Consider the following 57671-nt stretch of genomic DNA (forward strand, 5'->3'; position numbering starts at 1 on the left):
GGTATGAAGTTCCAGGCCGAAGGTGATTCTTTTCGCCTCTTTTCACCGCTGATGACGGAAGATAACGGCCTGTTGCTCGACGATGCCTTACAGTTTAGCGAAGACGGCCAGTTCCATCTGATGGGGCGTCGTGGGCGCATCGTTAAGATTGAAGAAAAACGTATTTCTCTGCAGGAAGTGGAACAGCGTCTGCTGGCGCTGGACGGTATTCGCGAGGTGGCGGCAGTTCCCGTTACGCGCGGCGGGCGTCAGTGCATTGGCGTTTTGCTGGTGCTGGATGACGAAGCTCATCTGCAATGGCAGAACGGTGGCGGGCATAGCCAGGAAATGACTTGGCGGCGATTACTGCGCCCGACGCTGGAGCCAGTTGCCATTCCGCGTTACTGGCGCGTTATTGATGAAATGCCAGTAAACAGTATGAACAAGCGTGTCTATGCGCAATTACAGGAGTTATTTCATGAAGCCCCATGAAATCGAGCGCCATCAGGCACAAGCGAATCACCTTGAGATTGTTTTGCATCTCAGGGCAGATCTGTTCTGGTTTCGCGGTCATTTTGCCGTGCAACCATTACTCCCTGGCGTGGCGCAAATCGACTGGGCGATGAGCTACGCGCTCACTCTGCTCGCGCCCGGCTGGCGTTTTCACTCCATTCAGAACATAAAATTCCAGTCTCCGTTGCTGCCGGAAAACCGCGTCACGCTCACGCTTAACTGGCAGGAAGATCGCCAGATTCTGAGCTTTAGCTATCAGCGTCACGACGGTGACGCCCGCCACACCGCCAGTAGCGGGAAGATCCGCCTATGTCGGTAAACTTTTCTCCCTGCGTGTTGATCCCCTGCTACAACCACGGCGCAATGATGCCGGGCGTGCTGGCGCGTCTTAAGCCATTTAATCTGCCCTGTATTGTGGTGGATGACGGCAGCGATGCCGCCACGCAACAGCAACTGGATAAGCTGGTTAGCGAACAGCCTGGCGTGACCTTAATTCGCCAGGCAGAAAACGCAGGCAAAGGCGCGGCGGTGATGCGCGGCTTACAGGCGGCGGCAGACGCGGGGTTCAGCCATGCGGTGCAGGTGGATGCTGACGGTCAACACGCGATTGAAGATATCCCCAAACTGCTGGCACTTGCCGAACAGCACCCTGCGGCGCTGATCTCCGGCCAGCCGATTTACGATGACTCCATCCCCCGCTCACGGCTGTACGGGCGCTGGGTCACCCACGTCTGGGTATGGATCGAAACGCTCTCCCTGCAACTGAAAGACAGCATGTGCGGCTTTCGCGTTTATCCGGTTGCGCCAACGCTGCAACTGGCAAAACACGCCACCATCGGCAAGCGGATGGATTTCGACACCGAAGTGATGGTGCGCCTCTACTGGCAGGGAAATACCAGTTATTTCGTGCCGACCCGCGTCACCTATCCGCTGGACGGGCTTTCGCATTTTGATGCCCTGAAAGATAACGTCCGCATCTCGCTCATGCACACGCGTCTGTTTTTCGGCATGTTGCCGCGTATTCCTTCGCTGTTAATGCGCCGCTCTTCCAGCCACTGGGCGCGGCAGAGTGAAGTGAAAGGATTATGGGGAATGCGCCTGATGCTGCTGGTCTGGCGTCTGCTGGGAAGAACGGCGTTTAGCGCGCTGCTTTACCCGGTGGTGGGCGTCTACTGGCTCACCGCCTCCCGTGCGCGTAAAGCATCGCAAGACTGGCTCGCCCGTGTGCGCCAGCATCAACCACAGGCAGCAAAACTCAACAGCTATCAGCACTTTCTACGTTTCGGTAATGCCATGCTCGACAAAATCGCCAGCTGGCGCGGCGAGCTACAACTGGGGCGCGATGTGCTGTTTGCGCCAGGCGCAGAAGCGGCGCTTGACGTCAGCGATCCGCGCGGCAAATTGCTGCTGGCCTCGCATCTTGGCGATGTGGAAGTGTGCCGGGCGCTGGCAAAAATTCAGGGCTACAAAACCATTAACGCGCTGGTGTTTAGCGAAAACGCCCAACGCTTTAAACAGATAATGCAGGAGATGGCTCCGCAGGCAGGCATTAACCTGCTCCCGGTAACGGATATCGGCCCGGAAACAGCCATCCTGCTGAAAGAGAAGCTGGATAACGGCGAATGGGTGGCGATTGTCGGTGACCGCATCGCCGTCACCCCGCAACGCGGCGGCGACTGGCGCGTCTGCTGGAGTCCGTTTATGGGCCAGCCTGCGCCCTTCCCACAGGGGCCGTTTATTCTCGCCTCTATTTTGCGCTGCCCGGTGAATCTGATTTTCGCCCTACGCCAGCACGGCAAGCTGCATATTCACTGCGAAACCTTTGCCGACCCGCTGCTGTTGCCGCGTGGCGAACGCCAACAGGCACTGCAAAACGCTATCGACCACTACGCCGCGCGTCTGGAACATTACGCGCTCCAGTCGCCCCTCGACTGGTTTAATTTTTTCGATTTCTGGCAACTGCCGGAAATTCAGGACAAGGAGTAAAGGGTGCTTAACGATCCCCGATTTACCGCTGAAGTCGAGCTGACCATTCCCTTTCACGACGTCGATATGATGGGCGTGGCCTGGCACGGTAACTATTTTCGCTACTTTGAAGTGGCCCGCGAGGCGCTGCTCAACCAGTTCAATTACGGCTATCGGCAGATGAAAGAGTCAGGTTATTTGTGGCCAGTGGTCGATGCGCGGGTGAAATATCGCCACGCCCTCACCTTTGAGCAACGCATCCGCGTGCGTGCGCATATCGAAGAGTTCGAAAACCGTCTGCGGATTGGCTATCAGATTTTCGATGCCGAAACGGGCAAACGCGCCACCACCGGATACACCATTCAGGTCGCAGTAGAGGAACAAAGCCGTGAACTGTGCTTTGTCAGCCCCGATATTCTGTTTGAACGCATGGGAGTCAAACCATGAAATTTTTACCGCTGCTGGCGCTGCTGATTAGCCCGTTTGTAAGCGCCCTGACCCTGGACGATCTTCAGCAACGCTTTACCGAACAGCCGGTGATCCGCGCCCATTTCGATCAAACCCGGACGATTAAAGATCTGCCGCAGCCGCTGCGATCTCAGGGCCAGATGTTGATCGCCCGCGACCATGGGTTATTGTGGGATCAAACCTCACCGTTCCCCATGCAGCTATTGCTGGACGATAAACGCATGGTGCAGGTGATCAACGGTCAGCCGCCGCAAATCATCACGGCAGAAAATAACCCGCAGATGTTCCAGTTTAACCACCTGCTGCGCGCGCTGTTCCAGGCCGATCGCAAAGTGCTGGAACAAAACTTCCGCGTCGAATTTGCTGACAAAGGCGAAGGCCGCTGGACGCTGCGCCTGACCCCAACCACCACGCCGCTGGATAAAATTTTCAACACCATCGATCTCGCCGGGCAAACCTATCTGGAGAGCATTCAGCTTAATGATAAACAGGGCGATCGCACCGATATCGCTCTTACCCAACATCAACTGACGCCAGCGCAACTGACTGATGACGAACTCCAACGTTTTGCCGCCCAGTAAACGCCCCGCGCTGTTATGGGGGTTCGTCTGCCTGGTCATGGCGGCGGCGTTGCTGATCCTGCTGCCGCAATCACGGCTGAACAGTAGCGTGCTGGCTATGTTACCCAAACAGGCGATGGGCGATATTCCCCCAGCGCTGAATGACGGCTTTATGCAGCGTCTGGACCGCCAACTGGTGTGGCTGGTCAGCCCCGGTAAAGAGGCTAATCCCAGGGTGGCTCAGGAGTGGCTGACGCTGCTGCAAAAATCCGCTGCGCTCGGCGACGTTAAAGGGCCAATGGATGCCGCCAGCCAGCAGGCGTGGGGAGCATTTTTCTGGCAGCACCGCAACGGCCTGATGGACCCCGACACCCGCGCCCGCCTGCAAAACGGCGGCGAAGCGCAGGCGCAGTGGATCCTCTCCCAGCTTTATTCTGCGTTCTCCGGGGTAAGCGGCAAGGAGCTGCAAAACGATCCGCTGATGTTAATGCGCGGCTCGCAGCTGGCGATGGCGAAAAACGGCCAGCGTTTACGACTGATGGACGGCTGGCTGGTGACGCAGGATCCCCAGGGCAACTACTGGTATCTGCTGCACGGAGAACTGGCGGGATCGTCGTTTGATATGCAGCAAACCCACAAGCTCATCACGACCCTGAATACGCTGGAAAAAGATCTGAAAACACGTTACCCGCAGGCGCAACTGCTCTCGCGCGGCACGGTGTTTTACAGCGATTACGCCAGTCAACAGGCGAAGCAGGATATCTCCACCCTGGGCGTGGCAACGCTGCTGGGGGTGATTTTGCTGATTGTGGCGGTGTTCCGCTCTTTACGCCCGTTGCTGCTTTGCGTGATTTCCATCGGCATCGGCGCGCTGGCGGGAACGGTCGCCACCTTGTTGATTTTCGGTGAATTACACCTGATGACGCTGGTGATGAGCATGAGCGTTATTGGCATTTCCGCTGACTACACGCTCTATTACCTCACCGAGCGGATGGTGCACGGCAACGACGTTTCGCCGTGGCAAAGCCTGGCGAAAGTGCGCAATGCCTTGCTGCTGGCGCTGATCACTACCGTGGCGGCGTATCTGATTATGATGCTCGCCCCCTTCCCCGGCATTCGCCAGATGGCGATTTTTGCCGCCGTCGGGTTGAGCGCCTCCTGTCTGACCGTCCTGTTCTGGCATCCGTGGCTGTGTCGTGGCCTGCCGGCGCGTCCGGTTCCGGCGATGGCGCTGATGCTGCGCTGGCTGGCAGCGTGGCGGCGTAATAAAAAACTGTCGCGGGGTCTGCCCGTCGCGCTGGCGCTGTTTTCGCTGGCGGGGATGTCAATGCTGCGCGTCGATGACGATATCTCGCAGTTACAGGCGCTGCCGCAGCATATTCTGGCGCAGGAAAAAGCCATTACCGCCCTGACCGGACAAAGCGTCGATCAAAAATGGTTTGTAGTTTACGGCGACTCCCCACAGCAAACCTTGGGACGACTGGAGACATTTACCCCCTCGCTGGAGAAAGCGAAAAAAGACGGCCTTATCAGCAACTACCGCACTATTCCGCTGAACTCCCTGGCGCGGCAGGAGGAAGATTTACATCTGCTGAAAACGGCTGCCCCGACAGTAACGAAAGCGCTGCAAAATGCCGGGCTGACGGCGGTGAAACCAGATCTCAACGCCATGCCAGTGAAGGTCGATGAATGGCTGGCAAGCCCCGCCAGTGAAGGTTGGCGTCTGCTGTGGTTGACGCTGGAAAACGGCGCAAGCGGCGTACTGGTGCCGGTTGAAGGGGTTAAAAGTAGCGAGTTGTTGCAGGAAATCGCCAGCTATTACCCTGGCGGCATTGCCTGGGTTGATCGCAAAAGTACCTTTGATGAATTGTTCGCACTTTACCGCTACGTCTTAACCGGCTTGTTGCTGGTGGCGCTGGCAGTGATTGCCTGCGGCGCAGTGGCCCGCCTCGGCTGGCGCAAAGGGCTTATCAGCCTGGTGCCTTCGGTACTTTCGCTGGGCTGCGGTCTGGCGGTGCTGGCGATGAGCGGGCAGGCGGTGAATCTCTTTTCGCTACTGGCGCTGGTGCTGGTGCTTGGCATCGGCATCAACTACACGCTGTTTTTCAGTAATCCGCGCGGTACACCGTTAACTTCACTACTGGCGATCACGCTGGCAATGCTCACCACCTTGCTGACGCTGGGTATGCTGGTATTCAGCGCCACCCAGGCCATCAGCAGTTTTGGCATTGTGCTGGTGAGCGGTATTTTCACTGCCTTCCTGCTTTCGCCGCTGGCTATGCCCGATAAAAAGAGAACAAAAAAATGATCAAACCTACCTTCTGGCGAGCGCTCGCCCTGACCGCTACGCTTATCCTCACCGGCTGTAGCCACTCGCAACCGGAACAGGAAGGCCGCCCGCAAGCGTGGCTGCAACCTGGCACACGCATCACGCTGCCTGCGCCGGGGATTTCACCCGCCGTCAATTCCCAACAACTATTGACCGGAAGCTTCAACGGCAAAACCCAGTCGCTGCTAGTGATGCTTAACGCCGACGACCAGAAAATCACCCTTGCCGGGCTGTCGTCAGTCGGCATTCGCCTGTTTCTGGTGACCTACGATGCGCAAGGGCTACGCGCCGAGCAATCCATCGTCGTCCCACAGTTACCGCCCGCAAGTCAGGTACTTGCTGACGTAATGCTCAGCCACTGGCCGATTAGCGCCTGGCAACCGCAACTCCCCGCAGGCTGGACGCTTCGCGACAACGGCGACAAACGCGAACTGCGTAACGCCAGCGGCAAACTGGTCACGGAAATCACCTATCTGAATCGCAAGGGCAAACGCGTGCCAATCAGCATTGAGCAGCATGTCTTTAAATACCACATCACCATTCAATACTTAGGTGACTGATATGATTTATATTTCCGCCGTCGGCATGATCAACGCCCTGGGAAATAACCTTGACGAAATCGCGACCAACCTGACTCGCGGTGCCGCTCCCGGAATGCGCCCACGCGCAGGCTGGTTGCAGGGGCATCCGCAGGCAGTCCTGGCTGGCGTGGATGGCGAGCTTCCGCTTATCCCGGAAAAATTCGCTGCGCACCGCTCGCGCAACAATCAGATCCTGCTGGCGGCGCTGGCGCAGATCCAGCCGCAGGTTGATGACGCTATCGCGAAATATGGCCGCGAGCGCATCGCGATTGTGCTTGGCACCAGCACCTCCGGCCTGCATGAAGGCGACACGCACGTTAAGCTGCGCACCAACGGACAGCCGAGCACCACGTGGCACTATGCACAACAGGAACTCGGCGATCCGTCGCGTTTTCTCAGCCACTGGCTGGCGCTCGACGGCCCGGCCTATACCCTTTCAACCGCCTGCTCCTCCAGTGCCAGAGCGATGATCAGCGGGCGCAGACTTATCGAAGCGGGGCTGGTCGATGCCGCCATTGTGGGTGGCGCAGATACCCTGAGCCGAATGCCGATTAACGGTTTTCACAGCCTCGAATCGCTCTCGCCAACCTTATGTCAGCCGTTTGGTCGTGACCGCGCGGGTATTACCATTGGCGAAGGGGCGGGGCTGATGTTATTAACCCGCGAACCGCAGCCCATCGCGTTGCTGGGCGTTGGTGAATCAAGCGACGCTTACCATATTTCGGCCCCGCATCCGCAGGGCGAAGGGGCGATCCGCGCTATTAATCAGGCGCTGGCTGATGCACAGCTTACGCCAGATGACGTCGGCTATATCAACCTGCACGGTACCGCCACACAACTCAACGACCAGATTGAATCGATGGTGGTTAACGCCCTGTTTGGCGAACGCGTACCTTGCAGTTCCACCAAACATTTGACCGGACACACGCTGGGCGCGGCGGGCATTACCGAGGCAGCAATCAGCATGTTGATCTTACAGCGTGATTTGCCGCTGCCCGCTCAGGACTTCAGCCTGTCGCCGCGCGATCCCACGCTGCCACCGTGTGGCATTATCGAAAAACCGCAGCCGCTGGCACGTCCAGTGATCCTGTCCAATTCCTTCGCCTTTGGTGGCAATAACGCCAGCATTCTGCTCGGGAGGGTTTCGTGAGCCACTATTTATCCCCCGGCGCTTATCTGCCCCACGACGCGCCCATGTTACTGCTGGAAGACGTGGTGAGCGTCAGCGATGACAGCGCGGTGTGCCGCGTGACGGTTTCGCCCAGTGGCGTACTGGCACCGTTTCTCGACCCGGACGGCAATCTCCCCGGCTGGTTTTCCCTTGAACTGATGGCGCAAACCGTCGGCGTCTGGTCTGGCTGGCATCGCCACCAGCAGGGCAAAAACAGTATTGAGTTAGGGATGGTACTGGGCGCGCGTGAATTGCTTTGCACCACTGGCATTCTGCCCGCAGGCCAGACGCTGACCATTACCGTCAAACTGCTGATGCAAGACGATCGCTTCGGCAGTTTTGAGTGCAGCATCAACGATGGCGAGGCGACGGGCCGCATTAACACCTTCCAGCCGACCGCGGAAGAACTTACCACCCTGTTTCAACAAGGAGCGTCCTGATGAGTCGTTCAGTTCTGGTTACTGGTGCCAGCAAAGGCATTGGTCGCGCCATCGCCTGCCAACTGGCGGCAGACGGCTTTAACATTGGCGTTCACTATCACCGTGACGCCGCAGGCGCTCAGGAAACGCTGAATGCCATCGTCGCCAACGGTGGTAACGGGCGTTTGCTCAGTTTCGACGTTGCAAACCGCGAACAATGTCGGAAAGTGCTGGAGCACGAGATCGCGCAACACGGCGCCTGGTACGGCGTAGTCAGTAACGCCGGGATCGCCCGCGACGCCGCTTTTCCGGCTTTAAGCGATGACGACTGGGATGCGGTGATCCACACCAATCTCGACAGTTTCTACAACGTCATTCAGCCGTGCATTATGCCGATGATCGGTGCACGCCAGGGTGGACGCATCATCACGCTGTCCTCGGTTTCCGGCGTAATGGGCAATCGCGGCCAGGTGAATTACAGCGCTGCCAAAGCCGGAATTATCGGCGCAACAAAAGCACTGGCTATCGAACTCGCGAAGCGCAAAATCACCGTCAATTGCATCGCGCCGGGACTTATTGATACCGGGATGATCGAAATGGAAGAGAGCGCCCTGAAAGAGGCAATGTCGATGATCCCCATGAAACGCATGGGCCAGGCGGAAGAAGTTGCCGGGCTTGCCAGCTATTTAATGTCTGATATTGCGGGTTACGTCACCCGCCAGGTTATTTCCATCAACGGAGGGATGTTATGACACGTCGCGTAGTGATTACAGGAATGGGCGGCGTGACTGCCTTTGGTGAAAACTGGCAGGACGTTTCTGCACGCTTACTGGCGTATGAAAACGCGGTGCGCAAAATGCCGGAGTGGCAGGTTTACGATGGCCTGCACACCCTGCTTGGCGCGCCTATTGATGATTTCACGCTACCGGAGCACTACACCCGCAAGCGTATCCGTGCGATGGGCCGCGTGTCGCAAATGTCGACCCGCGCCAGCGAGCTGGCGTTAGAGCAGGCAGGGTTGATTGGCGATCCGATATTAACCAGCGGCGAAACGGGCATTGCGTACGGTTCATCGACCGGCAGTACCGGTCCGGTGAGCGAATTTGCCACCATGCTGACGGAAAAGCACACCAATAACATCACTGGCACCACCTATGTGCAGATGATGCCGCACACCACCGCCGTTAATACTGGCCTCTTTTTCGGCCTGCGCGGGCGGGTGATCCCAACCTCCAGCGCCTGTACCTCCGGCAGCCAGGCGATCGGTTATGCGTGGGAAGCCATTCGCCACGGTTATCAAACGGTGATGGTTGCTGGTGGTGCCGAAGAGTTATGCCCTTCAGAAGCAGCGGTATTTGATACGCTTTTCGCCACCAGCCAGCACAATGATGCGCCGAAAACCACACCTTCACCGTTCGATGAAAACCGCGACGGGCTGGTGATTGGTGAAGGCGCTGGGACGCTCATTCTCGAAGAACTGGAGCACGCCAAAGCGCGCGGCGCAACCATTTACGGTGAAATCGTCGGCTTTGCGACTAACTGCGACGCGGCACATATTACCCAGCCGCAGCGCGAAACCATGCAGTATTGTATGGAGCAATCGCTGAAAATCGCCGGGTTAAGCGCACAAGATATCGGCTATATTTCAGCGCATGGTACGGCGACCGATCGCGGCGATGTGGCAGAAAGTCTGGCGACAGCAACCATTTACGGTGATAATGTGCCGCTCTCCTCGCTGAAAAGTTATTTTGGTCATACGCTTGGTGCCTGTGGCGCGCTCGAAGCCTGGATGAGTCTGCAAATGATGCGCGAAGGCTGGTTTGCTCCTACGCTAAACCTGAATAAACCAGACCCGAACTGTGGCGCGCTGGATTACATCATGCATGAAGCCCGCAAGGTTGATTGTGAGTTTTTGCAGAGTAACAACTTTGCCTTTGGCGGCATTAATACATCCATCATCATTAAACGTTGGCCCTGATATGTATCGGATAGTTCTGGGGAAAGTTTCGACCTTAAGCGCAGCTCCACTGCCACCGGCTTTACACGATCAAGCACCGCAAGGTCCACGACGCGAACGCTGGCTGGCGGGGCGTGCATTGCTTTCGCACACGCTTTCCCCGCTACCGGAGATCATCTATGGCGAACAAGGCAAACCTGCATTCGCGCCGGAAACGCCGCTATGGTTCAACTTAAGCCATAGCGGTGACGATATCGCCCTGCTGTTGAGCGATGAAGGCGAAGTCGGCTGCGATATCGAAGTGATTCGCCCGCGCGCCAACTGGCGCTGGCTGGCGAACGCCGTGTTCAGCCTCGGGGAACATGCTGAGATGGACGCCGTGCATCCTGATCAGCAACTGGAAATGTTCTGGCGCATCTGGACGCGCAAAGAAGCCATCGTTAAACAGCGTGGTGGCAGCGCCTGGCAGATCGTCAGCGTAGACAGCACCTATCAGTCATCGCTGTCAGTCAGCCATTGCCAGCTCGACAATTTAAGTCTGGCAATCTGCACCCCTACCCCCTTTACGCTCACCGCCGACAGTGTGCAATGGATCGATTCTGTTAACTGATCCGCCCGTCCGACTGCCTATCTCTTGATCCAGAACAGGTAATCAGTATGACGAATACTTAAAATCGTCATACTTATTTCCGCCATCTATTTTAATCCATTGGGGTTACCATGCTCTCCACACTCCGCCGCACTCTATTTGCGCTGCTGGCTTGTGCGTCTTTTATCGTTCATGCCGCCGCGCCAGATGAAATCACCACCGCCTGGCCGGTGAATGTCGGGCCACTAAACCCACACCTTTACACGCCTAATCAGATGTTCGCCCAGAGCATGGTTTATGAACCATTGGTGAAATATCAGGCTGATGGTTCGGTGATCCCGTGGCTGGCAACAAGCTGGACCCATTCGGAAGATGGCAAAACCTGGACCTTCACTCTGCGTGATGGCGTGAAATTCTCTAACGGCGAACCGTTTGATGCAGAGGCGGCGGCAGAAAACTTCCGCGCAGTGCTCGATAACCGTCAACGTCACGCCTGGCTGGAGCTGGCAAACCAGATTGTTGATGTCAAAGCACTCAGTAAAAACGAGCTGCAAATCACCCTGAAAAGCGCCTACTATCCTTTCCTGCAAGAACTGGCCCTGCCACGCCCTTTCCGCTTTATCGCCCCCTCGCAGTTTAAAAACCATGAAACCATGAACGGGATTAAAGCGCCGATTGGCACCGGGCCGTGGGTTTTGCAGGAATCGAAACTGAATCAGTACGATGTCTTCGTCCGAAACGAAAACTACTGGGGCGAAAAGCCGGCGATTAAAAAGATCACGTTTAACGTGATCCCGGACCCGACTACCCGCGCGGTGGCGTTTGAAACTGGCGATATCGACCTGCTGTACGGAAACGAAGGGTTATTACCGCTCGATACCTTCGCCCGCTTTAGCCAGAATCCGGCTTACCACACCCAACTGTCACAGCCGATCGAAACCGTGATGCTGGCACTTAATACCGCCAAAGCCCCCACCAACGAGCTGGCAGTACGTGAAGCTCTCAATTACGCGGTAAACAAAAAATCGCTGATTGATAACGCGTTGTATGGCACCCAGCAGGTCGCAGACACTCTGTTTGCCCCTTCTGTACCCTACGCCAACCTCGGCCTGAAACCGCGCCAGTACGATCCGCAGAAAGCGAAAGAGTTGCTGGAAAAAGCAGGCTGGACGCTACCTGCGGGCAAAGACATCCGCGAGAAAAACGGTCAGCCGCTGCGCATTGAACTGTCGTTCATCGGTACCGATGCGTTAAGCAAATCAATGGCGGAAATCATTCAGGCTGATATGCGCCAGATTGGCGCAGATGTCTCGCTGATTGGCGAAGAAGAGAGCAGTATCTATGCTCGTCAGCGCGACGGTCGTTTTGGCATGATTTTCCACCGCACCTGGGGCGCGCCATACGATCCACACGCCTTCCTGAGTTCAATGCGCGTACCGTCGCACGCTGACTTCCAGGCACAGCAAGGATTAGCCGACAAACCGCTGATTGATAAAGAGATCGGCGAAGTGCTGGCGACCCATGACGAAACGCAACGTCAGGCGCTGTATCGCGACATTCTGACCCGTCTGCATGACGAGGCGGTTTATCTGCCTATCAGTTACATCTCAATGATGGTGGTATCAAAACCGGAGCTGGGTAACATCCCCTACGCGCCGATCGCCACCGAAATTCCGTTCGAACAGATTAAACCGGTGAAACCTTAATGTTGCGTTACGTATTACGCCGCTTTCTGCTGCTGATCCCGATGGTGCTCGCCGCCTCGGTGATCATTTTTCTGATGCTGCGCCTCGGCACCGGCGACCCGGCGCTCGATTATCTGCGTCTGTCTAACCTGCCGCCGACACCGGAGATGCTGGCCTCTACCCGCACCATGCTGGGGCTGGATCAGCCGCTGTACGTCCAGTACGGCACCTGGTTGTGGAAAGCACTGCATCTTGACTTTGGTATCTCATTCGCCAGCCAACGCCCGGTGCTGGACGATATGCTGAACTTCCTGCCCGCCACGCTGGAACTGGCGGGCGCGGCGCTGGTATTAATTCTGCTCACTTCCGTACCGCTCGGTATCTGGGCGGCGCGCCATCGCGACCGTTTACCGGATTTCGCCGTACGTTTCATCGCGTTTCTTGGCGTGTCGATGCCTAACTTCTGGCTGGCGTTTTTGCTAGTGATGTTCTTCTCGGTCTATCTGCAATGGCTACCCGCAATGGGCTACGGCGGCTGGCAGCACATCATTTTGCCTGCGGTTTCCATCGCCTTTATGTCGCTGGCGATTAACGCGCGGCTGCTGCGCGCCAGTATGCTGGACGTCGCCGGTCAGCGTCATGTGACCTGGGCGCGACTGCGCGGTTTGAACGACAAACAGACCGAACGCCGCCATATTCTGCGCAATGCGTCGCTGCCGATGATCACCGCCGTGGGGATGCACATCGGCGAGCTTATCGGCGGGACGATGATTATCGAAAACATCTTTGCCTGGCCGGGCGTCGGGCGCTATGCGGTGTCGGCGATTTTTAACCGTGACTATCCGGTTATTCAGTGCTTTACGCTGATGATGGTGGTGGTTTTTGTGGTCTGTAATTTGATTGTTGATTTGCTCAACGCCGCGCTGGACCCGCGCATTCGTCGTCATGAAGGAGCGCACGCGTGAACTTTTTCCTCTCTTCCCGCTGGTCGGTTCGCCTGGCGCTGATCATTATCGCCCTGCTGGCGCTGATTGCGCTCACCAGCCAGTGGTGGCTGCCGTATGACCCCCAGGCGATTGATTTGCCTTCGCGCCTGCTTTCACCGGATGCGCAGCACTGGCTGGGCACCGATCATTTAGGGCGCGATATTTTCTCGCGGCTGATGGCAGCGACCCGCGTGTCGCTCGGTTCGGTAATGGCCTGCCTGCTGCTGGTACTGACATTAGGGCTGGTTATTGGCGGCAGCGCCGGACTGATTGGCGGGCGCGTTGATCAGGCCACCATGCGCGTTGCCGATATGTTTATGACCTTCCCGACTTCGATTCTGTCGTTCTTTATGGTTGGAGTGCTCGGCACCGGGCTGACCAACGTAATTATCGCCATCGCCCTGTCGCACTGGGCGTGGTATGCACGCATGGTGCGCAGCCTGGTGATTTCACTGCGCCAGCGCGAGTTTGTGCTGGCGTCACGGCTTTCTGGAGCGGGCCATGTGCGGGTGTTTGTTGATCATCTGGCAGGTGCGGTGATCCCCTCGCTGCTGGTGCTGGCAACGCTGGATATCGGCCATATGATGCTGCACGTCGCGGGTATGTCCTTCCTCGGCCTCGGCGTGACCGCGCCGACCGCCGAATGGGGCGTGATGATTAACGACGCGCGCCAGTATATCTGGACCCAGCCGCTGCAAATGTTCTGGCCGGGGCTGGCGCTGTTTATCAGCGTGATGGCCTTTAACCTGGTGGGTGACGCACTGCGCGATCATCTGGACCCTCATCTGGTGACGGAGCACGCACACTAATGCCGCAACAGATTGAACTCCGTAATATCGCGCTACAGGCCGCGCAGCCGCTGGTGCACGGTGTATCGTTAACCCTGCAACGCGGGCGCGTGCTGGCGTTAGTCGGCGGCAGCGGCAGCGGAAAATCACTGACCTGCGCCGCAGCGCTGGGCATTCTGCCCGCTGGCGTTCGCCAGACGGCGGGGGAAATTTTAGCCGATGGCAAACCGGTTTCTCCCTGCGCCCTGCGCGGCATCAAAATTGCCACCATCATGCAGAACCCGCGCAGCGCCTTTAATCCGCTGCACACCATGCACACCCACGCGCGTGAAACCTGCCTGGCGCTGGGGAAACCCGCCGACGACGCCACGCTTACCGCGGCCATAGAAGCGGTGGGGCTGGAAAACGCCGCACGCGTGCTGAAGCTGTACCCGTTCGAGATGAGCGGCGGCATGTTGCAGCGCATGATGATTGCGATGGCGGTGCTGTGCGAGTCGCCATTTATCATCGCCGATGAACCGACCACCGACCTTGACGTGGTAGCGCAGGCGCGCATTCTCGATCTGCTGGAAAGCATTATGCAAAAACAGGCGCCGGGGATGCTGCTGGTCACTCATGATATGGGCGTAGTAGCGCGTCTGGCGGATGACGTAGCGGTAATGTCTGACGGTAAGATTGTCGAACAGGGCGATGTCGAAACGCTGTTTAACGCCCCTCAACATGCGGTGACGCGCAGCCTGGTTTCGGCTCACCTCGCCCTTTACGGTATGGAGCTGGCATCATGACTTTACTTAACGTCTGCGACCTTTCCCATCACTATGCGCACGGTGGATTTAGCGGTAAGCACCAGCATCAGGCGGTGCTGAATAACGTTTCCCTGACCCTGAAAAGCGGTGAAACCGTCGCCCTGCTGGGGCGTAGCGGCTGCGGGAAAAGCACTCTCGCGCGGCTGCTGGTAGGCTTAGAGTCTCCCTCACAAGGGAATATTAGCTGGCGCGGCGAACCGTTGACGAAACTTAATCGCGCCCAGCGAAAAGCCTTCCGTCGCGATATTCAGATGGTATTTCAGGACTCTATCAGCGCCGTTAACCCGCGCAAAACCGTGCGCGAGATCCTGCGTGAACCGATGCGCCACCTGCTATCGCTGAAAAAATCGGAGCAACTGGCGCGCGCCAGCGAAATGCTGAAGGCGGTCGACCTCGACGACAGCGTGCTCGACAAGCGCCCACCGCAGTTAAGCGGCGGCCAGCTCCAGCGCGTCTGCCTGGCGCGCGCGCTGGCGGTCGAACCGAAACTGCTGATTCTGGATGAAGCCGTTTCTAACCTTGATCTCGTGTTACAGGCGGGCGTCATTCGCCTGCTGAAAAAGCTACAACAACAGTTTGGCACCGCCTGCCTGTTCATCACCCACGACTTACGTCTTGTAGAACGCTTCTGTCAGCGGGTGATGGTGATGGACAACGGACAAATCGTCGAAACCCAGGTGGTGGGAGATAAATTAACCTTTTCCTCTGACGCCGGACGTGTGCTACAAAACGCGGTATTACCCGCATTCCCCGTGCGCCGTCGCGCCGCAGAAAAGGTTTAAGTCAATGCAACGAGTCACTATCACACTTGATGACGATTTACTGGAGACGCTGGACAGCCTGAGCCAGCGTCGTGGTTATAACAACCGTTCCGAAGCTATCCGCGATATTCTGCGCAGCGCCCTGGCGCAGGAAGCTACCCAGCAGCACGGCACACAAGGTTTCGCGGTGCTGTCGTATGTGTATGAACACGAAAAACGCGACTTAGCCAGCCGTATTGTCTCCACGCAGCATCACCACCATGATCTCTCGGTCGCCACGCTGCATGTGCACATTAATCACGACGACTGCCTTGAAATCGCCGTGCTGAAAGGTGACATGGGCGACGTGCAGCATTTTGCTGATGACGTTATCGCCCAACGCGGCGTACGGCACGGGCATTTGCAGTGCTTACCGAAGGAAGATTGAGTTATTTCTAAAACGAGGAAAGAAAAGATATTAACTGAACTTAATTTATATAATTAAGTTCAGTTGCATAGATAGACCCTGTAAAGGCAGATATTCTGCGTAATGTACGCCGCTAAAATTTATAAATGATTCAAACGCTCATTCAGCGTTTCAATAATATAAGTATTAACAGAGACTTGTTGCTGCGCAGCCGCATTATTAAGGCGTTCACTCAGCGATTCTGGATAGCGTAACGTAAAGGTTTTAATCTTTTCTGTACGCGCATACGGCTCAATACCCGCAGCTTTACAATCCTCAAGATACTCTCGCAGGGAAAGCTCCCCTTCTTTTTGCAGCCCCTGAATGCTGTCAGAGACAAAATCACAATAACCTGACAAGCCCAGGAATTTGCCACGAAATGCATTTAGTTCTGGCACGTAGGTAATAACAGCAGGTTGCCCGGCAATCTCCATAGAGTTTGGCGTCTTCAGTTTGATCATGGTTTTACCCCTATACTTAGTAACCAGTCACGCACGCTTTCTACAGCGCCTTTATCGGTATCTGGCGACGGATGAGGCCGATGGAAACACGCAACGCTCATATTTAGTATGAACTTACAACGCGAACCCCTTCCTTCCTTAATTTCTCCGCCTAATGCTTTAACCAGTGACTCTATATCAGACCACTTGATCCCTTGAGGAACAGGAGATTTAAATATTTGATCCAATGTGTTTTTTTGTTTCTTCCGTAAAGCCTGTACCTGGGTTCTCATGGCATGTCCTTATGACTTCACTTTATGACATCAATAGTATGACATCACAGTATGAAGTCAAGTTTCCCTTCCTTACGCCATTGTTCCAATCGTCTTCCTGAATCGCAGTAGCGCGATGGTGAAAAACGCGCCGCCAATTGCCATCAGCGTCAGGAACTGCGGCCAGACGATTTCGAATCCGGCACCACGGTAGAGAATGGCCTGTGCAAGGCTGACAAAGTGTGTCGTCGGCATGGTCAACATAATGTCCTGCACCATCTGCGGCATACTTTCGCGCGGCGTAGAGCCACCAGAAAGCATTTGCAGCGGCAGCAGCACCAGAATCACCAGCAGCCCCAGTTGCGGCATTGAACGCGCTATCGTCCCCATAAAAATGCCAATTGACGTAGTGGCAAACAGACTGAGCGCCACGCCCAGCATAAAGAGCGGGATCGAACCTTCAATCGGTACGCCCAGCACGCCTTTCACCATCAATACCAGCGATAATCCCGATACCGCCAGCACTACCAGCCCCATCGACCAGACCTTCGCCATCATGATCTCAAACGGCGTTATCGGCATCACCAGTAAGTGTTCCACCGTGCCGTGTTCGCGCTCGCGGATCAGCGCCGATCCGGTCAATACAATCGCCAGCATGGTAATGTTGTTGATGATCGCCATCACCCCGCCAAACCACGCAGGATCAAGGTTCGGGTTAAAGCGCATCCGGGTTTCCAGCGATACCAACGGTTCGCTGTTATCACGGTAGCGCGCGACGAAACTGTTCACTTCACCGTTGATAATATTCTGGATATAACCGTTGCCAGTGAATGCCTGGCTCATGCGCGTGGCATCAACGTTCACCTGAATATCCGGCTGGCGTCCGGCGAGGACATCACGCTGAAAATTAGGCGGGATATTTATCGCGAAGGTATAGCGTCCGGCGTCCAGTCCGGCATCCATCTCATCGGCGGTGATCATCTCCGGTGGCAAAAACCACGGGCGATAGAAGCTGTTAACGATCCGGTTCGATAACTGCGATTGATCCATATCGGCAATGGCGATCGGCGCCAGGTTCAATGATCCTGGCGTGACGGTCGCTGACGAATACACCGACACCGTAAACGAGAAGACAATCAGCGTCAGCATCGCTTTATCGCCGAGCAGGCTGCGCAACTCTTTGATACCCAGATTAAAAATATTGCGTAAATGGCGCATCATCCCTCCTGTTTTTTCAGCAGCAGGATGCTTAAGCCCATCACCAGCGGGATGGCTATCAGAAACGGGATAAAAAGTTGCCACAAATCAGTCAGATCAAGTGCCTTCGAGAACGTCCCGCGGGCGATAGTCAGAAAATGACTGGTCGGGTAAACCTCGCCGATCCAACGTCCAGGCCCTTCCAGCGAAGCTACCGGATCGATCATCCCGGAAAACTGTGTCGCCGGGATCAACGTGATAATCGCCGTACCGAAAATGGCGGCAATCTGGCTTTTCATAAAGGTGGAGATCAGCAGCCCCATTCCAGTGGCGATGATGATATACAGCAGCGCCGCCAGGGTGAGCGTCAGGAAACTGCCTTTATGCGGTACGCCAAACACAAACACCGACAGGCCGCAGAGCAGGAAAAAGTTCAGCATCCCCAGCGCGATGTACGGCAGCTGTTTGCCAAGCAAAAATTCGCTACGGGTGGTAGGAGTCACGTAAAGGTTGATAATCGACCCAAGCTCTTTTTCCCGCACCACGCTAAGGGCGCTTAGCATTGATGGAATCATCATCAGCAGAAGCGGGATCACCGCCGGAACAATCGCTGGCAGGCTTTTTACGTCCGGGTTATAGCGATAGCGCGTCTCAATGTTCATCAGCCCGCTTTGGCTGGCAGGCGTGGGTTGTCGACTCGCCACATCCTGTAGCCAGCTCTGGTGCATGGCCTGCACGTAACCTTTTACCGTTTCGGCACGGCTCGGCATCGCACCGTCGATCCAGACACCGAGTTCCACAGGCGTACCACGCGCGATATCGCGCCCGAAATTGGGTGGGATCTCAATCGCCACCGTGATATCGCCCGCACGCATCCGACGGTCAAGTTCGTCATAACTGGTGAGCGGCGGCTGTTCGATAAAGTAACGGGAACCGGAGAGATTGAGCGTCCACGCCTGGCTACTGACGGTCTGGTCGCGGTCAAGCACCGCAAAGCGCAGGTTTTCCACATCCATACTGATGCCGTACCCCATTATCAGCATCAGGATCACCGTTCCCATCAGCGCCAGCGTCGAACGTACCGGATCGCGTCGCAGTTCCAGAGCTTCGCGACGGCTGTAGCTAAACAGACGGCGCAGGCTAAATCCCTGACGCGGCGCGTGGGTAGTGTCATGTACCACAGGTGGCGCTTCGGCTTCGTTGCTCTGCCCTGCCGCCTCCTGCAAATAGGCGATAAATGCCTCTTCCAGACTGGCGGCTCCACGTTTTTCAACCAGTTCCTGCGGTGTACCGCTGGCAAGCACTTTTCCGGCGTGCATCAGTGAGATACGGTCGCAGCGTTCCGCTTCGTTCATAAAGTGGGTGGAGATGAAGATAGTCACTTTGTCCTGGCGCGAGAGATCGACCATCAACTGCCAGAACATATCCCTCGCCACCGGATCGACGCCAGAAGTGGGTTCATCGAGGATTAACATTTCCGGGCGATGAATCACCGCCACCGCCAGCGAAAGCCGCTGGCGAATGCCGAGCGGCAATGACTCCGGCAGAACATCTTCAACGTCGTTGAGCTTAAAACGCTCGCTCATTTCAGCCACTCGAGCGGGAATTTCTGCTTCCGGGATGTGAAACAAACGGGCATGTAACTCAAGGTTTTGCCGCACGGTGAGTTCGTTATAGAGCGAAAACGCCTGCGACATATAGCCCACCCGACGGCGAGTATCGATATCTTTTGGATCAACCGGTTGCCCGAACAGCCACGCCTCGCCTTCGCTGGCGGGCAGCAGTCCGGTAAGCATTTTCATGGTGGTGGATTTACCGCAGCCATTCGAACCAAGGAAACCAAAAATCTCCCCGCGTGGAATGCGGAAATTGACGTGATCAACGGCAACGAAGGAACCAAAACGCATGGTCAGATCGCGCGCTTCGATGGCAATCTCTGCGTTTTCAGCTTGATACGGTGGGATCACTACCGCCTGATGCGCCTGGCGTTGCGCTTCTGGTAACAAAGCGATAAACGCTTCTTCCAGCGTGGCGCTTTGCGTTTGCTGCCGCAGCTCTTCGGCGCTGCCAGTTGCCAGCACTTCTCCGGCATTCATCGCTACCAGCCAGTCGAAGCGTTCGGCCTCTTCCATGTAGGCGGTGGCGACCAGCACGCTCATGTTGCTTTGTCGCTGGCGAATACTGTCGATCAGATCCCAGAACTGGGCGCGAGAGAGCGGGTCAACCCCCGTTGTTGGCTCATCAAGAATCAACAGTTCCGGGTCGTGGATTAACGCACAGCACAGCCCAAGTTTTTGCTTCATCCCGCCGGAGAGTTTCCCTGCCGGACGATCGCGAAATGGTGCTAACCCGGTGCTGGTCAGCAGCTCGTTAATTCGCACTTCCCGCTCCGCTTTGTCGTGACCGAACAGGCGGGCGAAAAAATCGACGTTTTCATACACCGACAAGGTGTGGTAGAGGTTTTTGCCCAGCCCTTGCGGCATCCAGGCGATGCGCGGGCAAACGTCGCGGCGATGCTTCGGGTCGCGCATATCGCCGCCCAGCACCATCACGTTGCCCTGCTCAATGACACGAGCACCGGAAATCAATGACAATAAACTCGACTTACCGACGCCGTCCGGGCCAATCAGCCCGACCATGCAGCGGGCCGGAATCTCGAGAGTGATATTGTTCAGCGCAACGGTTTTTCCATAATGCTGGCTCACGCCCACCAGTTGCGCGACAGGCGGGACGGGAACCAGTTCCAGATGCGTCATTGCGGCAACCTCACCACCAGGTCTTCAGGCCACGGAAGTTCTTCATTCACCCGCACCCACGCCACGCCCGGCAAGCCCGTTTTGACATATTCCAGATGCTGCTGGAGTAATTCCGGTGGGATACGCGCTTTGACGCGAAACATCAGTTTCAGCCGTTCATCGCTGGTTTCGACGGTTTTTGGCGTGAACTGGGCGACGCTGGCGACAAAGCTGATGGTCGCAGGAATACGCAGATCTGGCGCGGCATCGAGGATCAGCCGTGCTTCACCGCCAAGTTTCAGCGTGCCCGCCTGTTCGGTTGGCAGGAAGAAGGTCATGTAGACGTCGCTCAAATCGACCATATTCAGCACCCGACCACCTGCCGCCAGCACCTCGCCTGGCTCGGCAACCCGATACTGCACGCGTCCGTCACGCGGGGCTTTCAGTTCGCTGTCATCGATATCTGCGGCAATGCGCCGCTCAGTGGCTTGTGCCGCTTCGACGCGCGTTTGCGCCTGAATGATATTGGTGCGTGCCGCCTCTATAGCGGCTTTAGAAGCTGAAACCTGGGCTTTTGCCGATTCCAGCGCAGCACGGGCGCCTTCGGCAGCGGCGCGGTCGTCATCCAGCTGTTGCGCAGAAATAGCCCCACGATGGGCGAGCGAGCGGGAACGGGTATGACGTTTGGCTACGGAGTCCAGTTCAGCCTGGCGTTGATTAACCAGCGACTGTGCGGCACGAGTTTCACTTTGCCGCTGTTCCAGCAAAGCCTGCGCGGCGGCAACGGCACTTTGCGCCTCTTTGATTTGCGCGATGGCTTCCAGTCGCTGTTCCTGCAACACACGAGTATCCATCTTCGCCAGCACTTCGCCTTTGCGAACAAACTGGCCTTCTTTCACCAGAATGGTGTCGATACGCCCGGCAATTTTGCTGGCGATATCCACTTCCGTCGCTTCAATGCGCCCATTGCTGACGGCAAAGCCTTCCGGCACACCTGCCGGACGCAACAGCCACCACGCCACGATAGCAGCTACCGCCAGTAACCCGACAACCCACCACGCCAGATGGCGCTTAATATTATCCATAATCGACCCGCCATAATCCCTGTAAGCAATCGACGCGTGTTACAACTGCCACCGAACGACGTTCAGCGAATTATTCCATCCGGGATAAGAAGGAAACGGCAAAGGCGGCCAGGGCGCAGCAAACTGAGCGCCAACGGGGAAGGTCTGGTGAAAACGGGTAGTAATGTTGTCATCATCAGCATTCCTGGCCGTAAATGAAACACGCATACTCATAAGTGAAATCAATTAAATACTAACAGTTATATTCATGTTGTCTATTTGATTACCATCAGCTTGTGATACATCGCGATGTTCTTCTGTCCGATAGCGTTTTTAACCAAAAATCTTCTGCACAGGTTCTCAGGTACTACTGCGTAGGTTTCCGTAACAGAAAACCCGATGACTATCACATAGCGTTATTATCGCCGAGGTGCAAATATTTACCGAAAGCGAAATAATTTTTTAAAAAGATGATAAAAGCTTATGTATTAAATAAAGCAGTCTCGAACAAGGTCGTTTAAAGCAACAAAATAAAAATATACTCGTCATACTTCAAGTTGCATGTGCTGCGTCTGCGTTCGCTCACCCCAGTCACTTACTCATGTAAGCTCCTGGGGATTCACTCGCTTGTCGCCTTCCTGCAACTCGAATTATTTAGAGTATAAGATAAAGATATTAACTCGGAATTTACCTTAGGATAAATATTTATTTATCAGCATTAACTCACATCTAAAACTTAACACTCCGGGCAATAAATCCGGCTATAGTAAAGTTACTTGTTACATTTGGTGGTATCTCATTGTTATATTTAACTGACTAAAAATACTACTGATACGCTTTCTTATATTAGCAGAAAGTACACATGGAGTTTAAAATGAATATATATATCGGATGGCTATTTAAATTAATCCCTTTAATTATGGGGATAATATGTATTGCATTGGGTGATTTTGTATTAGCAGGTTCCGGGCAAAGTGAGTATTTTGTGGCGGGGCATGTACTTATTTCGCTTTCTGCAATATGTCTGGCGTTATTCACTACTGCATTTATTATTATTTCGCAGTTAACGCATGGTGTGAATAAGCTCTACAGCACACTTTTTCCTGTTATTGGTTACGCTGGGTCTGTCGCAACTATGATTTGGGGATGGTTGCTGCTGGCAAGTGATAATGTCATGGCCGATGAATTTGTTGCCGGGCATGTTATTTTCGGTGTTGGGATGATTGCTGCCTGCGTATCAACCGTGGCGGCGTCTTCCGGGCATTTTCTGCTAATTCCCAAAAACGCCTCGGGCAGTAAGAGTGATGGTACGCCGTTGCAGGCTTATTCTTCAACAATCGGTAATGGCTTAATTGCCGTTCCCGTTCTGCTTACTCTCTTTGGTTTCATTTGGTCAGTCGCGCTGTTACGTAGTGCAAATATCACACCACATTATGTTGCTGGTCACGTACTGTTGGGGTTAACGGCAATTTGCGCTTGTCTTATTGGTCTTGTCGCCACTATTGTCCATCAAACGCGGAATACGTTCTCAATGAAAGAGCATTGGCTGTGGTGCTATTGGGTTATTTTACTTGGCTCACTGACGGTTATTCAGGGGATCTACGTTTTAGTCAGTTCTGATGAAAGTGCCAGACTGGCACCCGGCATTATTCTTATTTGTCTGGGAATGATTTGCTACAGTATTTTCTCCAAAGTGTGGTTGTTGGCGCTGGTATGGCGACGCACCTGTTCGTTAGCCAACAGAATACCCATGATTCCGGTATTTACCTGCCTGTTTTGCCTGTTCCTCGCAGCGTTCCTTGCTGAAATTGCGCAAACCGATATGGCTTATTTTATTCCTTCGCGAGTTTTGGTTGGCTTAGGTGCAGTGTGTTTTACACTGTTTTCCATCGTTTCTATATTAGAAGCGGGGTCTGCGAAAAAATAATAGAAAAGGCTTCAGATAAGGCGTCGAGCGTCTTATCTGGACTTTGTTCAGGTAATCCCCCCTGGTTACACCGCGAAAACGAGGGGGGCATTTTGCCTCTTATTCTGCCGCCAAATCCTGCGCACAAGCCCACGCACTGGACCACGCCCACTGGAAGTTATAGCCCCCTAGCCAGCCGGTAACGTCCATCACTTCGCCGATAAAGTACAAGCCCGGAACTTTACGTGCTTCCATCGTTCGTGAAGAGAGTTCATTGGTGTCCACGCCGCCGAGCGTCACTTCGGCGGTGCGATAGCCTTCAGTGCCGTTAGGTTGTACGCGCCAGTCGGTCAATGTGGCAATGAGCGCCTGTTGGTCACGCACGTTGAGCTGTTTTAACGAGACGTCCGGGATTTGCCCGAGTTGTTGTAACCGTTCAACCAACCGTTTCGGCAAATGAACCGCCAGCGTGTTTTTCAGGCTCTGATTCGGATGCGCGTTACGCTGTTCATTAAGAAAAGTGTCCAGGTCGACATCCGGTAGCAGATTGATGCTGACAAATTCACCCGGTTGCCAGTAGCTGGATATCTGCAATACCGCAGGGCCAGACAAACCGCGGTGGGTGAAGAGTAAGTTCTCACGGAACACGGTGCCGTTTTCAGCGGTGATCACCGACGGTACCGCCACGCCCGCCAGCACCTGTAACTCGTCCAGCAACGGTTTATGCAGGGTGAATGGCACCAGGCCTGCGCGCGTCGGCAACACGTTGAGGCCAAATTGTTCGGCAATCTTATAACCAAACGGCGACGCGCCCAGACCCGGCATCGAGAGGCCTCCGGTCGCAATGACCAGTTTATCGCAGCCTACGGTCATGCCGTTCAGTTCAAGCGTGAATCCTGCGTCATCCTTCGTCACGCTCAACACTTCGCTACGTAATCTGAAGGTCACATTGCCCTTCTCGCACTCATCCACCAGCATGTCGACAATCTGCTGAGCGGAGTCATCACAGAAGAGTTGCCCTAACGTTTTCTCGTGCCAGGCGATGCCGTGTTTATTGACCAGATCAATGAAATCCCACTGGGTAAAACGCGCGAGCGCAGACTTACAAAAATGCGGATTCTGGCTCAGATAGGCACCTGGTTCGACATAAAGGTTGGTGAAGTTACAGCGCCCACCACCAGACATGAGGATTTTGCGCCCCGGTTTTTTGCCATTATCGATCAGCAAAACTCTGCGCCCTGCCTGACCTGCCAGCGCAGAACAGAACATACCCGCCGCGCCAGCGCCTATAATAATGGCATCAAACTTTTCCACGTTGCGTTCCTCTTAGAAAAAACGGGCGTGAATTGTAAAGATTCCTCAGTGGTCGCACCAGCATCAATATTACTTAGGGGAAGTATTTGTCTGAATTATATAAGATAATTATTTTTTGAGCGAAATTCATACAGGAGGCAAATCAAAAAAATCTATATTTCACTTTGCCCGCGCCGCGAAAGTCACTGATAATGCGCCGCGTTCATGTCCTCAAAATGGCGTAACGTCCTATGCTACATTTGTTTGCTGGCCTGGATTTGCATACCGGGCTGTTATTATTGCTTGCACTGGCTTTTGTGCTGTTCTACGAAGCCATCAATGGTTTCCATGACACAGCCAACGCCGTGGCAACTGTCATCTATACCCGCGCGATGCGTTCTCAGCTCGCTGTGGTTATGGCGGCAGTGTTCAACTTCCTGGGTGTTTTGCTGGGTGGTCTTAGTGTTGCCTATGCCATTGTGCATATGCTGCCGACGGATCTGCTGCTTAATATGGGATCGTCCCATGGTCTTGCCATGGTGTTCTCTATGTTGCTGGCAGCAATTATCTGGAACCTTGGTACCTGGTACTTTGGTTTACCTGCATCCAGCTCCCATACGCTGATTGGCGCGATCATCGGTATTGGTTTAACCAATGCGTTGATGTCCGGTACGTCAGTGGTGGATGCACTCAATATCCCGAAAGTATTAAGTATTTTCGCATCTCTGATTGTTTCCCCTATTGTCGGCCTGGTGTTTGCTGGCGGTCTGATTTTCTTGCTGCGTCGCTACTGGAGCGGCACCAAGAAACGCGCCCGTATCCACCTGACCCCAGCGGAACGTGAAAAGAAAGACGGCAAGAAAAAGCCGCCGTTCTGGACGCGTATCGCGCTGATCCTTTCCGCTATCGGCGTGGCGTTTTCTCACGGCGCGAACGATGGTCAGAAAGGCATTGGTCTGGTTATGTTGGTTCTGATTGGCGTCGCACCAGCGGGCTTCGTGGTGAATATGAATGCCACTGGCTACGAAATCACCCGTACCCGTGATGCCATCAACAATGTGGAAGCTTACTTTGAGCAGCATCCTGCGCTGCTTAAACAGGCGACCGGTGCCGATCAGTTAGTACCGGCTCCGGAAGCAGGCGCAACACAACCTGCGGAGTTCCATTGCCATCCGTCGAATACCATTAACGCGCTCAACCGCCTGAAAGGCATGCTGACCGCCGATGTGGAAAGCTACGACAAGCTGTCGCTTGACCAACGTAGCCAGATGCGCCGCATTATGCTGTGCGTTTCTGACACTATCGACAAAGTGGTGAAAATGCCTGGCGTCACTGCGGATGATCAGCGTCTGTTGAAGAAACTGAAGTCCGATATGCTGAGCACCATCGAGTATGCTCCGGTGTGGATCATCATGGCGGTCGCGCTGGCGTTAGGTATCGGTACGATGATTGGCTGGCGTCGTGTGGCGACCACTATCGGTGAGAAAATCGGTAAGAAAGGCATGACCTATGCTCAGGGTATGTCTGCTCAGATGACGGCAGCGGTGTCTATCGGTCTGGCGAGTTATACCGGGATGCCGGTTTCCACCACTCACGTACTCTCCTCTTCCGTAGCGGGGACAATGGTGGTTGACGGCGGCGGCTTACAGCGTAAAACCGTAACCAGCATTCTGATGGCCTGGGTGTTTACCCTCCCGGCTGCAGTTCTGCTCTCCGGTGCGCTGTACTGGATCTCCTTGCAGTTCCTGTAATCGCACGCATAAAAACGAGCGGGTCAGTTTACTGGCCCGCTTTTTTTATGCGTTATTACCGTGGCGCTTAATGCCAAATCACCAACGCAATCAGGCTTACCACCACCAGGCCACACAATGCGCTGGTCAGAATAAACTGACGACGCACGCGCTCGCAGCGACGGATAAACTCATCATCGTGATGATCGCGATAACGTTGAGCATAGATATACCAAACGAGACGCACCTGTTTGTTGGGTTGGCCATGTGAGGTAAAAAAGCCCCCTCCATCAACATATTGATAGAGCAATGGATCGCAATTACGCAGTACCACTAACAACGCGCGTAGTGATGAGAAATAGCGCGCCATGTTAACAATGCAAACGACACATAAAGCCCAAAATAATGCGACGGTGCTTATCATACCCCCTCCCCGGCGACCTGCCCGCGGAGTTCCCCTCCGGGGCTACCGCTCCCGATACGCTGCCAATCAGTTAACACCAGGTCCTGGAGAAACCGCTTTTGTGATGACAAACATCCGAGCGGCTCTATAGATAGTGTAGGAGATCAGGTTGTTTTTTTTCCATAAGGTTAACCACTATCAATACATTCATGTAGAAAATTTGATTATCTGATTGGTAAGCAAGGCGGATTGACGGATCATCCAGGTCGCTATAAGGTAAGGATGGTCTTTTCACTGAATCTTTACGGCTGGGTTAGCCCCGCGCACGTAGTTCGCAGGACGCGGGTGACGTAACGGCACAAGAAACGCAAGCTGGCCAGTCATCGACAACTTTATGGAAGGAGTAACACTATGGCTTATAAACACATTCTCATCGCGGTCGATCTCTCCCCGGAAAGCAAAGTTCTGGTAGAGAAAGCAGTCTCTATGGCTCGCCCCTACAATGCGAAAGTTTCTCTGATCCACGTAGATGTAAACTACTCTGACCTATACACCGGACTTATTGATGTAAATCTGGGTGACATGCAGAAACGCATTTCCGAAGAGACTCATCATGCATTGACCGAACTCTCCACCAACGCAGGCTACCCAATCACTGAAACCCTTAGCGGCAGCGGTGATTTGGGTCAGGTTCTGGTTGATGCGATCAAGAAATACGACATGGACCTGGTTGTTTGTGGTCACCACCAGGACTTCTGGAGCAAACTGATGTCTTCCGCGCGTCAGCTGATCAACACCGTTCACGTTGATATGCTGATTGTTCCGCTGCGCGACGAAGAAGAATAATATCTCCCCCACTTGCTCCTGGACGCCCGCTTATGCGGGCGTTCTGCTTTTTGTGTTGTACCCGAATGCGACGTGCGGGTACAAACACGGGAGTGCTCAATCAAGCCGGTGTTCATCTGCGGTCAGAAACTTCAACTACGCATCGAATAATTCAAATTTACCCCACCAAAAAACAGCATTTAACGCCATCATAACTAAAACAATCAGCATGATTATCTGGTTATTTTTTGCTGAGATAGTGCATTAATGCATTCATTGCATCAATATTAAGAATTTTAGACATGTGTAAACTCTTTCGCGCGCAATCACTTACGCGTTCATACTTTTCATGATGGTATTGAAAGGCTAAAAATTATGAATACAACAACACCCACTGGGATGCTGCAACAACCCCGCCCATTCTTCATGATCTTTTTTGTCGAACTATGGGAGCGATTCGGTTACTACGGCGTGCAAGGCGTCCTGGCCGTTTTCTTCGTTAAACAGCTCGGTTTCTCACAAGAACAGGCTTTTGTCACCTTTGGTGCCTTCGCTGCGCTGGTCTATGGCCTTATCTCGATCGGCGGTTATGTTGGCGACCATCTGTTAGGAACTAAACGCACCATTGTCCTTGGGGCAATTGTTCTGGCGATGGGCTACTTCATGACCGGGATGTCGCTACTCAAGCCAGACCTGATATTCATCGCGCTGGGAACAATCGCCGTCGGCAACGGCCTGTTTAAAGCCAACCCGGCAAGCCTACTTTCGAAGTGCTATCCACCGAAAGATCCTCGTCTCGATGGCGCTTTCACCCTGTTCTATATGTCGATCAATATCGGCTCGTTGATTGCGCTGTCGCTAGCACCGGTTATCGCTGACAGATTTGGCTATTCCGTCACCTATAACTTATGCGGAGCAGGATTGATTGTCGCGCTACTGGTTTACATCGCCTGTCGCGGAATGGTGAAAGATATTGGTTCTGAACCAGATTTCCGACCGATGAACTTCAGCAAATTGTTGTACGTGCTGATGGGCAGCGTGGTGATGATTTTCGTTTGCGCATGGCTGATGCACAACGTGGAAGTCGCCAATCTGGTACTGATTGTTCTCTCTATCGTCGTGACCATTATCTTCTTCCGTCAGGCATTCAAGCTGGATAAAACCGGGCGCAATAAGATGTTTGTCGCCTTTGTGCTGATGCTTGAAGCGGTAGTGTTTTACATCCTCTACGCCCAGATGCCAACGTCGCTGAACTTCTTTGCTATCAACAACGTGCATCATGAAATTCTCGGTTTTTCCATCAACCCGGTGAGCTTCCAGGCGCTTAACCCGTTCTGGGTGGTGCTCGCCAGCCCAGTTCTGGCAGGCATTTACACACATCTGGGTAACAAAGGCAAAGACCTCTCCATGCCGATGAAATTTACTCTCGGTATGTTTATGTGCTCGCTGGGCTTTTTGACAGCCGCCGCAGCGGGAATGTGGTTTGCGGATGCCCAGGGGCTGACATCACCATGGTTTATCGTGCTGGTTTACTTATTCCAGAGCTTAGGTGAACTGCTTATTAGCGCCCTGGGCCTGGCAATGATTGCCGCTCTGGTGCCACAACATTTGATGGGCTTTATTCTCGGGATGTGGTTCCTTACGCAGGCTGCCGCGTTCTTGCTGGGCGGCTATGTGGCAACATTTACCGCAGTACCAGACAACATTACCGACCCGCTTGAGACGCTGCCTGTCTATACCAACGTGTTTGGTAAGATTGGTCTGGTTACACTGGCCGTTGCAGTAGTGATGCTGTTGATGGTGCCGTGGCTGAAACGCATGATTGAGACGCCGGAAAGCCATTGATTATTTTGGAAGAAAACAGGGTAGCGATAACGCTACCCTGTTTTACTTTTATGCCGGTGTACCAGCATAAATATCAAAGCGATGCCCTTTGGTGACAACCGCGTTTGGCGTGGCGACATTCGCCAGCGGCGGCGCGTAGTCCGGGCGCTTTACCACCACACGTTTGGTCGCCAGCAGCCGCGCAGGATCCAGCAACCCATCGGCGTCGAGATCCGGCCCCACCAGCGACTGAAACACGCGCATCTCTTTTTTCACCAGCGCGCTTTTCTGCTTATGCGGGAACATCGGATCGAGATAGACCACCTGCGGGCGCGGGGTAATATCAGTCAGCGCCGTCAGGCTGGAGGCGTGGATCAGCTGCAAACGCTCCTGCAACCAGCCGCCGATCTCCGCATCCGTATAACCACGCGCCAGGCCATCGTCGAGCAATGCAGCAACCACTGGATTACGCTCCAGCATCCGTACGCGGCAGCCGACCGAAGCCAGCACAAAGGCATCGCGCCCCAGCCCTGCGGTAGCATCGACGACATCCGGCAGATAATCGCCTTTAATGCCCACCGCTTTCGCCACCGCCTCACCGCGACCACCGCCAAATTTGCGGCGGTGTGCCATCGCCCCGCCAACAAAATCAACGTAAATGCCGCCAAGCTTTGGCTCATCGCGCTTGCGCAGTTCCAGATGCTCCGGCGTTAACACCAGCGCCATCAGGTTGTCTTCATCATGTTCCAGCCCCCAGCGGGCCGCCAGAACAGATAAGGCGCCGTCTCCGGCGCCCGTTTCATCAATTAAGCAGATTTTCACTGAATGATCAGCCCTTAATGCCGTAATGCTCCAGCATCGCATCCAGTTGCGGTTCACGACCACGGAAACGTTTGAACAGATCCATCGGCTCTTCTGAACCACCACGGCTCAGAATATTGTCGAGGAACGACTGCCCGGTTTCACGGTTGAAAATGCCCTCTTCCTCAAAACGCGAGAAGGCATCTGCTGCCAGCACATCGGCCCACAGGTAGCTGTAGTAGCCTGCCGCATAACCACCGGCGAAAATATGGCTGAAAGCGTGCGGGAAACGGCCCCATGACGGAGACGGTACCACGGCAACCAGTTTCTTGATTTCTGCCAGAGTTTCGAGGATTTTCGCTCCCTGATCCGGGCGGAACTCTGCATGGAGGCGGAAATCGAACAGGCCGAACTCCAGCTGACGCAGAATAAACAACGCCGCCTGGTAGTTTTTCGCCGCCAGCATTTTATCCAGCAACTCTTTCGGCAGCGGTTCGCCGGTTTCATAGTGACCGGAGATAAACGCCAGCGCCTCAGGCTCCCAGCACCAGTTTTCCATAAACTGGCTCGGCAGTTCGACCGCGTCCCACGGCACGCCGCTGATCCCGGAAACACCGGCAGTTTCGATGCGGGTCAGCATATGATGCAGGCCGTGACCGAACTCGTGGAACAGGGTGATCACTTCGTCGTGGGTAAACAGCGCCGGTTTGCCATTTACCGGGCGGTTGAAGTTACAGGTCAAATACGCGACCGGTTTTTGCAGCGAACCGTCTGCTTTACGCATCTGGCCTACGCAGTCATCCATCCACGCCCCGCCGCGCTTGTTCTCACGGGCGTACAGATCGAGGTAGAAGCTACCGCGCAGTTCGTTGTTCTCGTCATACAGTTCGAAGAAACGTACATCCGGATGCCAGACATCAACATCTTTACGCTCTTTAGCGGTGATGCCGTAAATACGTTTAACCACTTCAAACAAGCCGTTAACCGCTTTGTTTTCCGGGAAGTACGGACGCAGCTGTTCGTCACTGATGCTGTAAAGATGCTGTTTTTGTTTTTCGCTGTAGTAAGCGATATCCCACGGCTGCAACTCATCGACGCCAAATTCGGCTTTGGCGAAGGCGCGCAGCTGCGCCAGCTCTTTTTCGCCCTGCGGACGCGCGCGTTTTGCCAGATCGGTTAAGAAATCCAGAACCTGCTGCGGGTTTTCTGCCATTTTAGTGGCAAGGGATTTAAAGGCGTAGTTTTCAAAGCCCAGCAGTTGCGCCAGTTCGTGACGCAGAGCGAGGATCTCTTCCATCACCTTGCTGTTGTCCCACTTACCGGCGTTCGGGCCTTGATCGGAGGCGCGAGTGCTGTAAGCGCGATACATCTCTTCACGCAAGACCTGGTTGTCGCAGTAGGTCATTACCGGCAGGTAGCTTGGGATATCCAGCGTCAGCAGGTAGCCTTCCAGTTCTTTCGCTTCGGCCTGGGCTTTTGCCGCAGCCAGCGCGCTTTCTGGCATACCCGCCAGCTCCGCTTCGTCGGTAACGAGTTTGGTCCAGCCCATCGTCGCATCGAGGACGTTGTTGCTGTACTGGTTGCCCAGCTCGGAAAGACGGGTGGCAATTTCGCCATAACGCTGCTGTTTCTCTTTCGGCAGACCGATGCCAGAGAGTTCGAAGTCGCGCAGTGCGTTATCAACCGCTTTTTTCTGCGCCGTGTTCAGCGTGGCGTAATGATCGCCATCGCGCAGATCGCGATACGCTTTATACAGCCCTTCATGTTGCCCTACCCAGGTGCTGTATTCTGACAGCAGCGGCAAGGTTTGTTCGTAGGCTTCGCGCAGCTCCGGGCTATTTTTCACCGAGTTCAGGTGGCTGACCGGGGAGAAGATACGCCCCAGCACATCGTCCACTTCCGCCAGCGGCTGGCAGAGATTTTCCCAGGTGTACGGTGCCCCTTGCGCTACTACGCGCTCCACATTTTCGCGGCAGTCGTTCAGCGCCTTAGTCACGGCTGGAACCACATGTTCCGGGAGAATTTTAGAAAACGGAGGCAATTCAAAGGGAGTCAGTAACGGATTCGTCATAGGTACAGTCCTGGTTAAAGAGGGGAACAAAACGCTCACAGGCGCTTTCGCCGGGTGTGACACAAAGCATCTCATCCGGCGCGTAATGGCAATAGCATGGGGTTAAGTGTAGTGAATTTCAATGAGAAACGTTACGCTTTCGCGGCGGCGGCCTCTTTTCGGTATACTGTCCTGATAGGCTTTTGTGCGCCCCGAATACGGGCCGATTTTTACTTACCGGAACACCTTTACCCATGCTCAGTTATCGCCACAGCTTTCACGCTGGCAACCACGCCGACGTCCTTAAACATACCGTTCAGAGCCTGATCATCGAGTCGCTGAAAGAGAAAGATAAACCGTTTCTCTATCTCGACACCCACGCAGGCGCCGGGCGTTATCAGTTAGGCAGCGAACATGCCGAGCGTACCGGCGAATATCTCGAAGGTATCGCCCATATCTGGCAGCAGGAGGATTTGCCTGCGGAGCTGGAGCCGTACATCAATGTGGTAAAACACTTCAACCGTAGCGGTCAGTTGCGTTACTACCCTGGTTCGCCGTTGATTGCTCGTCAGCTACTGCGCGAACAGGACAGCCTGCAACTGACCGAGCTGCACCCGAGCGATTACCCGTTGCTGCGTTCTGAATTTCAGAAAGACAGCCGTGCGCGCGTGGAAAAAGCCGACGGTTTCCAGCAGCTTAAGGCCAAGCTACCGCCGGTTTCCCGCCGTGGTTTAATCCTTATCGACCCGCCGTATGAAATGAAAACCGACTATCAGGCGGTGGTCCGCGGGATAGCAGAAGGTTACAAACGTTTCGCCACTGGCACTTACGCATTGTGGTATCCAGTAGTGCTGCGCCAGCAAATCAAGCGCATGATCCACGACCTGGAAGCGACCGGCATTCGCAAAATTCTGCAAATTGAACTGGCGGTGCTGCCAGACAGCGATCGCCGTGGCATGACCGCTTCCGGCATGATTGTGATTAACCCACCGTGGAAGCTGGAACAGCAGATGAATAACGTGCTGCCGTGGCTGCACAGCAAACTGGTTCCGGCTGGCACCGGGCACGCCACCGTAAGCTGGATCGTGCCGGAGTAATTGCAGCCATTGCTGGCACCTATTACGTCTCGCGCTACAATCGCAGTAATCAACGATAAGGACACTCTGTCATGACTAAACACTATGATTACATCGCCATCGGCGGCGGCAGCGGCGGTATCGCCTCCATCAACCGCGCGGCTATGTACGGCCAGAAATGCGCGCTGATTGAAGCCAAAGAGCTGGGCGGCACCTGCGTGAACGTCGGCTGCGTGCCGAAAAAAGTGATGTGGCACGCGGCGCAAATCCGTGAAGCGATCCATATGTACGGCCCGGATTATGGTTTCGATACCACTATCAATAAATTCAACTGGGAAACGTTGATCGCCAGCCGTACCGCTTATATCGACCGTATTCATACTTCCTATGAAAACGTGCTCGGTAAAAATAACGTTGATGTAATCAAAGGCTTTGCCCGCTTCGTTGATGCCAAAACGCTAGAGGTAAACGGCGAAACCATCACGGCCGATCATATTCTGATCGCCACCGGCGGTCGTCCGAGCCACCCGGATATTCCAGGCGTGGAATATGGTATTGATTCCGATGGTTTCTTCGCCCTTCCTGCTTTGCCAGAGCGTGTAGCGGTTGTTGGCGCAGGTTACATCGCTGTTGAGCTGGCGGGCGTGATTAACGGCTTGGGCGCGAAAACGCATCTGTTTGTGCGTAAACATGCGCCGCTGCGCAGTTTCGACCCGATGATCTCTGAAACGCTGGTTGAAGTGATGAACGCCGAAGGCCCGCAGCTGCACACCAACGCCATCCCGAAAGCGGTGGTGAAAAATGCCGATGGCAGCCTGACGCTGGAGCTGGAAGATGGTCGCAGTGAAACGGTGGATTGCCTGATTTGGGCGATTGGTCGCGAGCCTGCCAATGACAACATCAACCTGGAAGCCGCTGGCGTAAAAACCAACGAAAAAGGCTATATCGTCGTCGATAAATATCAAAACACCAACGTTGAAGGTATTTACGCGGTAGGCGATAACACGGGTGCAGTGGAACTGACACCGGTGGCAGTTGCAGCGGGTCGCAGTCTCTCTGAACGCCTGTTTAATAACAAGCCGGATGAGCATCTGGATTACAGCAACATTCCGACCGTGGTCTTCAGCCATCCACCGATTGGTACTGTTGGTTTAACGGAACCGCAGGCGCGCGAGCAGTACGGCGACGATCAGGTGAAAGTGTATAAATCCTCTTTCACCGCGATGTATACCGCCGTCACCACTCACCGCCAGCCGTGCCGCATGAAACTGGTATGCGTTGGACCGGAAGAGAAGATTGTCGGTATTCACGGCATTGGCTTTGGTATGGACGAAATGTTGCAGGGCTTCGCGGTGGCGCTGAAGATGGGGGCAACCAAAAAAGACTTCGACAATACCGTCGCCATTCACCCGACGGCGGCAGAAGAGTTCGTGACAATGCGTTAAATGTTAAAGGGCTAAGAGTAGTGTGCTCTTAGCCCTTAATTACGTTTCCGCTATCAGTTCAGAAGCTGAAGCAGAAAGCGGATCAGTTCCAGCAGCGCAATTAACGCCCCAAGAACGATGATTGCTTTATCAATCACCCGTTTTCTCCATGCGATGGAGTGAGAATGCATCCGCTTACTCATCCATTGCCTGTCACGGCGCATGCCCTATTGTTAGATGTGGGCATTCTCACTCCGGCCAGAGCATCAGTTAACGGCACCACCCGTACCACTGATCAGGACTTTGAAAGCGTTTATGCGCATTGCCAGAGTGAAAATGCCTCAGAGCTAACTGGATAATCATACAGTGAAATTAGGCTAAATAACCAGCATAACCTTGCAATGTATCCTTTAAGGTAATAGCATGGAAAAGTTAGATGTGGGCATTCTCACTCCAGTCAGAGCCACCAACTCAGGGCTGAAGAGTAAAAAAACCGACGCAAAGTCGGTTTTTTTACGTCCTGATTCGGACAAGGCTTGGTACGGCAGCGACCCGATGAAAGTATATAAATCCTCTTTCACCAACATGTATAGCAAACTGTCCCTCTGCCAGCTGAAGAAATAGCTAATTCTTGCAATGTTAGCCACTGGCTAATAGTATTGAGCTGTTAGATGATGGCATTCTCACTCCAGCCAGAGCCACCAACTCAGGCTGAAGAGTAAAAAAACCGACGCAAAGTCGGTTTTTTTACGTCCTGATTCAGACCGCCTTTCAAATGAATACCCAACTCAAAATTCACACCTATTACCATCTTCTGCACTTACACATTCATTAATTCATATATGTTTTTGACTTATCCGCTTTGAAGAGAGACACTGCCTGTAACAATCAGGAGCGCAATATGTCATTTATGTTACCCATCCAACTGTTCAAAATTCTTGCCGATGAAACCCGTCTGGGCATCGTTTTACTGCTCAGCGAGCTGGGAGAGTTATGCGTCTGCGATCTCTGCACTGCCCTCGACCAGTCACAGCCCAAGATCTCCCGTCACCTGGCATTGCTGCGTGAAAGCGGACTATTGCTGGACCGCAAGCAAGGAAAGTGGGTTCATTACCGCTTATCGCCGCATATTCCAGCATGGGCAGCGAAAATTATTGAGCAGGCCTGGCGATGTGAGCAAGAAAAGGTTCAGGCGATTGTCCGCAACCTGTCTCGACAAAATTGTTCCGCAGACGGTAATAACATTTGCAGTTAAAAAATTTATCCAAACACATATGGATTTTCGCATGTGTTTTATCCGGGAGGCATTATGTTACTGGCAGGCGCTATCTTTGTCCTGACCATCGTATTGGTTATCTGGCAGCCGAAAGGTTTAGGCATCGGCTGGAGTGCAACGCTCGGCGCAATACTGGCGTTAGCTACGGGCGTGGTTCATCCGGGTGATATTCCGGTGGTGTGGAATATCGTCTGGAACGCGACGGCTGCGTTTATTGCCGTCATTATCATCAGCCTGCTACTGGATGAGTCCGGCTTTTTTGAATGGGCGGCGCTGCACGTCTCACGCTGGGGCAATGGACGCGGTCGCCTGCTGTTTAGCTGGATTGTCCTGCTCGGTGCCGCCGTTGCGGCCCTGTTTGCCAATGATGGCGCGGCGCTTATTTTGACGCCGATTGTCATCGCCATGCTGCTGGCTTTGGGGTTCAGTAAAGGCACTACGCTGGCGTTCGTGATGGCAGCGGGATTCATTGCCGATACCGCCAGCCTGCCACTTATTGTCTCTAACCTGGTGAATATCGTTTCGGCAGATTTCTTTGGTCTTGGCTTTCGCGAATACGCCTCGGTGATGGTGCCGGTGGATATCGCCGCGATACTGGCTACCCTGGTGATGTTGCATCTCTATTTCCGCAAAGATATTCCGCAGAACTACGATATGGCGCTGCTAAAATCTCCCGCAGAAGCGATTAAAGATCCTGCTACGTTCAAAACTGGCTGGGTTGTTTTACTGCTTCTGCTGGTGGGATTTTTCGTTCTGGAACCACTCGGCATTCCGGTAAGCGCCATTGCGGCAGTGGGCGCGCTGATTTTGTTTGCGGTCGCTAAACGCGGTCATGCGATTAATACGGGCAAAGTCCTGCGCGGTGCCCCCTGGCAGATTGTCATCTTCTCGCTCGGCATGTATCTGGTGGTTTATGGCCTACGCAATGCAGGACTAACGGAATATCTTTCTGGCGTACTCAACGTGCTGGCAGATAACGGCCTGTGGGCCGCGACGCTCGGCACCGGATTCCTCACCGCCTTCCTCTCTTCTATTATGAACAATATGCCAACGGTGCTGGTTGGCGCGTTATCCATTGATGGCAGCACGGCATCTGGCGTTATCAAAGAAGCAATGGTTTATGCCAACGTGATTGGCTGCGATTTGGGGCCGAAAATTACCCCGATTGGTAGTCTGGCAACGCTGCTCTGGCTGCACGTACTTTCGCAGAAGAATATGACAATCAGCTGGGGATATTACTTCCGTACAGGAATTATCATGACCCTGCCGGTGCTGTTTGTGACGCTGACCGCGCTGGCGCTACGCCTCTCTTTCACATCGTAATGAGATACTGATATGAGCAACATTACCATTTATCACAACCCGGCCTGCGGCACGTCGCGTAATACGCTGGAGATGATCCGCAACAGCGGCACAGAACCGACCATTATCTATTATCTGGAAACACCGCCGACGCGCGATGAACTGGTCAAACTCATTACCGATATGGGGATTTCGGTACGCGCGCTGCTGCGTAAAAACGTCGAGCCATATGAGGATCTGGGCCTTGCGGAAGATAAATTTACTGACGATCGGTTAATCGACTTTATGCTGCAATATCCCATCCTGATTAATCGCCCGATTGTGGTTACACCGCTGGGAACTCGTCTGTGCCGCCCTTCAGAAGTGGTGCTGGAAATTCTGCCAGATGCGCAACAAGGCGCGTTCACCAAGGAAGATGGTGAGAAAGTGGTTGATGAGGCGGGTAAGCGCCTGAAATAAAGCGGCTACATCCCCCCTTTGGTTGTTAGCAGTGTGCGCTTTGTTTATGTCGGATGCGACGCTGACGTGTCTTATCCGACCTACAAAGTTATGCAAATTCAATTGATTGCATGAAATTTGTAGGCCTGATAAGCGTAGCGCATCAGGCAATTTTGCTATTTACACAGCATTCCTCACGTAAGAATTCAATTATCGCTTCCAGCATTGCATATTGAGAAACACACATCAGCGTTCGGCTTTCACGGTTTTGCTTAACCAGCCCTACGGATACCAGTGCGGAAATATGGTGGCTGAGTGTCGAGCCAGGGATCCCAAGCTGCTTTTGCAAATCACCGACAGGCAAACCTTGTTCCCCAGCTTTAACAAGATGTTTAAAAATGAACAAACGAGTCGGGTGACCTAGCTCTTTCAGCGCTTTAGCGACTTCTTCCAACTGCATGTGACCCCCTCTGTCTGGTTGATATTTCGATAATACCAGAAATATCTTGATCTGGATTTTATTTCGATTATTCTAGAAATATAGATCAAATCAATAAGGGGGGATATGATGAGTTTGCTTGCGAGGCTGCAAGATGCCGCAGAAATGTTTGTGTTTCTCGCCGTCGAGCTTTCTGTGCTGTTTATGGTGATAAGTGCCGGTGTCAGCCTGATAAGACAAAAGGTGCCTGACCATAAAATCCAGCAGATGATGGGGGCAAGAAAAGGGAAAGGCTACCTTCTGGCAGCGCTATTAGGGGCCGTTACCCCTTTCTGTAGTTGCTCAACAATACCCATGTTACGTGGATTGTTATCGGCAAAAGCCGGGTTTGGTCCGACCCTCACTTTTTTATTTGTTTCACCGCTACTTAATCCCATTATTGTCGGACTAATGTGGGTGACCTTTGGCTGGAAAGTCACGTTGTTGTACGCGATTATCGCTGCCGGTGTCTCAGCCCTCGCCAGTATTGTCCTGGATTCTCTGGGATTTGAACGTCATATCATTGCAAATAACAGTTCATCAGCAAGTTGTTGTACTCAGGCCAAAGCTTCGACAGCATATACGCCTGTAAAAGTAAGTGGCTGTAGTTCAGGCGCAAAACCCATCATTAACATACAGAAAATACGAAACGAGCAGAACGTATCAGGGTGCTGTCCTGCTAAGCCCATTGGTAAATCCACAGTAAACTGTTGCAGTACCGAAAATAAGGTAAGTATTAATCCCATAAAATTAGCCATGAACGATGCATTGCAGCAGTTTAAAGACATACTGCCCTATCTTTTGTTAGGCGTTTTAATAGGCTCTTTTATTTATGGTTTTATCCCTTCAGAATGGATTGCCGCTCATGCAGGAGCAGATAATCCTTTCGCCATTCCGCTAAGTGCAATTATAGGTATTCCGCTATATATCCGGGCTGAGGCAGTGATACCGCTTGCATCGGTTCTGATGACGAAAGGAATGGGTCTGGGCGCATTAATGGCCCTGATCATCGGTAGTGCCGGAGCAAGCCTGACAGAAGTGATATTGCTTAAATCAATGTTCAGAATGCCGATGATAATCGCATTTTTGACGGTTATTTTAAGTATGGCTCTCTTGATGGGTTACTTGACTCAAGTGCTATTTTAAAAAATTGTAATATAACGTTATAGATAGAATTATTAGCCCCTAATCAATCTAAGTAGAAAATCATGGATTCGACATCAATTAAAAATCACAAAAATATCAATTAACGAATTGACTAAAAAATTGACACCCCCAAAAACAAGGAAAGGACAATCGTGCTTCTCTGACTTCTTGTCAGAGAAGCAATATATTTTTCTAACAGTCTCGCTCCTTTTTAAATAAAAGGCTTTAACGACTAGTACAACACAATTATAAATAACTTAAATCAAGATTAATTTTTATATTTTAAATATATCTACAGCATCACAAGATCATAATTTAAATACATTACCAGGAGCTGATGTAAAAAACTTTAAACATAGATTGAAAATCGACATCCTGAGTGGTGAAAAACCATACAAAATTATCATCTGAATATGTTATCATCGCGTTGACGATTAACACGCTATAGCCATCAAATAAATAATAGATTTTTTTGTGATTTTAAAATAAACAGCTGGTATTCTATGCCACACATAATAATATCACTCCACAATATTTCCTGCATTGAACTAAACGAAAGTCATATAAATATCAGACAGTTTTTCACTACTATCAGGCATATCACTTAAGAATCAGATGAAAACCATAAAGAAATATCTATTATGGTTTTAACATTTGTTGATAAGGATAGTAACATGAACAAGTCAAAAGGTGCTCTCATCGTTAGCCTTGCATTATTGCTTGCCGCGTGTAGTTCTATTCCACAAAATATCAAAGGTAATAACCAGCCTGATATCCAAAAAAGTTTTGTTGCTGTTCATAACCAACCAAATTTATACGTTGGTCAGCAGGCCCGCTTTGGCGGTAAAGTCATTAACGTCATTAATGGCAAAACCGATACATTGCTAGAAATCGCCGTATTGCCGTTGGATAGCTATGCGAAACCTGACATTGAGGCCAACTATCAAGGGCGACTGCTCGCCAGACAAAGTGGTTTCCTTGACCCAGTAAACTACCGTAACCACTATGTCACCATCCTCGGAACCATTCAGGGCGAACAACCTGGCTTTATCAATAAAGTCCCATATAACTTCCTTGAAGTGAATATGCAGGGGATTCAGGTGTGGCATTTACGAGAAGTGGTGAACACAACCTATAACCTGTGGGATTACGGCTACGGCGCATTCTGGCCAGAACCCGGCTGGGGCGGCGCTCCTTACTATACCGATGCGGTTAGCCAGGTAACGCCAGAACTGGTCAAATAACATTACCTGAAGATGCAGATATTGATGAGATATCTGCATCTTTGAACACATTCAATTAATGTACAGCAAGCTAATTAGTATAATTACAAGTCCTGACCTTTTTATTACCTTTGGCAACCTGATTATAAAGTTAATGTTCGCAAAGGGAGTCGGTTATGTTTCTTATAATTACCAAAGACACCATGTTTTTCACCGCGATGAAAAATATTGTAAGTAAAGGTAATGTCGTTCATATACAGAACGAAGAAGAGATTGACTTAACGTTGCATCAGAATGCCTTAGTGATTATTGATACATTAATGAATAATGTATTCCACTCATCAATGCTCAACAAAATTGAACGCCTGCGGCCTGTTCATGTCATTGTTTTCTCGCCGTTTAATATTAAACGCTGTCTGGGGAAAGTTCCGGTAACCTTTGTGCAGAGAAATATTACGATTATTGACTTCATCGCACTGCTCAATGGCAGTTATTGCTCTGTACCTGAAGCAGACGTGTCACTCTCGCGCAAACAGCATCAGGTTCTGAGCTGCATTGCGAATCAAATGACGACAGAAGATATTCTGGGGAAACTCAAAATATCGCTGAAAACATTCTACTGCCATAAACACAATATTATGATGATCCTCAATCTTAAGCGGATCAATGAGCTGGTACGTCATCAACATATTGATTATCTGGTCTGAAATCTCCAGCTGATATTTATAAAGAGGCCCGGCGACAGCCAGACCTCCGGATAATGACTCGTTATGCAGCAACGCCTTCCTGCGTCAGCGCCGCAATCTGTTTACGCCATTGCGCCTGCTCCTGTTCCCCTTCAGTACGCTGACCATAAAGTTGCGCAATCTGCGTACCATCATGAGCAAACAGTTCCAGGCTGGTTACGTAGCCATCGCTGGTCGGTTTACGGGTAACCCAGGCTTCAGCAATGCTCTCTTCTAATAGATGAAGAGTAAACGTCGGGTTGAAAATATTCAGCCAACCTTTCATTAGCACCACTTTTTCTACCACACCCGTGAAAATCTGTACGCAGCCACGGTTGCCAACAAACACCATGATTTCATTGCCATCCTGCTGTGCAGATTCAAGAATTTGCGCCAACGCACTGCCAGGTACTTTGCAGGCCAAATCGTCTGCCACCAGATTGAACGCCTGCTGACGAGTCAGGTTGTGGCGCTTGAGCAACGTAAAAAACTGATGGACATCCGTCATCGCACGCCACTCTTGTTCTACAACACTGGCATCGACGTCGGTTTGTGCGACAGGCGCATCAACCGTTGTTAACTCAAGCAGCGTATTTTCCTCGACGATAAAGCGTGCCAGAAGCTCATTCCATGCCGCCATATCGGTATTGTCGGTAGTATAAACTTTCAGTAATGCATCGCCCTGATGATCAAAGAACTGAATACTCTGACGTTCACCACGAGCCGTGTTTTCTTTTATATGGAAAACACTGGCCCACTGATTAAGAAACAGTCGCAAATCCAGCGCGCGCGGGTTGAGTATTAATCCGGCATGACCGTTCAAATGCTGGTTTGTGAACGAGCCAACTTGCTCATGGACTGCATATTCATTACGACAAATACATTTGGTTTCACCAACGCTTTCCAGCGCTGCCAGAATTTCACGAATATCGCCGCGCATCCGCCACGCGTCGTGAGTGACGCGCGCAAATGCCAGTTCTGCTTCGCTGATATTCATTAAACCTGCGATGTCACGCGCGTACTTTCCGGGATTTTGTTCTTTTAACTCAAGCCAGCGTGTGTAGTGGTTCATTGTCTCTCTTCCTTCCAGATAAATGCCCCGAAATATCGGGGCTGATGATTACCATTGATAACTCACGAAAATTTTGCCGTTACGTCCATCCTGTGGGATGCCCTGCGGCGACCAGTACTCTTTATCGAAGGCATTGCCCAATACCAGAGTCGTGGTCATGCCTTTGAGCGCCTGCTGCCCTTGATAACTGACGTAGAAATCATTCACGCCGTAGCCAGGTTGTTTGCTGTAGCTGCTGCTGATATGTGTTGAGCGATCGGCAAACGTACCGACCCAACCAACAGAGAAGCCACTGTGAGCGATCGGAATATTCAGGGTGCTGGTAACGGTATCCGGGTTAATGCTGGAGATATATTCCCCGGTATCAGTGTCTTTGCCGCGGGTACGGTTATAGGCCACATCAAGACTAAACAGGTCAGTGGTATATTTCGTCATCACATCCCAGCCCCAGATTTTGGCATTCGGGACGTTATAAGACATGGTTGTCGCCGCCGCGAAATCGACGGTTGTGGAGATGTAATCCTTCGCTTTGGTATCAAAGTAGCTGGCTTTAAATTCCAGGGCATCATTGGACAACATCAGGTCATCAAAACGCAGCCCAAAGCCGTATTCCTGAGTTTCGTTGGTTTCCGGACGTAAATTCGGGTTTGGCACCCAATAGTTGGTATAGAAGCGACCAATCGAGAAGTGCTTAGAATCGTTGTACATTTCGCCCATCGTCGGCGCGCGGAATGCCTGGGCATATGAGCCAAATAACATCAGCCAGTTGGTCGGATTGATAGTCATCCCTGCACGAGACGACCATTTGTCGGCATCAACATCTTTGTAGCCGTCGCTGCTACCGCGATAACTGTCATAGCGGGTTCCGCCAAGCAGGGTAATCGGCAGATCGCGTAAGGTGATCTCATCCTGTAGCCAGCCGGAACTGAAATCAATTTTTGCTTGCGGGAAGCCCGTCGTCGCGCCGCCAGGATGCTGTTCCTGACGATAATACTCACCGCCATACGTCAGCAGGTGAGAGGCAAAACTCTCGGCAAACAGAGTGGAACGGTTCTCCAGTTTGGCACCTTTTGTTGTCTGTTCGCGATACTCACCGGAACTTCCCGTGTTTTGCGCATTAATACGAACTTCCGACCAGTAAACTTTTGCATCAGCATTTAACCAGTCGTTGCCCACTGGAGAGAGTTTATAAGAAAGCTGAGCATCACGTTGAATCGTTGAACGATCAACCATCGGATTACTGCTGTCAGACGCTTCAACGGTCTGCGGATTTTTTGGTTCGCGCGCGTCGTTATTGTAATAACGCACTAATCCGCTCAGAGCCTGGGCAGAATCAATTTGCCAGGTTCCTTTCGCCAGCATGTTATTAATAGCCTCATCATTCGGCGCGGTTTCGCCATTGCTCTGGCGTAAATCACCACGATCGCGACTGGACCAGGCCACAATACCATCCAGATTTTCCGTTCGCCCAAACGCGCTCGCGCCTAATCCCAGGCTATGGTCCCCCGTGCCACCGGTGCCAAAAACGCGAAAACCGCTGCTTTGTCCTTCCTGCAATAAATCTTTTGCATCGACCGTATCGTAGGAGATAACCCCACCCAGCGCGCCACTGCCATACAGTAATGCCGAAGGTCCACGGACAATCTCGACACGTTTGATCAGCGCCGGATCGAGGAAAGTCCCATTCAGGTGTCCGGTATCCGTTCCCTGACGAACGCCATCGACAAGAACCAGCACGCCGCGATGGTCATAACCACGCATATTTACATCCTGACCGTTGGTTCGTCCGGTACCATCAAGGGTAATTCCAGGAACATGACGCAGCAGATCGGTGGCTGAAGTCGCCGTTTGGTTTTCAGGAGCGGAAGTGTCGAGGACGCTGACCATCATTGGTGCTTCGAAGGAACTACGGGCATTCCCCGTTGCCGTAACGGTCATGGTTTCAGTAGCAAAAGCAAACGTTGGCAAGGTGGCAGAAACAGCCAAAGCCAACAAACTCAAGCGCAACGAGGTAAATTGCGGACGTGACATAGCGATTCTCCATGAGGAAAATAAAAAATGCTGGCTACCTGGATTAATACCGGGATGGCTGGCGAAAAATAAATTTATTTACAATTCAAAGCGATAATATTCGCCGGGTGAGTTAACGGGCGTTTATATCCGGTGAAATTGCCTGGTATCCCGGACAATTCGCCCTCTTTGTCAGGCAAAGCGATATGCCGCATCTGGAGTGAAGAGCGCTGTGCGTTATCCCTGCAAAAGCTATAATTTTGTTATCCATATAGTCATATTTTGTTAAATCCAGACGTGATAATGAGAATTATTATCGATCAATTTTTTATGATCAAGCTTTTTTTTAACCGCCATTAACACAATAAACAGGGGGTTATGAAAGCTATCCTGTATCCAGAAAACCATTTTTTTCTTGTGGCATTCCCCCACGACCTCATAACGAAACATTGTCGTTAACCGCGATAATTTTCTCTTCTCTTTGCTCTGCAAGCCGCGATATCTCTGAGATCTCAGCTTTTTCCCGCCCTGAAATTTTGTCGGTAACAAGAACGTTAGCTGACGAAGCATCTTGATAAAAATCAAAAATAAATACGCTTGTAACGCCTTGCGTATTGAATCGACGGTTGTATTTCATATATAACTCAAATGATAATCATGATCATTCTCAATTCGATAAGAGTTCTCATATGATGCCAAGGATCACCAACAGGCCGTATCTTTTTTCCCCACTAACGTTATGTATTTCAGCCGTGGCCTCTGTCGCGAAGACTGCGGTAAAACGAAAAAAATTGTTTACGGCAGTACTGGCTCTTAGCTGGGCTTTTAGCGCAACGGCTGCCGAACGCATTGTGGTCGCTGGAGGATCACTGACGGAGCTAATCTACGCGATGGGTGCTGGCGAGCGCGTGGTGGGTGTCGATGAAACGACATCTTATCCCCCAGAAACCGCCAAACTGCCGCATATTGGCTACTGGAAACAACTCAGCAGCGAAGGCATTTTGTCACTTCGCCCGGATAGCGTAATTACCTGGCAGGATGCAGGACCGCAAATTGTGCTCGACCAGTTGCGGGCGCAAAAGGTCAACGTCGTCACTCTGCCGCGTGTACCAGCCACCCTTGAGCAGATGTACGCCAACATTCGCCAACTGGCAAAAACGTTACAGGTTCCTGAACAAGGCGAGGCGCTGGTGACACAAATCAGCCAACGCCTGGAGCGAGTACAGCAAAGCGTGGCGGCAAAAAAAGCCCCGGTTAAAGCGATGTTTATTCTCTCTGCTGGCGGCAGCGCGCCACAGGTCGCCGGTAAAGGCAGCGTCGCAGACGCCATTCTGTCGCTTGCCGGCGCAGAAAACGTCGCTACCCACCAGCAGTACAAAAGCTACAGCGCGGAATCGCTGATTGCGGCTAACCCTGAAGTGATTGTCGTAACCTCACAAATGGTCGATGGCGATATTAATCGGCTACGTTCTATTGCCGGAATTACCCACACCGCCGCCTGGAAGAACCAGCGCATTATCACCGTTGATCAAAACCTGATTCTGGGAATGGGCCCGCGTATTGCTGATGTCGTTGAGTCTTTACACCAGCAACTTTGGCCGCAATAAACGGATTTAAATCAGACGTATGAACATGAAAAACACCCTGGATCTCACGCCTCATTTTGCTTTAGACGGTGACCAGCCATTTAAAGACAGGCGTGCCATGATGCCGTTTCGTGGGGCCATTCCGGTCGCCAAAGAACAACTGGCACAGACCTGGCAAGAGATGATCAGTCAAACAACCTCACCTCGTAAGCGACTGGTTTATCTTCATATTCCTTTTTGCGCGACACACTGCACGTTTTGCGGTTTTTATCAGAATCGTTTTAATGAAGATGCGTGTGCTCATTATACCGATGCCCTGATTCGAGAAATCGAACAGGAGGCAGACAGCGTATTGCATCAGTCCGCGCCCATCCATGCGGTCTATTTCGGTGGCGGTACGCCTTCCGCACTCTCCGCGCGCGATTTGGCAAGAATCATCACCACACTACGAGAAAAATTACCACTGGCACCCGATTGTGAAATCACCATTGAAGGCCGGGTACTGAATTTTGACGCTGAGCGAATCGACGCTTGCCTTGATGCGGGAGCAAACCGCTTCTCAATTGGTATTCAGTCGTTTAACAGCAAAATCCGCAAGAAAATGGCCCGCACCTCGGATGGTCCAACCGCCATTGCGTTTATGGAAAGCCTGGTCAAACGCGACCGTGCTGCGGTGGTCTGTGACCTGCTGTTTGGCCTGCCAGGTCAGGATGCGCAAACCTGGGGAGAAGATCTGGCTATTGCCCGCGATATCGGTCTTGACGGCGTCGACCTCTATGCGCTCAACGTCCTGCCCAACACGCCACTGGGCAAAGCCGTGGAAAACGGGCGCACTACCGTGCCCTCTCCGGCGGAGCGTCGCGATCTTTACCTGCAAGGGTGTGATTTTATGGACGATGCCGGTTGGCGCTGCATCAGTAACAGCCACTGGGGCCGTACCACACGCGAACGCAATCTCTATAACCTGCTGATAAAACAAGGTGCCGATTGTCTGGCCTTTGGTTCCGGCGCAGGTGGTTCGATTAATGGTTACTCCTGGATGAACGAACGCAATCTGCAGACCTGGCATGAATCCGTCGCGGCAGGCAAAAAACCGCTGATGATGATCATGCGTAACGCCGAACGTAACGCGCACTGGCGTCATACCTTGCAGTCGGGCATTGAAACGGCGCGTGTACCGCTGGACGAACTTACGCCACATGCTGAAAAACTCGCACCATTACTGGCCCAGTGGCACCAAAAAGGCTTAAGCCGCGATGCTTCAACGTGCCTGCGGTTAACCAATGAAGGTCGTTTCTGGGCAAGCAACATTTTGCAGTCTCTTAATGAACTGATTCAGGTACTTAATGCGCCAGCGATTGCGCTTGAAAAACCATAACAGGAGTGATTTATGAGCCATGTCTCGTTACAGGAATTTTTGAAAACGGAGCCAGACGGTACGCTGGAGGCGATCGCCGAACAATACAACACCACGCTGCTGGAGGTAGTGAAAAATCTGCCCTCTCCGACAGTTGTGTCAGGCGATAAATTCGATACTGTCTGGGATACCGTCTGCGAATGGGGCAACGTCACCACGCTGGTGCATACTGCCGATGTGATCCTCGAATTTAGCGGCGAACTGCCTTCGGGTTTCCACCGCCACGGCTATTTCAATCTGCGTGGAAAGCACGGCATGTCCGGGCATATCAAAGCAGAAAACTGCACGCATATTGCCTTAATCGAACGTAAATTTATGGGCATGGACACCGCATCCATTCTCTTTTTCAACAAAGAAGGCAGCGCCATGCTGAAAATCTTCCTCGGCAGGGATGACCATCGTCAGCTCCTGAGTGAACAGGTCAACGCCTTCCATGCTCTGGCAGCATCGTTAAAGGAACACGCCTGATGACACCGTGGCTACTCTTTGGCGCTGGCGGAAAGGGTGTGGGCGCCAGAACGCTTGAACTGGCGCTGGCAGAACAACGTCCGGTCGTCGCTGTCGTTCGCCGTGCAGACGCTGCGGCTCAACTGGCGCAACAAGGTGTGCAGGTTTTTACTGGCGACGCTTGTGACGCCAGCGTTGTCGCAGCCGCCTGCCGCGCGGCTGGTCCGCAAGCACTTATCATCTCAACAATGGGCGGCGCACAGGATTATCTGGCCCACAGAACGGTGATTGATGAGGCCGAAAAGGCAGGCATCAGTCGCATGATTCTGGTGACTTCTTTGGGATGCGGCGATAGTTGGCCGTTCTTATCGGATCGGGCAAAAGCCGCGTTTGGTCAGGCGGTGCGCGAAAAGACACTGGCGGAAAGCTGGCTGCAAACCAGCCAGCTAGACTACGCCATTCTCCGCCCTGGCGGTCTGCTTGACGGCGCAGCAACAGGCAAAGCACAACGGATACAAAATCAGGAGTGTCATGGTTTTGTCCGCCGTGCCGATGTCGCCGCACACATTCATGAACTGGCAAACGCGCCAGCACTCAACAAGCAGATCTACAGTCTGATTGAACCTGACCTGAAACCGGCGTAATCCCATGCGGCGCAGACTCTCCGCGCCGCAACGTCATAACGGAGTTTTGCGTGCTCAAGGATTCATTTTCATCCGCCAGTGTCTTTATGGGGCTATCACTATTATTGCTTGCCCTGGTGCTGTTCGGTGCCAGTCAGGGCGCGTTAAAAATCAGCTTTAGCGCCCTTCTTGATGAGGAATACCGCGATATCTGGCTAAATATTCGCCTGCCGCGCGTTTTACTGGCCGTGCTGGTAGGCGCCGCGTTGGCAACCGCTGGGGTGATTATGCAGGGGCTTTTCCGCAACCCCATGGCTGACCCAGGATTACTCGGCGTCAGTAGCGGTTCGGCATTAATGGTTGGCGTTGCTATTGTGCTGCCCTTTTCCTTCCCCGTGGTGCTGGTGCTTTATGAACAAATGGTGTTTGCCATCGCCGGAAGTTTAGTGGTCTGCACCATCATTTTTCTCATCACGCAGCGCCATCGCGATGGCAGCATGATGCAATTGTTACTCGCCGGGATCGCCATCAATGCCCTGTGCGGCGCAGCGATCGGCATACTGAGCTATATAAGCGATGAGCAACAGCTACGACAACTCACGTTGTGGATGATGGGCAATCTCGGTCAGGCACAATGGCCAACGTTATTGGTTGCCAGCTCCTTCATTCTGCCCGCCATTATGGCAACAACGTGTCTCGCCGGAACGCTGAATTTGCTGCAACTTGGTGATGAAGAAGCCCATTACCTCGGCGTGAACGTAAAGCGTAAACGCCAACAATTACTGTTGATTAGCTCACTGCTCGTTGGCGCTGCCGTATCGGTAAGCGGCATTATCGGCTTTATTGGCCTGGTGATCCCGCATCTGATTCGCATGACTACCGGAGCAAATCATCGCTGGCTAATTCCTTGCTCTGCCCTTGCCGGAGCCTGCTTATTACTGATGGCAGACACGCTTGCCCGCACACTGGTACAGCCAGCAGAAATGCCTGTCGGATTACTAACCAGCCTGCTTGGCGGCCCGTATTTCATGTGGTTGATTCTGCGCAACCGGAGGACCGCATGATTAGCGCCCGGAACCTGGTTTATAGCCTTCATGGGCGACGCCTGACTGACAATGTCTCGCTGACTTTTCCCGGCGGGGAAATTGTTGCCATTCTCGGCCCTAATGGTGCGGGAAAATCCACGTTGCTTCGCCAACTCACCGGCTATCTTCAACCTGATAGCGGCGAATGCCGGTTATTTAATAAGCCATTAAATGAATGGTCAATTACCGAACTGGCGAAACACCGGGCCGTGATGCGTCAGAATAGCCATATGGCGTTCCCATTCAGCGTACAAGAAGTGATCCAGATGGGGCGCCATCCGCATCGTACCGGTAATCAGGGGGATGAAACGGCACAGATAATGGCGCTATGCGACTGTCAGGCGTTAGCAAACCGCGACTATCGGCAATTATCCGGCGGTGAACAACAGCGTGTGCAATTAGCGCGCCTGCTGGTACAACTTTGGGAAGCAATACCCTCGCCGAAATGGTTATTTCTTGATGAACCAACGTCGGCGCTGGATATTCACCATCAGCAGCATCTGTTTCGTTTATTACGTCAGTTAGTTCGCGAACGGCAATTCAACGTCTGCTGTGTATTGCACGATCTTAATCTTGCCGCCCGCTATGCCGACCGTGTTGTATTGATGCAAAAAGGAAAGGTTATCGCCAATGGTAAACCGCAGGACGTGTTGACACAGCAGGCGCTGACTATGCTCTACGGCGCGGATATTACTGTATTAAACGCCCCTGCCAATCATTCTCCGCTGATTGTCCTCGATAGTTAAATACGACGGGAGTACCGGGTGTACTCCCGTCGATATCATTAATATTCACATTAGCTGATTGAAACACCTTTCACACCCGTCATGTCTTTTAGCGACTTTAATAAGTCTTCAATCGACGTCGCCGCATGAAGCTGAATATCAATAGCAACCACGTCATGATCTTCATTTTCTTGCAACGAAACTAAATCAGTTTTTATTTTTTGTTGTTTAAACCAGTCGAGCATCGACAGCGTATTACCGTTCACCAACGTCAGCTGTAAATGGTAATTCTTGTTCATCAGCCGGAAAGTTAATTGATGGAAGACTTCCAGTACCAACAAGGTCATTACAGAACCGTAAATCCCCAGCTCATACATGCCGCTACCAATCACCATACCGATTGCAGCTGTTACCCAGATATCCGCAGCGGTGGTGAGGCCGACAATATTTTGATTACGGACGAGGATATTACCCGCGCCTATAAAACCGACGCCAGTGACAACCTGAGCGGCAATACGGCTGGGATCAAGCCCGACGTGATCCAGCGCCAGCACATCAGCGAAACCATATTTCGACACAATCATAAACAGGGCGCTACCCATACCGATTAAGACATGTGTACGAAGCCCTGCCCCTTTGCCGCGGATTTGCCTTTCCATGCCAATAGCACCACAGGCAATAGCAGCCAGGATTAGACGAATAATAAATTCTGCAGTCATATAAAAATGCAAAAAGGAGCAGCAAGATGGCTCAACTTGCTACTCCTTTTTGCTTTATTCCTGTTAATTCGGCAGGACATTTGCCAATTTATCTTTGAAGGTATACAAATTTTTCTGCGGATTTTTCTTACAATATTCAATCACTTTAGGAATCTGAGTCAGATCAGTTTCATTTAAGGTTACAGTATCACCGCCTTTGTAAACCGTTTCCTCATGCAGCATCCACCATGCAACCGGTGTCATCGCTTTTGGATTCAGGTCAATAAATTCCTGACAAGTCATATCTTTAGCAGATTCATTAGCAGCCAGTGCAGATTGTGCATTAACCAGTGAAAGTGCCGCTACAGCGCCAACGAAAATCATGGCTTTACGTAGAGATGAAATATTCATTTTACAACCCATTCAACAAATAAAATATATATGAACAGGAGGATTATCTGCTTTTAACGCGAGGTATTCCTGCCTGTTCAATATTCAAGGAAATACGATGCAACGCATTCCATGAATTACATATCTTTCTTAATCTTGTCCCATTCGCCTTTAACTTTATCTTTAAAGCTGGCTTGTTTATCCTGAGTACAAGCCTGAACGATAGCTGGGGTTACGGTTGCAATGCCCTGAACATCCATAACCGCATCTTCTGGTTTATCTTTGTTATTCAGTGCTTCAGCAAAACCGACTGCAGTCGGCTGGAAGGATTCGTCCACAGCCAGGAAATCTTCACAGGTCCAGGAGTTGACAGGTTTTTTATTGTCAGCTGCTTTTTGTGCATCCGCGGCATTGCTCACAACTGGCAGAAGAAGCAGGCCACCAAGAATTACACCTAATACTTTTTTCATCGTAATATCCTCAACTATAAAGTGAAAGAGCCGTCACGAATCAATTTCGACATTGAGGTTATAACCTGTTTTTTTGGGTATGTCATGTTGAGATAAAATATCAAAATCAGATATTTTTATTTAAATACAACAAGTTACATTGGCATCAGACACATTAATTAGGAAATTTTTATTAAATCACATGCATTCCTGGATGCATTTTTGGCATAGATTGATAGTAGGGATTTTTCTTCTTAAATTTATAGGGTGGTTCTATGTTATATATAGATAAGGCAACAATTTTGAAATTTGATCTGGATATGCTTAAGAAGCATCGGAGAGCAATCCAGTTTATTGCTGTACTGCTGTTTATTGTCGGTTTGCTGTGTATAAGCTTCCCGTTTGTCTCTGGCGATATCCTTAGCACAGTCGTTGGCGCATTATTAATCTGCTCAGGCATTGCGCTTATTGTCGGTTTATTCAGCAACCGGAGTCATAATTTCTGGCCTGTATTATCCGGCTTCCTTGTCGCTGTCGCCTATTTGTTGATCGGCTATTTCTTCATCCGCGCACCAGAACTGGGAATTTTTGCTATTGCGGCGTTTATCGCTGGCTTGTTTTGTGTCGCTGGGGTTATTCGCTTGATGAGCTGGTATCGCCAGCGTTCAATGAAAGGCAGCTGGCTACAACTAGTCATTGGTATCCTGGATATCATCATTGCATGGATATTCCTGGGTGCAACGCCAATGGTTTCTGTAACACTAGTTTCTACACTGGTGGGGATAGAACTAATATTCAGCGCTGCCAGCTTGTTTAGCTTCGCTAGTTTATTCGTTAAAAAATAATCAATATCAGACCGTCGGCACAGTATTTCCCACACCGCCTCATAATCACTTATGGTGACTATGAGGCATATAACACTCCCGCTTCATATCGCCACCATGGCAAAACATAAACCATCGTTGAAATAATTACCGTGCGACTCATTAAACAACTCGCTGAAACCTTTATGGTTTTATAAATTTCACAGCAAATTAGCCATTTCAAACATTATCATGGCTGATATTTTCTGTAGTCAGGTTTAATGTTTAAAAGTGCTGTGGGAAAATGAAATCAAGGTTTGGCAAGCATTGGCTCAATAAGAAGGTAATTAATGCAGTTAATGTTAATTTTCCCCAAAAATTAAAAAGAAAGCTGGCAAATCCAATTGCCAGCTTAAGTAGAAACAAGGAGACTCGATATTTAAATCGGATTACTTTTTTATTTTAGTTTTATCATTCAGAAATCACAAACTTTAAATTGATAACTTATTCTTGGTAAAAATATGGGAGTTGTTAATTTCATGTTAGCACTAACAAATTTATAACACCCAGGAATGTTACCTAGGATCAATATATGGAGTGCGTGATGGATAAATCTCAAGTTTTGATTAGTGTTAATAGACGTATTAGTTCACGAAGGGCAACGTTCTTATAGGCGTTTACTATATTGAACAACGAATTCGGACATGGATGTAAATAATGAAAAGGATGACATGTTCGAAACAATAACGGCTAAGGAGCAAGTTATGATTTTTCTCATGACGAAGGATTCTTTTCTTTTACAGGGCTTTTTGCAGTTGAAAGATAATCACGAAATGATAAAAATCAATTCCCTGTCAGAGATAAAAAGCATAGGTAACAAACCATTCAAGGTGATCATTGATACCTATCATAATCATATCCTTGATGAAGAAGCGATTAAGTTTCTTGAGAAGTTAGATGCTGAAAGAATCATTGTTCTGGCACCTTACCACATCAGCAAACTTAAAAGTCAGTCGCCTATCTTTTTTATCAGCCGTAAAGAAAGCATTAAAAATCTGATTGATATTACTTATGGAAAACACTTGCCTCATAAGAATTCTCAATTATGTTTCTCGCATAATCAATTCAAAATTATGCAATTAATCCTGAAGAACAAAAATGAAAGTAATATCACGTCAACACTGAAAATTTCGCAGCAGACATTAAAGATCCAGAAATTCAATATTATGTACAAGCTGAAACTTAGACGTATGAGCGACATCGTGACTCTGGGGATCTCTTCTTATTTTTAAGAAGGCGTTGATGTGGCCCAGCGATAAGTGCCTGAAATTGACGGCTGGCATGACGAGGGATGCAAATGCTGACTCCATTACTCCCGGTGATAACCAAAGGAGAAGCAAAAACGAACTTATTCCCCTGGTTTATGTATCCACCAGTAGAAACATTCGTTGCCCGGACGCAGGCAGAGACTGTCAGCAGAACGGCAACATTTTTTTTGCCATCTAAATCGCCACATTGGTCACTCGGCCTGCATGCGCCATCACAGGCATACATCCCCATGGCTTGCACTATGCCGCAGGTCTGTAAATCCCTCATGCCTCTCCCCGCACACATTCAAAAAATCCGTAATTTTTCACGAATTTTCAGGGAATAAAATGAACAGAAAAAGAAAACTGTTAATACCGTTGTTATTCTGCGGCGTAATACTCACCGCATGCGACGACAAATCAGCGCAAAATGCTGCCGCCATGACGCCAGAAGTGGGCGTGGTGACGCTCTCCCCCGGCTCAATCAATGTCATGAGCGAATTGCCCGGCAGAACTGTTCCTTATGAAGTTGCTGAGATTCGCCCGCAGGTGGGTGGCATCATCATTAAGCGCAATTTTATCGAAGGCGATAAAGTTAACCAGGGCGATTCGTTGTATCAGATTGACCCTGCGCCCTTGCAGGCAGAGCTGAACTCAGCCAAAGGTTCGCTGGCGAAAGCCCTCTCTACCGCCAGCAATGCCCGCATTACCTTTAATCGCCAGGCATCGTTGCTAAAAACCAACTACGTCAGCCGTCAGGATTACGACACCGCGCGCACCCAGCTGAATGAGGCAGAAGCCAATGTCACCGTTGCTAAAGCGGCTGTTGAGCAGGCGACGATCAATCTGCAATACGCAAACGTCACCTCGCCCATTACAGGCGTCAGTGGGAAATCATCAGTGACCGTCGGCGCACTCGTTACTGCTAATCAGGCAGATTCGCTGGTTACGGTGCAGCGTCTGGACCCGATTTATGTCGATCTCACGCAGTCGGTACAAGATTTTTTGCGCATGAAAGAAGAGGTCGCCAGTGGGCAAATCAAACAGGTTCAGGGCAGTACGCCAGTTCAGCTCAATCTGGAAAATGGCAAACGTTACAGCCAGAGCGGTACGCTGAAATTCTCTGACCCGACGGTGGATGAAACTACCGGCTCGGTCACGTTGCGCGCGATTTTCCCCAATCCAAATGGTGACTTACTGCCAGGCATGTACGTCACAGCATTAGTGGATGAAGGTAGTCGCCAGAATGTGTTACTGGTGCCGCAGGAAGGCGTTACTCACAACGCTCAGGGCAAAGCAACGGCGCTCATTCTTGATAAAGATGATGTCGTGCAGTTACGCGAAATTGACGCTACCAAAGCCATCGGCAACCAGTGGGTTGTTACCTCTGGCTTGCAAGCTGGCGATCGGGTGATCGTTTCCGGTTTGCAACGCATTCGCCCAGGTATCAAAGCACGCGCAATTTCCTCCAGCCAGGAAAACGCCAGCACCGAATCGAAACAATAACGTTGCAGGCTTAAGGGGACTTTCATGGCTAACTATTTTATTGATCGCCCGGTTTTTGCCTGGGTACTTGCCATTATTTTGATGCTCGCAGGCGGGCTGGCGATCATGAACTTACCGGTGGCGCAATATCCGCAGATTGCACCACCGACCATCACCGTGAGCGCCACCTATCCGGGTGCTGATGCGCAAACGGTAGAAGATTCAGTCACTCAGGTGATTGAGCAAAATATGAATGGACTTGATGGCTTAATGTATATGTCATCAACCAGTGATGCGGCGGGTAATGCGTCCATCACACTGACCTTTGAGACAGGAACGTCGCCCGATATTGCGCAGGTTCAGGTGCAGAATAAACTGCAACTTGCTATGCCATCACTCCCCGAAGCAGTACAGCAACAAGGGATTAGCGTCAATAAGTCGAGCAGCAATATCCTGATGGTGGCAGCGTTTATCTCTGAAAACGGCAGCCTCAACCAGTACGACATTGCGGACTATGTGGCTTCTAATATTAAAGACCCATTAAGTCGTACCGCAGGTGTCGGTAGCGTGCAGCTCTTTGGTTCAGAGTACGCCATGCGTATCTGGCTGGACCCGCAAAAACTCAATAAATACAACCTTGTTCCTGCCGATGTTATTTCCCAAATCAAGGTACAGAACAACCAGATTTCCGGCGGTCAACTGGGCGGAATGCCACAGGCGGCAGACCAACAACTGAACGCCTCGATCATTGTGCAGACACGTCTGCAAACACCGGAAGAATTTGGCAAAATCTTGCTGAAAGTTCAGCAAGATGGTTCACAAGTGCTGCTGCGCGACGTTGCCCGCGTCGAGTTGGGAGCGGAAGATTATTCCACCGTAGCGCGCTATAACGGCAAACCTGCCGCCGGGATCGCTATCAAACTGGCTACAGGAGCAAACGCGCTCGATACCTCCCGGGCGGTAAAAGAGGAGCTCAACCGTTTATCGGCCTATTTCCCCGCCAGCCTGAAGACGGTTTATCCTTACGACACGACACCATTTATTAAAATTTCAATCCAGGAAGTTTTCAAAACGCTGGTTGAGGCCATCATCCTCGTCTTCCTGGTCATGTATCTGTTTTTACAAAACATTCGCGCTACGATCATCCCGACTATTGCCGTACCGGTCGTTATTCTCGGCACGTTCGCGATTTTGTCGGCGGTCGGTTTTACCATCAACACCCTCACCATGTTCGGGATGGTGTTAGCTATAGGGTTGTTGGTGGATGACGCCATCGTGGTGGTAGAAAACGTCGAGCGCGTGATAGCAGAAGATAAGCTGCCGCCGAAGGAAGCGACGCATAAATCAATGGGGCAAATCCAACGTGCGCTGGTCGGGATTGCCGTTGTGCTTTCCGCGGTGTTTATGCCAATGGCCTTTATGAGCGGCGCGACCGGGGAAATTTACCGTCAGTTCTCCATTACGCTGATCTCCTCCATGTTGCTTTCGGTGTTTGTGGCGATGAGTCTAACGCCTGCCCTTTGCGCCACCATTTTGAAAGCCGTTCCAGAAGGCGGTCACAAACAGAATGCGTTGTTTGTGCGATTTAACCATCTGTTTGAAAAATCAACTCAACACTATACCGACAGTACCCGCTCACTGCTGCGCTGCACGGGTCGTTATATGGTGGTTTACCTGCTGATTTGTGCCGGGATGGCGGTGCTGTTTCTGCGTACACCGACCTCCTTCTTGCCAGAAGAGGATCAGGGGGTATTTATGACCACTGCACAGCTACCATCAGGTTCCACGATGGTTAACACCACTAAAGTGCTGCAGCAGGTGACCGATTACTATCTGACAAAAGAGAAAAATAATGTTCAGTCGGTGTTTACCGTTGGCGGCTTTGGTTTCAGCGGCCAGGGGCAAAACAACGGTCTGGCGTTTATCAGCCTGAAGCCGTGGTCT

At 51.8% G+C, this 57671-nt stretch carries 59 protein-coding genes and 1 pseudogene (2 of these 60 running past the window's edge); 41 read left to right on the forward strand and 19 right to left on the reverse strand.

The window, feature by feature from the left end; all coding sequences use genetic code 11:
* The 18 genes from FEK43_RS17445 to nikR form a co-directional block, all read left to right on the forward strand.
* Positions 1-471, forward strand: partial view of an acyl-CoA synthetase gene (locus FEK43_RS17445; RefSeq protein ID WP_135408164.1) — the 3' end only. 891 nt of this gene lie to the left of the window's left edge; the window shows 471 of its 1362 coding nt (coding positions 892-1362); its start codon lies off the left edge, out of view; its stop codon occupies positions 469-471.
* Positions 458-811, forward strand: coding sequence for a 3-hydroxyacyl-ACP dehydratase FabZ family protein (locus FEK43_RS17450; protein WP_024225041.1), 354 nt, complete (start codon positions 458-460; stop codon positions 809-811). Before FEK43_RS17445 ends, FEK43_RS17450 begins: the two co-directional genes overlap by 14 nt.
* Positions 802-2478 carry a glycosyltransferase gene (locus tag FEK43_RS17455; RefSeq protein ID WP_135408167.1) on the forward strand — a complete coding sequence of 559 codons (1677 nt, stop codon included), beginning with the start codon at positions 802-804 and terminating at the stop codon, positions 2476-2478. Before FEK43_RS17450 ends, FEK43_RS17455 begins: the two co-directional genes overlap by 10 nt.
* A gap of 3 nt (positions 2479-2481) precedes the next feature.
* Complete coding sequence (locus tag FEK43_RS17460) at positions 2482-2904, forward strand: thioesterase family protein (protein ID WP_000930894.1); 423 nt, start codon at positions 2482-2484, stop codon at positions 2902-2904.
* Entirely contained in the window at positions 2901-3506 is a 606-nt protein-coding gene (locus tag FEK43_RS17465; protein WP_135408170.1) for an outer membrane lipoprotein carrier protein LolA, read from the forward strand. Before FEK43_RS17460 ends, FEK43_RS17465 begins: the two co-directional genes overlap by 4 nt.
* Positions 3475-5793, forward strand: coding sequence for an MMPL family transporter (locus FEK43_RS17470; protein ID WP_135408172.1), 2319 nt, complete (start codon positions 3475-3477; stop codon positions 5791-5793). Before FEK43_RS17465 ends, FEK43_RS17470 begins: the two co-directional genes overlap by 32 nt.
* Entirely contained in the window at positions 5790-6374 is a 585-nt protein-coding gene (locus tag FEK43_RS17475) for a DUF3261 domain-containing protein (protein WP_103253585.1), read from the forward strand. The genes FEK43_RS17470 and FEK43_RS17475 overlap by 4 nt, the downstream gene beginning before the upstream one ends.
* A gap of 1 nt (position 6375) precedes the next feature.
* Positions 6376-7545, forward strand: a complete 1170-nt coding sequence (locus FEK43_RS17480) for a beta-ketoacyl-[acyl-carrier-protein] synthase family protein (RefSeq protein ID WP_135408174.1) — start codon at positions 6376-6378, stop codon at positions 7543-7545.
* Entirely contained in the window at positions 7542-8006 is a 465-nt protein-coding gene (locus FEK43_RS17485; RefSeq protein ID WP_135408176.1) for a 3-hydroxy-fatty acyl-ACP dehydratase, read from the forward strand. The genes FEK43_RS17480 and FEK43_RS17485 overlap by 4 nt, the downstream gene beginning before the upstream one ends.
* Entirely contained in the window at positions 8006-8737 is a 732-nt protein-coding gene (locus tag FEK43_RS17490; RefSeq protein WP_135408179.1) for a 3-ketoacyl-ACP reductase FabG2, read from the forward strand. The genes FEK43_RS17485 and FEK43_RS17490 overlap by 1 nt, the downstream gene beginning before the upstream one ends.
* Positions 8734-9963: a beta-ketoacyl-ACP synthase gene (locus FEK43_RS17495; protein WP_135408181.1), complete on the forward strand. Its 1230-nt coding sequence runs from the start codon at positions 8734-8736 to the stop codon at positions 9961-9963. Before FEK43_RS17490 ends, FEK43_RS17495 begins: the two co-directional genes overlap by 4 nt.
* A 1-nt stretch (position 9964) precedes the next feature.
* Positions 9965-10552, forward strand: a complete 588-nt coding sequence (acpT, locus tag FEK43_RS17500) for a 4'-phosphopantetheinyl transferase AcpT (protein WP_130209127.1) — start codon at positions 9965-9967, stop codon at positions 10550-10552.
* A gap of 110 nt (positions 10553-10662) precedes the next feature.
* The gene (gene nikA / locus FEK43_RS17505; RefSeq protein WP_130209129.1) at positions 10663-12237 is read left to right on the forward strand and encodes a nickel ABC transporter substrate-binding protein; all 1575 of its coding nucleotides are present in this window, start codon (positions 10663-10665) and stop codon (positions 12235-12237) included.
* Entirely contained in the window at positions 12237-13181 is a 945-nt protein-coding gene (nikB, locus tag FEK43_RS17510) for a nickel ABC transporter permease subunit NikB (RefSeq protein ID WP_130209131.1), read from the forward strand. The genes nikA and nikB overlap by 1 nt, the downstream gene beginning before the upstream one ends.
* Positions 13178-14011 carry a nickel ABC transporter permease subunit NikC gene (nikC, locus tag FEK43_RS17515; RefSeq protein ID WP_001008963.1) on the forward strand — a complete coding sequence of 278 codons (834 nt, stop codon included), beginning with the start codon at positions 13178-13180 and terminating at the stop codon, positions 14009-14011. The genes nikB and nikC overlap by 4 nt, the downstream gene beginning before the upstream one ends.
* The gene (gene nikD, locus FEK43_RS17520) at positions 14011-14775 is read left to right on the forward strand and encodes a nickel import ATP-binding protein NikD (RefSeq protein ID WP_135408184.1); all 765 of its coding nucleotides are present in this window, start codon (positions 14011-14013) and stop codon (positions 14773-14775) included. Before nikC ends, nikD begins: the two co-directional genes overlap by 1 nt.
* On the forward strand, positions 14772-15578 hold the full coding sequence (gene nikE / locus FEK43_RS17525) for a nickel import ATP-binding protein NikE (RefSeq protein ID WP_135408186.1): 807 nt from the start codon (positions 14772-14774) through the stop codon (positions 15576-15578). Before nikD ends, nikE begins: the two co-directional genes overlap by 4 nt.
* A 4-nt stretch (positions 15579-15582) precedes the next feature.
* A complete protein-coding gene (gene nikR, locus FEK43_RS17530; protein WP_001190062.1) occupies positions 15583-15984 on the forward strand; it encodes a nickel-responsive transcriptional regulator NikR in 402 nt (133 codons plus the stop codon).
* A 119-nt stretch (positions 15985-16103) separates the two neighbouring features.
* Here nikR and FEK43_RS17535 read toward each other — a convergent pair whose 3' ends face one another.
* The 6 genes from FEK43_RS17535 to FEK43_RS23180 form a co-directional block, all read right to left on the reverse strand.
* Positions 16104-16463, reverse strand: a complete 360-nt coding sequence (locus FEK43_RS17535; protein WP_000593555.1) for a type II toxin-antitoxin system HicB family antitoxin — start codon at positions 16461-16463, stop codon at positions 16104-16106.
* Positions 16460-16735 (reverse strand): type II toxin-antitoxin system HicA family toxin, encoded by a 276-nt coding sequence (locus FEK43_RS17540; RefSeq protein ID WP_001260301.1) that lies wholly within the window; start codon positions 16733-16735, stop codon positions 16460-16462. The genes FEK43_RS17535 and FEK43_RS17540 overlap by 4 nt, the downstream gene beginning before the upstream one ends.
* Before the next feature lie 72 nt (positions 16736-16807).
* On the reverse strand, positions 16808-17932 hold the full coding sequence (locus tag FEK43_RS17545; RefSeq protein ID WP_130209210.1) for an ABC transporter permease: 1125 nt from the start codon (positions 17930-17932) through the stop codon (positions 16808-16810).
* On the reverse strand, positions 17932-20667 hold the full coding sequence (gene rbbA, locus FEK43_RS17550; RefSeq protein WP_135408189.1) for a ribosome-associated ATPase/putative transporter RbbA: 2736 nt from the start codon (positions 20665-20667) through the stop codon (positions 17932-17934). Before rbbA ends, FEK43_RS17545 begins: the two co-directional genes overlap by 1 nt.
* Positions 20664-21731 carry an HlyD family secretion protein gene (locus tag FEK43_RS17555; RefSeq protein WP_130209148.1) on the reverse strand — a complete coding sequence of 356 codons (1068 nt, stop codon included), beginning with the start codon at positions 21729-21731 and terminating at the stop codon, positions 20664-20666. The genes rbbA and FEK43_RS17555 overlap by 4 nt, the downstream gene beginning before the upstream one ends.
* 62 nt (positions 21732-21793) lie before the next feature.
* Positions 21794-21907, reverse strand: coding sequence for a hypothetical protein (locus FEK43_RS23180; RefSeq protein ID WP_214251098.1), 114 nt, complete (start codon positions 21905-21907; stop codon positions 21794-21796).
* A gap of 677 nt (positions 21908-22584) precedes the next feature.
* Between FEK43_RS23180 and FEK43_RS17560 the strand changes: the two genes are divergently transcribed.
* Complete coding sequence (locus FEK43_RS17560; protein WP_130209150.1) at positions 22585-23637, forward strand: DUF2776 family protein; 1053 nt, start codon at positions 22585-22587, stop codon at positions 23635-23637.
* Between the two features lie 99 nt (positions 23638-23736).
* Here the strand turns inward: FEK43_RS17560 and FEK43_RS17565 are convergent, their stop codons facing one another.
* A complete protein-coding gene (locus FEK43_RS17565) occupies positions 23737-24930 on the reverse strand; it encodes an NAD(P)/FAD-dependent oxidoreductase (protein WP_135408192.1) in 1194 nt (397 codons plus the stop codon).
* A gap of 230 nt (positions 24931-25160) precedes the next feature.
* Between FEK43_RS17565 and pitA the strand changes: the two genes are divergently transcribed.
* Positions 25161-26660, forward strand: coding sequence for an inorganic phosphate transporter PitA (pitA, locus tag FEK43_RS17570; RefSeq protein WP_130209156.1), 1500 nt, complete (start codon positions 25161-25163; stop codon positions 26658-26660).
* Positions 26661-26727: 67 nt separating this feature from the next.
* On the opposite strand, the gene uspB is transcribed toward pitA, so the two are convergent.
* On the reverse strand, positions 26728-27063 hold the full coding sequence (gene uspB / locus FEK43_RS17575; RefSeq protein ID WP_124038640.1) for a universal stress protein UspB: 336 nt from the start codon (positions 27061-27063) through the stop codon (positions 26728-26730).
* A 390-nt stretch (positions 27064-27453) separates the two neighbouring features.
* Here uspB and uspA point away from each other — a divergent pair, with 390 nt between their 5' ends.
* Both uspA and dtpB read left to right on the forward strand, forming a co-directional pair.
* Complete coding sequence (uspA, locus tag FEK43_RS17580) at positions 27454-27888, forward strand: universal stress protein UspA (protein WP_000323571.1); 435 nt, start codon at positions 27454-27456, stop codon at positions 27886-27888.
* 354 nt (positions 27889-28242) lie between these two features.
* Positions 28243-29712 (forward strand): dipeptide/tripeptide permease DtpB, encoded by a 1470-nt coding sequence (dtpB, locus tag FEK43_RS17585; RefSeq protein ID WP_130209158.1) that lies wholly within the window; start codon positions 28243-28245, stop codon positions 29710-29712.
* A 48-nt stretch (positions 29713-29760) separates the two neighbouring features.
* Here the strand turns inward: dtpB and rsmJ are convergent, their stop codons facing one another.
* Both rsmJ and prlC read right to left on the reverse strand, forming a co-directional pair.
* Positions 29761-30513, reverse strand: coding sequence for a 16S rRNA (guanine(1516)-N(2))-methyltransferase RsmJ (rsmJ, locus tag FEK43_RS17590; protein WP_135408194.1), 753 nt, complete (start codon positions 30511-30513; stop codon positions 29761-29763).
* Between the two features lie 7 nt (positions 30514-30520).
* A complete protein-coding gene (gene prlC, locus FEK43_RS17595; RefSeq protein ID WP_001301787.1) occupies positions 30521-32563 on the reverse strand; it encodes an oligopeptidase A in 2043 nt (680 codons plus the stop codon).
* Positions 32564-32796: 233 nt separating this feature from the next.
* Between prlC and rlmJ the strand changes: the two genes are divergently transcribed.
* Together rlmJ and gorA are read left to right on the forward strand one after the other, a co-directional pair.
* The gene (gene rlmJ, locus FEK43_RS17600; protein ID WP_135408196.1) at positions 32797-33639 is read left to right on the forward strand and encodes a 23S rRNA (adenine(2030)-N(6))-methyltransferase; all 843 of its coding nucleotides are present in this window, start codon (positions 32797-32799) and stop codon (positions 33637-33639) included.
* Between the two features lie 71 nt (positions 33640-33710).
* Positions 33711-35063, forward strand: a complete 1353-nt coding sequence (gene gorA / locus FEK43_RS17605) for a glutathione-disulfide reductase (protein ID WP_135408198.1) — start codon at positions 33711-33713, stop codon at positions 35061-35063.
* 53 nt (positions 35064-35116) lie between these two features.
* Here the strand turns inward: gorA and dinQ are convergent, their stop codons facing one another.
* Complete coding sequence (gene dinQ, locus FEK43_RS17610; protein ID WP_001295215.1) at positions 35117-35200, reverse strand: damage-inducible type I toxin DinQ; 84 nt, start codon at positions 35198-35200, stop codon at positions 35117-35119.
* 265 nt (positions 35201-35465) lie between these two features.
* Between dinQ and FEK43_RS22860 the strand changes: the two genes are divergently transcribed.
* From FEK43_RS22860 to arsC, 4 genes are all read left to right on the forward strand, one after another.
* A complete protein-coding gene (locus FEK43_RS22860) occupies positions 35466-35666 on the forward strand; it encodes a hypothetical protein (RefSeq protein ID WP_167850495.1) in 201 nt (66 codons plus the stop codon).
* A gap of 277 nt (positions 35667-35943) precedes the next feature.
* A complete protein-coding gene (arsR, locus tag FEK43_RS17615) occupies positions 35944-36297 on the forward strand; it encodes an As(III)-sensing metalloregulatory transcriptional repressor ArsR (protein ID WP_135408200.1) in 354 nt (117 codons plus the stop codon).
* A 54-nt stretch (positions 36298-36351) separates the two neighbouring features.
* Positions 36352-37641, forward strand: coding sequence for an arsenite/antimonite:H(+) antiporter ArsB (gene arsB, locus FEK43_RS17620; protein ID WP_135408203.1), 1290 nt, complete (start codon positions 36352-36354; stop codon positions 37639-37641).
* Between the two features lie 12 nt (positions 37642-37653).
* Positions 37654-38079: a glutaredoxin-dependent arsenate reductase gene (gene arsC / locus FEK43_RS17625; protein ID WP_130209170.1), complete on the forward strand. Its 426-nt coding sequence runs from the start codon at positions 37654-37656 to the stop codon at positions 38077-38079.
* 142 nt (positions 38080-38221) lie between these two features.
* On the opposite strand, the gene FEK43_RS17630 is transcribed toward arsC, so the two are convergent.
* Positions 38222-38518 carry a metalloregulator ArsR/SmtB family transcription factor gene (locus FEK43_RS17630; RefSeq protein ID WP_135408205.1) on the reverse strand — a complete coding sequence of 99 codons (297 nt, stop codon included), beginning with the start codon at positions 38516-38518 and terminating at the stop codon, positions 38222-38224.
* Positions 38519-38623: 105 nt separating this feature from the next.
* On the opposite strand from FEK43_RS17630, the gene FEK43_RS17635 reads away from it, so the two are divergent.
* The 3 genes from FEK43_RS17635 to FEK43_RS17645 all read left to right on the forward strand — a co-directional run bounded on the left by FEK43_RS17635 (position 38624) and on the right by FEK43_RS17645 (position 41612).
* Positions 38624-39682: a permease gene (locus FEK43_RS17635; RefSeq protein ID WP_135408207.1), complete on the forward strand. Its 1059-nt coding sequence runs from the start codon at positions 38624-38626 to the stop codon at positions 39680-39682.
* 674 nt (positions 39683-40356) lie between these two features.
* Positions 40357-40926, forward strand: coding sequence for an outer membrane lipoprotein Slp (slp, locus tag FEK43_RS17640; protein WP_135408209.1), 570 nt, complete (start codon positions 40357-40359; stop codon positions 40924-40926).
* Positions 40927-41081: 155 nt separating this feature from the next.
* On the forward strand, positions 41082-41612 hold the full coding sequence (locus FEK43_RS17645) for a LuxR C-terminal-related transcriptional regulator (RefSeq protein ID WP_130209174.1): 531 nt from the start codon (positions 41082-41084) through the stop codon (positions 41610-41612).
* A 61-nt stretch (positions 41613-41673) separates the two neighbouring features.
* Here the strand turns inward: FEK43_RS17645 and chuS are convergent, their stop codons facing one another.
* The 3 genes from chuS to FEK43_RS22865 form a co-directional block, all read right to left on the reverse strand.
* Positions 41674-42702, reverse strand: coding sequence for a hematinate-forming heme oxygenase ChuS (gene chuS / locus FEK43_RS17650; protein WP_135408211.1), 1029 nt, complete (start codon positions 42700-42702; stop codon positions 41674-41676).
* Between the two features lie 48 nt (positions 42703-42750).
* Positions 42751-44733, reverse strand: coding sequence for a TonB-dependent heme/hemoglobin receptor ChuA/ShuA (gene chuA, locus FEK43_RS17655; protein ID WP_130221299.1), 1983 nt, complete (start codon positions 44731-44733; stop codon positions 42751-42753).
* A gap of 415 nt (positions 44734-45148) precedes the next feature.
* A complete protein-coding gene (locus FEK43_RS22865; protein WP_165383169.1) occupies positions 45149-45349 on the reverse strand; it encodes a hypothetical protein in 201 nt (66 codons plus the stop codon).
* 55 nt (positions 45350-45404) lie between these two features.
* Here FEK43_RS22865 and shuT point away from each other — a divergent pair, with 55 nt between their 5' ends.
* The 6 genes from shuT to FEK43_RS17690 are packed head-to-tail and all read left to right on the forward strand — an operon-like array spanning position 45405 to position 50616.
* Entirely contained in the window at positions 45405-46319 is a 915-nt protein-coding gene (gene shuT / locus FEK43_RS17665; RefSeq protein WP_135408318.1) for a heme ABC transporter substrate-binding protein ShuT, read from the forward strand.
* Between the two features lie 19 nt (positions 46320-46338).
* Positions 46339-47676: a heme anaerobic degradation radical SAM methyltransferase ChuW/HutW gene (gene hutW / locus FEK43_RS17670; protein ID WP_135408213.1), complete on the forward strand. Its 1338-nt coding sequence runs from the start codon at positions 46339-46341 to the stop codon at positions 47674-47676.
* A gap of 12 nt (positions 47677-47688) precedes the next feature.
* The gene (hutX, locus tag FEK43_RS17675) at positions 47689-48183 is read left to right on the forward strand and encodes a heme utilization cystosolic carrier protein HutX (RefSeq protein ID WP_021550030.1); all 495 of its coding nucleotides are present in this window, start codon (positions 47689-47691) and stop codon (positions 48181-48183) included.
* Positions 48183-48806 carry an anaerobilin reductase gene (gene chuY, locus FEK43_RS17680; protein ID WP_135408215.1) on the forward strand — a complete coding sequence of 208 codons (624 nt, stop codon included), beginning with the start codon at positions 48183-48185 and terminating at the stop codon, positions 48804-48806. Before hutX ends, chuY begins: the two co-directional genes overlap by 1 nt.
* Before the next feature lie 50 nt (positions 48807-48856).
* A complete protein-coding gene (shuU, locus tag FEK43_RS17685; protein ID WP_240783046.1) occupies positions 48857-49849 on the forward strand; it encodes a heme ABC transporter permease ShuU/ChuU in 993 nt (330 codons plus the stop codon).
* A complete protein-coding gene (locus tag FEK43_RS17690) occupies positions 49846-50616 on the forward strand; it encodes a heme ABC transporter ATP-binding protein (protein WP_130209183.1) in 771 nt (256 codons plus the stop codon). Before shuU ends, FEK43_RS17690 begins: the two co-directional genes overlap by 4 nt.
* Before the next feature lie 50 nt (positions 50617-50666).
* Here FEK43_RS17690 and FEK43_RS17695 read toward each other — a convergent pair whose 3' ends face one another.
* From FEK43_RS17695 to hdeA, 3 genes are all read right to left on the reverse strand, one after another.
* The gene (locus FEK43_RS17695) at positions 50667-51314 is read right to left on the reverse strand and encodes an MgtC/SapB family protein (RefSeq protein ID WP_130260996.1); all 648 of its coding nucleotides are present in this window, start codon (positions 51312-51314) and stop codon (positions 50667-50669) included.
* Between the two features lie 63 nt (positions 51315-51377).
* Positions 51378-51704, reverse strand: a complete 327-nt coding sequence (gene hdeB / locus FEK43_RS17700) for an acid-activated periplasmic chaperone HdeB (protein ID WP_130209187.1) — start codon at positions 51702-51704, stop codon at positions 51378-51380.
* A gap of 116 nt (positions 51705-51820) precedes the next feature.
* A complete protein-coding gene (gene hdeA, locus FEK43_RS17705) occupies positions 51821-52153 on the reverse strand; it encodes an acid-activated periplasmic chaperone HdeA (protein ID WP_130209189.1) in 333 nt (110 codons plus the stop codon).
* Between the two features lie 254 nt (positions 52154-52407).
* Here hdeA and hdeD point away from each other — a divergent pair, with 254 nt between their 5' ends.
* The gene (gene hdeD, locus FEK43_RS17710) at positions 52408-52977 is read left to right on the forward strand and encodes an acid-resistance protein HdeD (protein WP_130221293.1); all 570 of its coding nucleotides are present in this window, start codon (positions 52408-52410) and stop codon (positions 52975-52977) included.
* A 722-nt stretch (positions 52978-53699) separates the two neighbouring features.
* Positions 53700-54227 carry an acid resistance transcriptional activator GadE gene (gadE, locus tag FEK43_RS17715; RefSeq protein WP_064527778.1) on the forward strand — a complete coding sequence of 176 codons (528 nt, stop codon included), beginning with the start codon at positions 53700-53702 and terminating at the stop codon, positions 54225-54227.
* Positions 54228-54246: 19 nt separating this feature from the next.
* On the opposite strand, the pseudogene FEK43_RS23405 reads toward gadE, so the two are convergent.
* Positions 54247-54531: pseudogene (locus FEK43_RS23405) on the reverse strand (hypothetical protein); the annotation flags it as partial.
* 107 nt (positions 54532-54638) lie between these two features.
* On the opposite strand from FEK43_RS23405, the gene mdtE reads away from it, so the two are divergent.
* Together mdtE and mdtF are read left to right on the forward strand one after the other, a co-directional pair.
* On the forward strand, positions 54639-55748 hold the full coding sequence (gene mdtE, locus FEK43_RS17725) for a multidrug transporter subunit MdtE (RefSeq protein WP_346460520.1): 1110 nt from the start codon (positions 54639-54641) through the stop codon (positions 55746-55748).
* Between the two features lie 24 nt (positions 55749-55772).
* Positions 55773-57671, forward strand: the 5' portion of a protein-coding gene (gene mdtF, locus FEK43_RS17730) for a multidrug efflux pump RND permease MdtF (protein ID WP_130209196.1). It continues 1215 nt past the right edge of the window; 1899 of the gene's 3114 nt are visible here — the first part of the coding sequence; it begins with the start codon at positions 55773-55775; the stop codon falls past the right edge of the window.

It is taken from the genome of Escherichia sp. E2562, assembly GCF_005781075.1.
In the GTDB taxonomy this organism is placed as follows: Bacteria; Pseudomonadota; Gammaproteobacteria; order Enterobacterales; family Enterobacteriaceae; genus Escherichia.

Excerpts from the sequence above, each read along its gene's own strand:
- acpT (WP_130209127.1), top strand. The coding sequence starts at position 9,965 with ATGTATCGGATAGTTCTGGGGAAAGTTTCGACCTTAAGCGCAGCTCCA.
- prlC (WP_001301787.1), bottom strand. The coding sequence starts at position 32,563 with ATGACGAATCCGTTACTGACTCCCTTTGAATTGCCTCCGTTTTCTAAA.
- rlmJ (WP_135408196.1), top strand. The coding sequence starts at position 32,797 with ATGCTCAGTTATCGCCACAGCTTTCACGCTGGCAACCACGCCGACGTC.
- FEK43_RS17480 (WP_135408174.1), top strand. The coding sequence starts at position 6,376 with ATGATTTATATTTCCGCCGTCGGCATGATCAACGCCCTGGGAAATAAC.
- FEK43_RS17545 (WP_130209210.1), bottom strand. The coding sequence starts at position 17,932 with ATGCGCCATTTACGCAATATTTTTAATCTGGGTATCAAAGAGTTGCGC.
- FEK43_RS23180 (WP_214251098.1), bottom strand. The coding sequence starts at position 21,907 with ATGATGACAACATTACTACCCGTTTTCACCAGACCTTCCCCGTTGGCG.
- FEK43_RS17540 (WP_001260301.1), bottom strand. The coding sequence starts at position 16,735 with ATGAGAACCCAGGTACAGGCTTTACGGAAGAAACAAAAAAACACATTG.
- FEK43_RS17555 (WP_130209148.1), bottom strand. The coding sequence starts at position 21,731 with ATGGATAATATTAAGCGCCATCTGGCGTGGTGGGTTGTCGGGTTACTG.
- FEK43_RS17450 (WP_024225041.1), top strand. The coding sequence starts at position 458 with ATGAAGCCCCATGAAATCGAGCGCCATCAGGCACAAGCGAATCACCTT.
- gorA (WP_135408198.1), top strand. The coding sequence starts at position 33,711 with ATGACTAAACACTATGATTACATCGCCATCGGCGGCGGCAGCGGCGGT.
- chuA (WP_130221299.1), bottom strand. The coding sequence starts at position 44,733 with ATGTCACGTCCGCAATTTACCTCGTTGCGCTTGAGTTTGTTGGCTTTG.
- arsB (WP_135408203.1), top strand. The coding sequence starts at position 36,352 with ATGTTACTGGCAGGCGCTATCTTTGTCCTGACCATCGTATTGGTTATC.
- nikE (WP_135408186.1), top strand. The coding sequence starts at position 14,772 with ATGACTTTACTTAACGTCTGCGACCTTTCCCATCACTATGCGCACGGT.
- FEK43_RS17645 (WP_130209174.1), top strand. The coding sequence starts at position 41,082 with ATGTTTCTTATAATTACCAAAGACACCATGTTTTTCACCGCGATGAAA.
- FEK43_RS17630 (WP_135408205.1), bottom strand. The coding sequence starts at position 38,518 with ATGCAGTTGGAAGAAGTCGCTAAAGCGCTGAAAGAGCTAGGTCACCCG.
- arsC (WP_130209170.1), top strand. The coding sequence starts at position 37,654 with ATGAGCAACATTACCATTTATCACAACCCGGCCTGCGGCACGTCGCGT.
- FEK43_RS17690 (WP_130209183.1), top strand. The coding sequence starts at position 49,846 with ATGATTAGCGCCCGGAACCTGGTTTATAGCCTTCATGGGCGACGCCTG.
- FEK43_RS22865 (WP_165383169.1), bottom strand. The coding sequence starts at position 45,349 with ATGAAATACAACCGTCGATTCAATACGCAAGGCGTTACAAGCGTATTT.
- nikA (WP_130209129.1), top strand. The coding sequence starts at position 10,663 with ATGCTCTCCACACTCCGCCGCACTCTATTTGCGCTGCTGGCTTGTGCG.
- hutX (WP_021550030.1), top strand. The coding sequence starts at position 47,689 with ATGAGCCATGTCTCGTTACAGGAATTTTTGAAAACGGAGCCAGACGGT.
- FEK43_RS17475 (WP_103253585.1), top strand. The coding sequence starts at position 5,790 with ATGATCAAACCTACCTTCTGGCGAGCGCTCGCCCTGACCGCTACGCTT.
- arsR (WP_135408200.1), top strand. The coding sequence starts at position 35,944 with ATGTCATTTATGTTACCCATCCAACTGTTCAAAATTCTTGCCGATGAA.
- FEK43_RS17470 (WP_135408172.1), top strand. The coding sequence starts at position 3,475 with ATGACGAACTCCAACGTTTTGCCGCCCAGTAAACGCCCCGCGCTGTTA.
- hutW (WP_135408213.1), top strand. The coding sequence starts at position 46,339 with ATGAACATGAAAAACACCCTGGATCTCACGCCTCATTTTGCTTTAGAC.
- dtpB (WP_130209158.1), top strand. The coding sequence starts at position 28,243 with ATGAATACAACAACACCCACTGGGATGCTGCAACAACCCCGCCCATTC.
- hdeB (WP_130209187.1), bottom strand. The coding sequence starts at position 51,704 with ATGAATATTTCATCTCTACGTAAAGCCATGATTTTCGTTGGCGCTGTA.
- rbbA (WP_135408189.1), bottom strand. The coding sequence starts at position 20,667 with ATGACGCATCTGGAACTGGTTCCCGTCCCGCCTGTCGCGCAACTGGTG.
- nikR (WP_001190062.1), top strand. The coding sequence starts at position 15,583 with ATGCAACGAGTCACTATCACACTTGATGACGATTTACTGGAGACGCTG.
- FEK43_RS17695 (WP_130260996.1), bottom strand. The coding sequence starts at position 51,314 with ATGACTGCAGAATTTATTATTCGTCTAATCCTGGCTGCTATTGCCTGT.
- FEK43_RS17635 (WP_135408207.1), top strand. The coding sequence starts at position 38,624 with ATGATGAGTTTGCTTGCGAGGCTGCAAGATGCCGCAGAAATGTTTGTG.
- nikD (WP_135408184.1), top strand. The coding sequence starts at position 14,011 with ATGCCGCAACAGATTGAACTCCGTAATATCGCGCTACAGGCCGCGCAG.
- pitA (WP_130209156.1), top strand. The coding sequence starts at position 25,161 with ATGCTACATTTGTTTGCTGGCCTGGATTTGCATACCGGGCTGTTATTA.
- nikB (WP_130209131.1), top strand. The coding sequence starts at position 12,237 with ATGTTGCGTTACGTATTACGCCGCTTTCTGCTGCTGATCCCGATGGTG.
- hdeD (WP_130221293.1), top strand. The coding sequence starts at position 52,408 with ATGTTATATATAGATAAGGCAACAATTTTGAAATTTGATCTGGATATG.
- FEK43_RS17495 (WP_135408181.1), top strand. The coding sequence starts at position 8,734 with ATGACACGTCGCGTAGTGATTACAGGAATGGGCGGCGTGACTGCCTTT.
- FEK43_RS17465 (WP_135408170.1), top strand. The coding sequence starts at position 2,901 with ATGAAATTTTTACCGCTGCTGGCGCTGCTGATTAGCCCGTTTGTAAGC.
- FEK43_RS17535 (WP_000593555.1), bottom strand. The coding sequence starts at position 16,463 with ATGATCAAACTGAAGACGCCAAACTCTATGGAGATTGCCGGGCAACCT.
- hdeA (WP_130209189.1), bottom strand. The coding sequence starts at position 52,153 with ATGAAAAAAGTATTAGGTGTAATTCTTGGTGGCCTGCTTCTTCTGCCA.
- FEK43_RS17560 (WP_130209150.1), top strand. The coding sequence starts at position 22,585 with ATGAATATATATATCGGATGGCTATTTAAATTAATCCCTTTAATTATG.
- chuS (WP_135408211.1), bottom strand. The coding sequence starts at position 42,702 with ATGAACCACTACACACGCTGGCTTGAGTTAAAAGAACAAAATCCCGGA.
- uspB (WP_124038640.1), bottom strand. The coding sequence starts at position 27,063 with ATGATAAGCACCGTCGCATTATTTTGGGCTTTATGTGTCGTTTGCATT.
- FEK43_RS17455 (WP_135408167.1), top strand. The coding sequence starts at position 802 with ATGTCGGTAAACTTTTCTCCCTGCGTGTTGATCCCCTGCTACAACCAC.
- gadE (WP_064527778.1), top strand. The coding sequence starts at position 53,700 with ATGATTTTTCTCATGACGAAGGATTCTTTTCTTTTACAGGGCTTTTTG.
- shuT (WP_135408318.1), top strand. The coding sequence starts at position 45,405 with ATGCCAAGGATCACCAACAGGCCGTATCTTTTTTCCCCACTAACGTTA.
- FEK43_RS17490 (WP_135408179.1), top strand. The coding sequence starts at position 8,006 with ATGAGTCGTTCAGTTCTGGTTACTGGTGCCAGCAAAGGCATTGGTCGC.
- uspA (WP_000323571.1), top strand. The coding sequence starts at position 27,454 with ATGGCTTATAAACACATTCTCATCGCGGTCGATCTCTCCCCGGAAAGC.
- slp (WP_135408209.1), top strand. The coding sequence starts at position 40,357 with ATGAACAAGTCAAAAGGTGCTCTCATCGTTAGCCTTGCATTATTGCTT.
- chuY (WP_135408215.1), top strand. The coding sequence starts at position 48,183 with ATGACACCGTGGCTACTCTTTGGCGCTGGCGGAAAGGGTGTGGGCGCC.
- FEK43_RS22860 (WP_167850495.1), top strand. The coding sequence starts at position 35,466 with ATGGAAAAGTTAGATGTGGGCATTCTCACTCCAGTCAGAGCCACCAAC.